57 protein-coding genes and 1 tRNA gene (1 of these 58 running past the window's edge) are annotated in these 55715 nt (G+C 69.5%); 39 read left to right on the plus strand and 19 right to left on the minus strand.

Translation table 11 applies throughout. The features are described 5' to 3' along the window. Positions 1-1317: HAMP domain-containing protein (locus MKL01_RS22150; protein WP_243907343.1), on the minus strand; the 1317-nt coding region annotated here is incomplete at its 3' end. A gap of 581 nt (positions 1318-1898) precedes the next feature. Here MKL01_RS22150 and MKL01_RS22155 point away from each other — a divergent pair. Further along, the gene (locus tag MKL01_RS22155) at positions 1899-2639 is read left to right on the plus strand and encodes a Crp/Fnr family transcriptional regulator (RefSeq protein WP_243907344.1); all 741 of its coding nucleotides are present in this window, start codon (positions 1899-1901) and stop codon (positions 2637-2639) included. 16 nt (positions 2640-2655) lie between these two features. Here MKL01_RS22155 and MKL01_RS22160 read toward each other — a convergent pair whose 3' ends face one another. Beyond that, entirely contained in the window at positions 2656-3225 is a 570-nt protein-coding gene (locus MKL01_RS22160; protein WP_243907345.1) for a PAS domain-containing protein, read from the minus strand. A 549-nt stretch (positions 3226-3774) separates the two neighbouring features. Here MKL01_RS22160 and MKL01_RS35805 point away from each other — a divergent pair. The 3 genes from MKL01_RS35805 to MKL01_RS22170 all read left to right on the plus strand — a co-directional run bounded on the left by MKL01_RS35805 (position 3775) and on the right by MKL01_RS22170 (position 5319). Further along, positions 3775-3909 carry a hypothetical protein gene (locus MKL01_RS35805; RefSeq protein WP_279604797.1) on the plus strand — a complete coding sequence of 45 codons (135 nt, stop codon included), beginning with the start codon at positions 3775-3777 and terminating at the stop codon, positions 3907-3909. Between the two features lie 522 nt (positions 3910-4431). Further along, complete coding sequence (locus MKL01_RS22165; RefSeq protein ID WP_243907346.1) at positions 4432-4617, plus strand: hypothetical protein; 186 nt, start codon at positions 4432-4434, stop codon at positions 4615-4617. Positions 4618-4839: 222 nt separating this feature from the next. Further along, positions 4840-5319 carry a cache domain-containing protein gene (locus MKL01_RS22170; RefSeq protein ID WP_243907347.1) on the plus strand — a complete coding sequence of 160 codons (480 nt, stop codon included), beginning with the start codon at positions 4840-4842 and terminating at the stop codon, positions 5317-5319. Positions 5320-5395: 76 nt separating this feature from the next. On the opposite strand, the gene MKL01_RS22175 is transcribed toward MKL01_RS22170, so the two are convergent. The 3 genes from MKL01_RS22175 to MKL01_RS22185 all read right to left on the minus strand — a co-directional run bounded on the left by MKL01_RS22175 (position 5396) and on the right by MKL01_RS22185 (position 6411). After that, positions 5396-5471 (minus strand) — tRNA-Phe (locus tag MKL01_RS22175). A 107-nt stretch (positions 5472-5578) separates the two neighbouring features. Then, complete coding sequence (locus MKL01_RS22180) at positions 5579-5761, minus strand: DNA gyrase inhibitor YacG (protein ID WP_243907348.1); 183 nt, start codon at positions 5759-5761, stop codon at positions 5579-5581. Beyond that, on the minus strand, positions 5758-6411 hold the full coding sequence (locus MKL01_RS22185; protein ID WP_243907349.1) for a Maf-like protein: 654 nt from the start codon (positions 6409-6411) through the stop codon (positions 5758-5760). Before MKL01_RS22185 ends, MKL01_RS22180 begins: the two co-directional genes overlap by 4 nt. Before the next feature lie 300 nt (positions 6412-6711). On the opposite strand from MKL01_RS22185, the gene MKL01_RS22190 reads away from it, so the two are divergent. The 10 genes from MKL01_RS22190 to MKL01_RS22235 all read left to right on the plus strand — a co-directional run bounded on the left by MKL01_RS22190 (position 6712) and on the right by MKL01_RS22235 (position 16235). Continuing rightward, positions 6712-6921, plus strand: a complete 210-nt coding sequence (locus tag MKL01_RS22190) for a hypothetical protein (protein WP_243907350.1) — start codon at positions 6712-6714, stop codon at positions 6919-6921. 155 nt (positions 6922-7076) lie between these two features. After that, a complete protein-coding gene (locus MKL01_RS22195; protein WP_243907351.1) occupies positions 7077-7322 on the plus strand; it encodes a hypothetical protein in 246 nt (81 codons plus the stop codon). A gap of 319 nt (positions 7323-7641) precedes the next feature. Continuing rightward, entirely contained in the window at positions 7642-8850 is a 1209-nt protein-coding gene (locus tag MKL01_RS22200) for a polyhydroxyalkanoate depolymerase (RefSeq protein ID WP_243907352.1), read from the plus strand. Between the two features lie 123 nt (positions 8851-8973). Further along, positions 8974-11607 (plus strand): TIGR02302 family protein, encoded by a 2634-nt coding sequence (locus tag MKL01_RS22205; protein ID WP_243907353.1) that lies wholly within the window; start codon positions 8974-8976, stop codon positions 11605-11607. Positions 11608-11675: 68 nt separating this feature from the next. Further along, positions 11676-11861: a twin transmembrane helix small protein gene (locus MKL01_RS22210; RefSeq protein WP_243907354.1), complete on the plus strand. Its 186-nt coding sequence runs from the start codon at positions 11676-11678 to the stop codon at positions 11859-11861. Positions 11862-12000: 139 nt separating this feature from the next. Then, positions 12001-12627, plus strand: coding sequence for an acyloxyacyl hydrolase (locus MKL01_RS22215; RefSeq protein WP_243907355.1), 627 nt, complete (start codon positions 12001-12003; stop codon positions 12625-12627). Between the two features lie 13 nt (positions 12628-12640). Further along, positions 12641-13213, plus strand: coding sequence for a cob(I)yrinic acid a,c-diamide adenosyltransferase (locus MKL01_RS22220; protein WP_243907356.1), 573 nt, complete (start codon positions 12641-12643; stop codon positions 13211-13213). 166 nt (positions 13214-13379) lie between these two features. Continuing rightward, the gene (locus tag MKL01_RS22225) at positions 13380-14129 is read left to right on the plus strand and encodes an electron transfer flavoprotein subunit beta/FixA family protein (RefSeq protein ID WP_243907357.1); all 750 of its coding nucleotides are present in this window, start codon (positions 13380-13382) and stop codon (positions 14127-14129) included. Positions 14130-14196: 67 nt separating this feature from the next. Continuing rightward, positions 14197-15150 (plus strand): electron transfer flavoprotein subunit alpha/FixB family protein, encoded by a 954-nt coding sequence (locus tag MKL01_RS22230; RefSeq protein ID WP_243907358.1) that lies wholly within the window; start codon positions 14197-14199, stop codon positions 15148-15150. A gap of 203 nt (positions 15151-15353) precedes the next feature. Continuing rightward, entirely contained in the window at positions 15354-16235 is an 882-nt protein-coding gene (locus MKL01_RS22235; RefSeq protein ID WP_243907359.1) for a 3-hydroxybutyryl-CoA dehydrogenase, read from the plus strand. A gap of 220 nt (positions 16236-16455) precedes the next feature. On the opposite strand, the gene MKL01_RS22240 is transcribed toward MKL01_RS22235, so the two are convergent. From MKL01_RS22240 to MKL01_RS22255, 4 genes are all read right to left on the minus strand, one after another. After that, on the minus strand, positions 16456-16761 hold the full coding sequence (locus MKL01_RS22240) for a hypothetical protein (protein ID WP_243907360.1): 306 nt from the start codon (positions 16759-16761) through the stop codon (positions 16456-16458). A gap of 113 nt (positions 16762-16874) precedes the next feature. After that, a complete protein-coding gene (locus MKL01_RS22245; RefSeq protein WP_243907361.1) occupies positions 16875-17888 on the minus strand; it encodes an NAD(P)H-quinone oxidoreductase in 1014 nt (337 codons plus the stop codon). Positions 17889-18031: 143 nt separating this feature from the next. Then, the gene (locus MKL01_RS22250) at positions 18032-19273 is read right to left on the minus strand and encodes an ABC transporter substrate-binding protein (protein WP_243907362.1); all 1242 of its coding nucleotides are present in this window, start codon (positions 19271-19273) and stop codon (positions 18032-18034) included. A 113-nt stretch (positions 19274-19386) separates the two neighbouring features. After that, on the minus strand, positions 19387-20010 hold the full coding sequence (locus MKL01_RS22255; RefSeq protein ID WP_243907363.1) for a DUF938 domain-containing protein: 624 nt from the start codon (positions 20008-20010) through the stop codon (positions 19387-19389). Between the two features lie 267 nt (positions 20011-20277). Here MKL01_RS22255 and kaiC point away from each other — a divergent pair, with 267 nt between their 5' ends. Genes kaiC through MKL01_RS22275 form a run of 4 tightly spaced genes read left to right on the plus strand, consistent with a single transcriptional unit; the run spans position 20278 to position 24372 of the window. Then, positions 20278-21966, plus strand: coding sequence for a circadian clock protein KaiC (kaiC, locus tag MKL01_RS22260; protein WP_243907364.1), 1689 nt, complete (start codon positions 20278-20280; stop codon positions 21964-21966). Beyond that, the gene (locus tag MKL01_RS22265) at positions 21963-22304 is read left to right on the plus strand and encodes a circadian clock KaiB family protein (protein WP_243907365.1); all 342 of its coding nucleotides are present in this window, start codon (positions 21963-21965) and stop codon (positions 22302-22304) included. The genes kaiC and MKL01_RS22265 overlap by 4 nt, the downstream gene beginning before the upstream one ends. Then, positions 22301-22615, plus strand: coding sequence for a circadian clock KaiB family protein (locus MKL01_RS22270; RefSeq protein ID WP_243907366.1), 315 nt, complete (start codon positions 22301-22303; stop codon positions 22613-22615). Before MKL01_RS22265 ends, MKL01_RS22270 begins: the two co-directional genes overlap by 4 nt. After that, complete coding sequence (locus MKL01_RS22275; RefSeq protein ID WP_243907367.1) at positions 22615-24372, plus strand: PAS domain-containing hybrid sensor histidine kinase/response regulator; 1758 nt, start codon at positions 22615-22617, stop codon at positions 24370-24372. The genes MKL01_RS22270 and MKL01_RS22275 overlap by 1 nt, the downstream gene beginning before the upstream one ends. 61 nt (positions 24373-24433) lie before the next feature. On the opposite strand, the gene upp is transcribed toward MKL01_RS22275, so the two are convergent. Further along, on the minus strand, positions 24434-25069 hold the full coding sequence (gene upp, locus MKL01_RS22280; RefSeq protein WP_243907368.1) for a uracil phosphoribosyltransferase: 636 nt from the start codon (positions 25067-25069) through the stop codon (positions 24434-24436). A 526-nt stretch (positions 25070-25595) separates the two neighbouring features. On the opposite strand from upp, the gene MKL01_RS22285 reads away from it, so the two are divergent. Then, a complete protein-coding gene (locus tag MKL01_RS22285) occupies positions 25596-27287 on the plus strand; it encodes a methyl-accepting chemotaxis protein (protein WP_243907445.1) in 1692 nt (563 codons plus the stop codon). Positions 27288-27436: 149 nt separating this feature from the next. Here the strand turns inward: MKL01_RS22285 and MKL01_RS22290 are convergent, their stop codons facing one another. Next, positions 27437-27901, minus strand: a complete 465-nt coding sequence (locus MKL01_RS22290; RefSeq protein WP_243907369.1) for a DUF2852 domain-containing protein — start codon at positions 27899-27901, stop codon at positions 27437-27439. 57 nt (positions 27902-27958) lie between these two features. Beyond that, positions 27959-28642: a TetR/AcrR family transcriptional regulator gene (locus MKL01_RS22295; protein ID WP_243907370.1), complete on the minus strand. Its 684-nt coding sequence runs from the start codon at positions 28640-28642 to the stop codon at positions 27959-27961. 266 nt (positions 28643-28908) lie between these two features. Here MKL01_RS22295 and MKL01_RS22300 point away from each other — a divergent pair, with 266 nt between their 5' ends. The 3 genes from MKL01_RS22300 (at position 28909) to MKL01_RS22310 (ending at position 31103) form a co-directional block, all read left to right on the plus strand. Further along, positions 28909-29229 carry a hypothetical protein gene (locus MKL01_RS22300; RefSeq protein WP_243907371.1) on the plus strand — a complete coding sequence of 107 codons (321 nt, stop codon included), beginning with the start codon at positions 28909-28911 and terminating at the stop codon, positions 29227-29229. A 208-nt stretch (positions 29230-29437) separates the two neighbouring features. Continuing rightward, positions 29438-29830 carry a thioredoxin family protein gene (locus MKL01_RS22305; RefSeq protein WP_243907372.1) on the plus strand — a complete coding sequence of 131 codons (393 nt, stop codon included), beginning with the start codon at positions 29438-29440 and terminating at the stop codon, positions 29828-29830. A 97-nt stretch (positions 29831-29927) separates the two neighbouring features. Beyond that, positions 29928-31103 (plus strand): glycosyltransferase, encoded by a 1176-nt coding sequence (locus tag MKL01_RS22310; protein ID WP_243907373.1) that lies wholly within the window; start codon positions 29928-29930, stop codon positions 31101-31103. A 687-nt stretch (positions 31104-31790) separates the two neighbouring features. Here MKL01_RS22310 and MKL01_RS22315 read toward each other — a convergent pair. After that, positions 31791-32564: a zinc-ribbon domain-containing protein gene (locus tag MKL01_RS22315; protein ID WP_243907374.1), complete on the minus strand. Its 774-nt coding sequence runs from the start codon at positions 32562-32564 to the stop codon at positions 31791-31793. A gap of 181 nt (positions 32565-32745) precedes the next feature. Here MKL01_RS22315 and ftsE point away from each other — a divergent pair, with 181 nt between their 5' ends. From ftsE to MKL01_RS22330, 3 genes are all read left to right on the plus strand, one after another. Then, the gene (gene ftsE, locus MKL01_RS22320; RefSeq protein ID WP_243907375.1) at positions 32746-33438 is read left to right on the plus strand and encodes a cell division ATP-binding protein FtsE; all 693 of its coding nucleotides are present in this window, start codon (positions 32746-32748) and stop codon (positions 33436-33438) included. Continuing rightward, positions 33435-34403 (plus strand): cell division protein FtsX, encoded by a 969-nt coding sequence (locus MKL01_RS22325; protein WP_243907376.1) that lies wholly within the window; start codon positions 33435-33437, stop codon positions 34401-34403. The genes ftsE and MKL01_RS22325 overlap by 4 nt, the downstream gene beginning before the upstream one ends. A gap of 150 nt (positions 34404-34553) precedes the next feature. Then, on the plus strand, positions 34554-35336 hold the full coding sequence (locus MKL01_RS22330) for a YdcF family protein (RefSeq protein WP_243907446.1): 783 nt from the start codon (positions 34554-34556) through the stop codon (positions 35334-35336). Positions 35337-35343: 7 nt separating this feature from the next. On the opposite strand, the gene MKL01_RS22335 is transcribed toward MKL01_RS22330, so the two are convergent. The 3 genes from MKL01_RS22335 to MKL01_RS22345 all read right to left on the minus strand — a co-directional run bounded on the left by MKL01_RS22335 (position 35344) and on the right by MKL01_RS22345 (position 36876). Beyond that, the gene (locus MKL01_RS22335; protein ID WP_243907377.1) at positions 35344-35673 is read right to left on the minus strand and encodes a hypothetical protein; all 330 of its coding nucleotides are present in this window, start codon (positions 35671-35673) and stop codon (positions 35344-35346) included. Next, positions 35673-36140: a PTS IIA-like nitrogen regulatory protein PtsN gene (ptsN, locus tag MKL01_RS22340; protein ID WP_243907378.1), complete on the minus strand. Its 468-nt coding sequence runs from the start codon at positions 36138-36140 to the stop codon at positions 35673-35675. The genes MKL01_RS22335 and ptsN overlap by 1 nt, the downstream gene beginning before the upstream one ends. A 142-nt stretch (positions 36141-36282) precedes the next feature. Next, the gene (locus tag MKL01_RS22345; RefSeq protein ID WP_243907379.1) at positions 36283-36876 is read right to left on the minus strand and encodes an HPF/RaiA family ribosome-associated protein; all 594 of its coding nucleotides are present in this window, start codon (positions 36874-36876) and stop codon (positions 36283-36285) included. 153 nt (positions 36877-37029) lie between these two features. On the opposite strand from MKL01_RS22345, the gene MKL01_RS22350 reads away from it, so the two are divergent. The 3 genes from MKL01_RS22350 (at position 37030) to MKL01_RS22360 (ending at position 41044) form a co-directional block, all read left to right on the plus strand. Continuing rightward, positions 37030-38598: a glucan biosynthesis protein D gene (locus MKL01_RS22350; RefSeq protein ID WP_243907380.1), complete on the plus strand. Its 1569-nt coding sequence runs from the start codon at positions 37030-37032 to the stop codon at positions 38596-38598. Between the two features lie 37 nt (positions 38599-38635). Continuing rightward, a complete protein-coding gene (gene mdoH / locus MKL01_RS22355; protein ID WP_243907381.1) occupies positions 38636-40807 on the plus strand; it encodes a glucans biosynthesis glucosyltransferase MdoH in 2172 nt (723 codons plus the stop codon). A gap of 78 nt (positions 40808-40885) precedes the next feature. Beyond that, positions 40886-41044 (plus strand): hypothetical protein, encoded by a 159-nt coding sequence (locus MKL01_RS22360; RefSeq protein WP_243907382.1) that lies wholly within the window; start codon positions 40886-40888, stop codon positions 41042-41044. A gap of 87 nt (positions 41045-41131) precedes the next feature. Here MKL01_RS22360 and MKL01_RS22365 read toward each other — a convergent pair whose 3' ends face one another. Then, positions 41132-41332 carry a hypothetical protein gene (locus tag MKL01_RS22365; protein ID WP_243907383.1) on the minus strand — a complete coding sequence of 67 codons (201 nt, stop codon included), beginning with the start codon at positions 41330-41332 and terminating at the stop codon, positions 41132-41134. Between the two features lie 387 nt (positions 41333-41719). Between MKL01_RS22365 and MKL01_RS22370 the strand changes: the two genes are divergently transcribed. From MKL01_RS22370 to MKL01_RS22380, 3 genes are all read left to right on the plus strand, one after another. Continuing rightward, positions 41720-42007: a hypothetical protein gene (locus tag MKL01_RS22370; protein ID WP_243907384.1), complete on the plus strand. Its 288-nt coding sequence runs from the start codon at positions 41720-41722 to the stop codon at positions 42005-42007. 98 nt (positions 42008-42105) lie between these two features. Beyond that, the gene (locus tag MKL01_RS22375) at positions 42106-44427 is read left to right on the plus strand and encodes a Tex family protein (RefSeq protein ID WP_243907385.1); all 2322 of its coding nucleotides are present in this window, start codon (positions 42106-42108) and stop codon (positions 44425-44427) included. A 176-nt stretch (positions 44428-44603) separates the two neighbouring features. Then, the gene (locus MKL01_RS22380; RefSeq protein ID WP_243907386.1) at positions 44604-45806 is read left to right on the plus strand and encodes a RimK family alpha-L-glutamate ligase; all 1203 of its coding nucleotides are present in this window, start codon (positions 44604-44606) and stop codon (positions 45804-45806) included. 481 nt (positions 45807-46287) lie between these two features. On the opposite strand, the gene MKL01_RS22385 is transcribed toward MKL01_RS22380, so the two are convergent. After that, the gene (locus tag MKL01_RS22385) at positions 46288-46923 is read right to left on the minus strand and encodes a glycosyltransferase (protein WP_243907387.1); all 636 of its coding nucleotides are present in this window, start codon (positions 46921-46923) and stop codon (positions 46288-46290) included. A 294-nt stretch (positions 46924-47217) separates the two neighbouring features. Between MKL01_RS22385 and MKL01_RS22390 the strand changes: the two genes are divergently transcribed. The 3 genes from MKL01_RS22390 (at position 47218) to MKL01_RS22400 (ending at position 49052) form a co-directional block, all read left to right on the plus strand. After that, positions 47218-48435 carry a flagellin gene (locus tag MKL01_RS22390; protein ID WP_243907388.1) on the plus strand — a complete coding sequence of 406 codons (1218 nt, stop codon included), beginning with the start codon at positions 47218-47220 and terminating at the stop codon, positions 48433-48435. A gap of 231 nt (positions 48436-48666) precedes the next feature. Then, complete coding sequence (locus MKL01_RS22395; protein ID WP_243907389.1) at positions 48667-48912, plus strand: hypothetical protein; 246 nt, start codon at positions 48667-48669, stop codon at positions 48910-48912. Continuing rightward, complete coding sequence (locus MKL01_RS22400; protein WP_243907390.1) at positions 48912-49052, plus strand: hypothetical protein; 141 nt, start codon at positions 48912-48914, stop codon at positions 49050-49052. Before MKL01_RS22395 ends, MKL01_RS22400 begins: the two co-directional genes overlap by 1 nt. A gap of 67 nt (positions 49053-49119) precedes the next feature. Here MKL01_RS22400 and MKL01_RS22405 read toward each other — a convergent pair whose 3' ends face one another. Further along, positions 49120-49347 (minus strand): hypothetical protein, encoded by a 228-nt coding sequence (locus MKL01_RS22405; RefSeq protein WP_243907391.1) that lies wholly within the window; start codon positions 49345-49347, stop codon positions 49120-49122. Positions 49348-49784: 437 nt separating this feature from the next. Here MKL01_RS22405 and MKL01_RS22410 point away from each other — a divergent pair, with 437 nt between their 5' ends. The 5 genes from MKL01_RS22410 to MKL01_RS22430 form a co-directional block, all read left to right on the plus strand. Next, a complete protein-coding gene (locus MKL01_RS22410) occupies positions 49785-50072 on the plus strand; it encodes a hypothetical protein (protein ID WP_243907392.1) in 288 nt (95 codons plus the stop codon). A 346-nt stretch (positions 50073-50418) separates the two neighbouring features. Then, positions 50419-52185, plus strand: a complete 1767-nt coding sequence (locus MKL01_RS22415; RefSeq protein WP_243907393.1) for an ethylbenzene dehydrogenase-related protein — start codon at positions 50419-50421, stop codon at positions 52183-52185. A 14-nt stretch (positions 52186-52199) separates the two neighbouring features. Next, on the plus strand, positions 52200-53237 hold the full coding sequence (locus MKL01_RS22420) for a 2Fe-2S iron-sulfur cluster-binding protein (RefSeq protein WP_243907394.1): 1038 nt from the start codon (positions 52200-52202) through the stop codon (positions 53235-53237). 75 nt (positions 53238-53312) lie between these two features. Then, complete coding sequence (locus MKL01_RS22425) at positions 53313-54122, plus strand: PstS family phosphate ABC transporter substrate-binding protein (protein ID WP_243907395.1); 810 nt, start codon at positions 53313-53315, stop codon at positions 54120-54122. Continuing rightward, positions 54119-55715, plus strand: partial view of an EAL domain-containing protein gene (locus tag MKL01_RS22430; RefSeq protein ID WP_243907396.1) — the 5' portion only. 1265 nt of this gene lie beyond the right edge of the window; 1597 of the gene's 2862 nt are visible here — the first part of the coding sequence; it begins with the start codon at positions 54119-54121; its stop codon lies beyond the right edge, outside the window. Before MKL01_RS22425 ends, MKL01_RS22430 begins: the two co-directional genes overlap by 4 nt.

Below are 55715 nucleotides of genomic sequence, written 5' to 3' on the forward strand. Positions count from 1 at the left end.
GGCGGCCGACGAGACCTGGCCGACGATGCCGCCGACCGCGGCCTCGAACCCGTCCGCCATCGTGCGCATGCCGACCCGCCGCTGCTCCTCCGCCGCAAGCCGGGCCTGCGCGGTCTCCGCCTCCAGGGCGCGGGTGCGGATCAGGTTGTCCTTGAACACCTCGACGGCGCGCGCCATCGCGCCGATCTCGTTGCTGCTCCCGGTATCGGGCACGCTCACATCCGTGTCGCCGGCCGAGATCCGGTCCATGACGGTCGCCATGCGCTGGATCGGACGGGAGATCTTGCGGATGCACAGGAAGAGGACGCCTCCGCACAGCGCGAGGACCGCTACCCCGGCCAGCAGGTAGGCGAACAGCTGCCTCCAGGCCGCCCCGATACGCTGCTCGACCAAGTCGCGGACGCGGAGGAAGACCTGCGCCCGCAGGTCGACGATCGAGCCCATCGCCGGGACGTAACCGGCCCCGAATTCCTGCGCGGTCAGATCCGGGACCTGCCCCTCTCTGTTCCGCGCGACGATCGCAGCCGGCAGCCGTCGTCCCTCGGTGAAATAGCCCGCCTGGAGCGCCTTGATCAGGTCGTCGGCGCGCGCATCGTCTCCGATCTTGGCGCGCGCCAGGAGGATCTGCCGGAGCTGCGCGTCGACCCGGCCGCTCAATCGATGGTACTCCGCCACCTCCGCGTCCGTCATCCGCCGCTTCGCCACGAGAGCCGGCGCGAAGACCGAGCCGATCTGACCGGCAAAATCGCGGAGTTCGGTAACGGTCCGCGCGATGGTCAGCCACGAGGCCAGGCGCGACTCGCCCCGGATCGCCACGTCATCCGCCGCGTCAAGCGCTCGGTCCAGGGCCGGAGCAACCGCGATCATCGCGCGCACCGCCGCGGAGACCTGTTCGGTTGCGCGTTGCGCCAGAGGCTGCGCCGTCAGGCTGTCGACCTCCGCGCGCGCGACCGCGAGGAGCCGACCCGTCTCGGCGATGCTTCCGGTCGCCGCCGGCCGCCACGGAGCCGGCAACTCGGAGGCTTTGCGCCCGGCCTCATGGAGGGCGTCGTCGGTCGCCTGACGCGCCTCCTCCAGCGCGGTACGGTTCGCGCTCGGAAGCGGCCGCTCGAGCCCGAGGGCGCCGTTTGTCGGACCCCGTTCCTGTGAGATCCGGGTCGAGGCCGCCATCATCGCCTCGGCAGCCGCGATCCCCAGGCGCGCGTCGCGGCTGCTCTCATGGAGGCGCGCCTCGCTCAGGACGAGATTTCCAGTTTCAGCCGCGCAGACGAGACAAATCGAAGCGGTCGCGAGGAGAATGAGCGTCGATATTTTCAAAATACTCTCCAAACCGGCGGCAGACAGGCGCCGTCTTTTCGAATGATCCGTAGTTTCTCTCGATGAAATATTTTTGACGTATTTCCTGACCGATTCCTTCATTGCCTCTTTCAGGGATGGAGTCTTTACAAATCGTAGACACTTCGAGCAACAATTCGTTAAATTAAAGAAAAAATGCTGCGGATCGAACTTAGATATATTGTATTAATCGGCGTATTAGTCTATCTAAATTTATAAAGATGGTTCTACGACCTAAAAGTGATTGTCTTTCTGGCTCGAAAGTCGTCGCAAGGAGCTCGACGATGCGCGGCGCAGTGAAGAGCGGCGTCGGGCACGCCCCGCGTAGGGACTCCCTCGCCTCCCGAGAACCGTCTGCCGCCGCGGCGAAGTGCGTCCCGCGCGCTTAGGGCCGTGCGAAGATGCGTGTCCTCAGCTAGAACAGGCCGCCAGGCGATGTCCGCCCATGCTCTGGTCGGGCCCGACGTCCGACCCTATCCTGGTGTACCAAGGCATTCCGAGGGTATTGATGACCGCGAGTACGGGCCATGCCGCCTGAAAGCCGAGCCGCGATCGGTGGATCCATGCCGCAGTCGAGCAGGCATCCATTCCTGCGCAAGATCGACAGCATCGCCCTGTTCCGACCGACCGACGAGGAGCGCGCCGGACTGCTCACCCTGCCGATGCAGATGGTGGATTTCGACGCCTATCAGGACATCGTTCGGGAAGGCGACCGGCCGCGACGGAGCTTTGCCCTCCTCGAAGGCATTGCCTGCACCTACAAATCGACCCGCGCCGGCAAGCGGCAGGTCATGAGCTACCATGTCCCGGGCGACGTGCCCGACTTCCAGAGCATCTACCTGGAAGTCCTCGATGTCAGCATCGCGACCGTGAGCCCGTGCCGCATCGGCTTCGTTCAGCACGACGCGGCCCGGGCGCTCCTGCGGGCGCATCCGCGGCTCAACGAGGTCTTCTGGCGCGCGACGCTGATCGACGCCGCCATGGTCCGGGAGTGGATGCTCAACACCGGGCGGCGGGACGCCTACGCCCGGATGGCCCATCTGTTCTGCGAATTGGTGACGCGCCTCGGCGCGGTCGGTCTGGCGCCGGATCGGACCTGCGAATTGCCCATGACGCAACCCGAGCTGGCGGATGCCCTCGGCATCACGCCGGTTCACGTCAACCGGACCATACGGGACCTCAAGGCCGCCGGCCTGATCACCCTGCGCAGCCGTCGCCTGACAGTCCATGACTGGGACGGCCTGATGTCGGTCGCCGAGTTCGATCCGACCTACCTGCACCTGCGAGACCGCGACGCGCCCTGACGCGCCGGGTCGTGCGTCAGTTCAGGCTCTCGCGCCGGTCGGCCGCTTCCTGTGCGGCGAGCCTGCGCCCGATACCGTACAGGAGCGCGTCGGCCGAGGCACGGAGCTCGGGGTCCTGAAGGGCATCGATCGCCCGATAGGCCGCGATCGCGGCCGCGGCAGCCGCCTCGAGGGGGGATTCGACGGTCTCCGGGCCGGCCTGGTTCGCGGTGACGGCGTCCGCCCGCAGCGCAGTGATATCCACGAGGATCCCGCGGCCGCTCACCGGCTGGCCGAGGTGATCGCGCGCGAACCGGCCGCGCGTTAGGACCCATCGCGAGACGCCATCCGCGGCGCCGACGCGATATTCCTGGCCGGAGGCCTTGCCGTCACGGGCATTCTCGCGGAACGCAGCCATGATGCGGGGCCGATCCGTCCTGTGGACACTGGCGAGGTAGACACTCAGGGGCAGACCGGCCTCGGCCTCGTCGGGATCGACGCCGTGAAGACGCGCGCTGTAGAAATCCGCGCAGATCCGATCGGTGGTGGCGTCCCACGACCACGTGCCGATCGCGTTCGGGCTTTCGGGCGCGACCGGATGGCCCAAAAGATGATTTCGACCGTCGAGCGACTTCAATTTTGGCATGGCATTCGAAGAGAGTTGATCCGAAGTTGATACATGCTAATGTCGAAACCGCGCGGCTTTCAAGAAAGCCTCCGTTGAAATCGCAGCTTTTGTAACTCATATTGTTCTGGCGGGGAGCGGTGTCCCAGGCACCCCAATGATCGTCATTGTGCGAGCCAATAGGGACCGAGCCGCAATTTAAAAAATCCGGATGGGACTACGATAACTATCGTCAACGTTGATCGAGTCACGTTGACAACCGACCGACATATCAGACAATACTATTCACAAACATAGCGATCCCGACGTGGCGATGCCGCGGATCATCCACGGCCTGCCGATCGGTGAGGTTGTGTGAGAGCACAGAGGATCCGCCCCGCCCAGCCCGCTGCCCGTCCTCGGAACACCGAGGTTTCAAAAGCCGAGCATCCGGCGATCCGCCCGGCAGGCGTCCACGCATCGGAGAAGGGCGGTTCGAGCCGTGAACCGCTCGCCGTGCCCGACGTTAACCTTCCTTCTGGGAGGCCGACCATGCCGACGAAGTGGATGACCTTGGCGGAACTGGCCAGCGAACGGCGCCTGACCCTCGCGGAGGCGCAGCGGCTTGTGGACGAGAGCGACTGCCCGAAAGTCTTCAAGGCGCACGGTACCGTCTATCTGATCTGACGCTTCGTCCATCGCTCCCGGGCGAGCGGGATTGCACAGCCCAGTGCCGCGTTGCCCGACGAGATCGCATGCAGGGGATCGCGGACGCGGTGTGCCCGCAGGCCGGGATACGGTCGCGGGCGGGGCGCGGTCTTCGGCCTGCAACGTCGGAGAGCGCTCGCTCGGCACCTGCACCCGGCAAAGATCTCCGCCGGGTCGAGACGGCCGCGAACCGGAAACGGCGTTTCGCGGCCGAGGCCGCAGTCCCAGGATCCCCAGGCCGGCCGGTTCGGCTGCTTCCCACGGCCCGTCGACCGCGCGAAACGCGCATTCTGCCACAGCATCCGAATGGGTGATGCACGCCCGGCGGCCGCGATGGCATTCAATGGCCTCAGGCCGTTGAGGCACGTTGGCGCGGAGGTCGGGATGACACATGGCGCGCAGCTTGAGTGTTCCTGTGTCGAGGCCCGGGAGATCCTCGACCGCGCGGAGCGCGAGGTTCGTCGCCTCAGACAGAACGGAGCGTGCGAGGGCCATTACTTGATGGCGATGCAGGTCCTGGCGGCCCTGAGGCACCTCGACCGGATCATCGAACCGCATCGCGTCCGCACCGCCTCGGCCGCGTCGGCGGTCAACGCGCCTCAACCGCTCGCACGCAAGCGGTCCTGGTTGACCGGCACGTGGCGTTTCGCGCGCAACGGGGCACGTCAGATCGACGCGCGCGTCTGAAGCGGCTTCCGGCGTCCGCTGCCCGAGGTCGCGTCGCACGGCCCTCGACGACGGGGTGCCCTGTATCGACCGAGGGCTTCAACCGGAAAGCGTGGGAGCGATGCGGACCGCGGGTTCCGACGATCGCTGCAAGCGTCCCATCCCGCAGAGGGTCACCCGGTCTGTCGGCTGCCCTGTTCAGGCCGATGGTGACGAGCGGAAGCGTAGCCCCTGAGGCGTCGGATGCTCAAAGCCTTGTTGAAATGGCCGCTGATCCTGCTTCTCAGCACGGCTTTGCCGGCGTTCGGCGGACCGCATCCGCTGCCGTCACACCAGGCGGCCGAGATCGAGAGCCTGGTCAATCGGGCGGCGGAACTCCTGGAGGAACGCGGTCGCGCCGCCTTCCAGGACTTCCGGAAACCCGGCGCCGGCTGGCGCTACGGCGACGTCTACCTGTTCGTCGTCGACATGCAGGGGATCGTGCTGTTCAACGCGGTCCGGCCGAACCGCGAGGGGCGCGACCTGCTCGACGAGCGCGACGCCGACGGCAAGCGCTTCCACAGAGACTTCGTCGATACCGTCAGGAAGTTCGGGTCCGGCTGGGTCGACTACATGTTCCCCAGGCCCGGCCAGCCGATCGTCACCATCAAGTGGAGCTACGTCTGCGCAACGCGCATCGACGGCGTGGAGGCGCTCGTGGGAGCCGGCGTCTACGTCGATTGATGCGAGGTCCGTATCCGGGCCGCCGCGGTCCACGACACCGTCGGGCTGCGTCGTCTCAGGACGGCCGAAACGCTGATGGTGCCCAGGGGCGGAATCGAACCACCGACACTGCGATTTTCAGTCGCATGCTCTACCAACTGAGCTACCTGGGCGTCGCCCGTGCCCCCGTGGGGCCTCGAACGCCGCGGGGTATAGTGAGTGCTTTCCGGCCTGTCCAGCCTCGCCGCGACATCGGCGTGACCGAACCGCGGAAAAATCATCAGGCCTCCGGATCGGGCTCGCGCGGCGGCTCGTCGGGGTCGAGGGGCTCGGGAATGGCGTAGCGCTCGTTCAGCCAGCGCCCCAGGTCCACGTCCGCGCAGCGCTGCGAGCAGAACGGCCGGAATTCCGGCTCGGCCGGGCGGCGACAGATCGGGCATGCGGGGCGCGGCGACTGGCTCACGCGAGGCCGCCCCACCCGGCGCGGATCGGATAGCCCTCGCCGTCGAGCAGGCTCATCGTCTCGTAGAGCGGCAGGCCGACCACGGCGCTGTAGGAGCCGACGAGCTTCACAACGAACGCGCCCGCCAGGCCCTGGATCGCGTAGCCGCCGGCTTTGCCGCGCCACTCACCCGACGCGATGTAGCTCTGGATGTCCCGGCTCGAGAGGCGCTTGAACCGCACCCGGCTCTCGACGATCCGCTCCCGGCGCCCGCGCGGCGACAGCACGCAGATGGCCGTGAAGACCCGATGCTGCCGGCCCGAGAGAAGGCGCAGGCAATCCGCCGCCTCGTCCGGCACCTCGGCCTTGGGCAGGACGCGCCGCCCGACGGCCACGACCGTGTCCGCCGAGACCAGCCATGTCGGCGTCGTCGCGTCCCCAAGGTGCAGCGCGGCCTCCGCGGTCGCCAGCTTGGTCCGGGCGAGGCGTCGGGCGAGTTCCCGGGGCGGTTCGGCCTTGCGCGGGGTCTCGTCGATCTCGGCCGGCAGCAGAGCGTCCGGTTCGATGCCGATCTGCTGGAGCAGCGCGAGCCGGCGGGGCGACGCGGACGCGAGCACGAGGCGGGTCGCGGGCCTCTGCGTCGCGCCGACCGCTTCAGGTGTGGCGTCCATGGTGTCCCGTTCGCACGATCGGCCGAGAGCGAGGCGGGCTCCGGAGCGGGACGCCAGCCTGGCCGCGGGCAGCCTTGATCCGCCGCCTGATAAGCGATGGGGTCCGGCTTGTGAACCGGAACGGCCGCGGCCGGGGCGGATGTGTCCCGTCGGTGCCTGGCCGCCTCGCCGGGTCGGCACGACGCGGGTGCGTCCGGCGTTCCCGGCGGGGCCGCCGGTCCGGCTAAGCCGCCGCGCGGTCGTAACCGAATGTTAACCATGACTCCGTCAGGCTCCGGGTGTCGGAGAAGGTCGAGACCGATGCTGAACGCTGATCCGCTCCTGAAACGGCCGAAGCTCACCAGCGCAGCCCTCCTGGCCCGCGCCCTCGATGGCCTGAGGCCCGATGTCAGGTCACAGAGCGAGATCTGGCAGAAGCTGACCGACCGATACGTGGTCGATCTCGACGCCGTCGCGGCGCTCCTCCCGGCAAGCGAGCCGGACACGCACTGGCTCCCCGCGCGCGACTGACGCGGACCGAGACCGGGCGAACCGCCCGGCTCAACTGGCACGTCACGTGCTAAGTCTATCGGCAAACGGAGGAAGCACCCAGGCAACGACAACGCGGCGGCTCGCACGCCAGAGCACCCCGCGGACCTTTCGATCACTCGAAAACGAGGTCCGTCATGTCGGAACTGCTCTCCGTTGCCCTGGTCTGCGCCGGCACTCTGCTGGCGCAGGATTGCTCCCGCGACACCGCGCTCGACGTCATCGTCGCCCCGGCGCACTCGCCCATCGAGTGTCTGATGCACGCGCAGACCATGGCCGCGCAGGCCGGCCTGCCGGGCGGGAGCGACCGGTATCTCAAGATCGCCTGCGAGCATCGCCGCACCGAAGGCGAGCCCGGCCCGGTCGTCCGCCGTGCGTCCTGAATCCCGGACCTTGGAGGGGTCCGGCGACGGGACGTCTCCCGCACGAACCGAAATTGAGACGTCCGGGATCGAAGTCGTCGCGACGCGTGACGGCCTCGCGCGCTCGGGTGACCGACCCGGTTCCGCATCGAAGATCTGGATGGTGCACCAAAGCCACGTCGATGTCGTTCCGATTTGACTTCGCCTTTCGGACAGTTGCAGGTCCAAGACATCGCAACCATCCTGCGTCGCCATGCAGATGCAAGCCCTAACCCGGCATCCGCTGACCTGTCGCCCCGATGGCTCCGTGCCGGGCAGGGCTCGCGCGAGTGCCCGCCCGATGATGTACGATGCGTTCGACGTGCAGACCGACATCGCGGCCCAGACCCGGGCCTGGGGCCGGCTCCTGAACGACGTCTGGTCGCCCTGGCGGGGCCTGGGCGAGCCGATCACCTGGATGTCCGCCGGCGCCCGGATGATGATGCGGGCGGGACTGACCTTCGCGCGTCCGGCCTACGGCATCGATTCGGTGAGCGTCGGCAACCGGAGCGTCCCGGTGGTCGAGGAGCCCGTCGAGGTCACGCCGTTCGCGACGCTGCTGCACTTCAGGAAGGACATCCACACCGACCAGCCCAAGGTGCTGATGGTGGCACCGATGTCGGGTCATTTCGCGACGCTGCTGCGCGCCACCGTCCGGACGATGCTGCCCGACCACGACGTCTACATCACCGACTGGCACAATGCCCGGGACGTGCCGCTGGCGGAGGGCCGGTTCGGCTTCGACGATTATGTCGGCCACCTCGTCCATTTCCTGCAGACCATGGGCGAAGGCGCCCACATGGTCGCGGTCTGCCAGCCGGCCGTCCAGGCGCTGGTCGCCGCCGCCGTGATGGCGCAGTCCAAGGACCCGGCCGCGCCGCGCAGCATGACGCTGATGGCCGGTCCGGTGGATTGCCGCGTCAACCCCACCGGCGTGAACGCGCTGGCGACCTCGAAGCCGATCGAATGGTTCGAGCAGAACCTGATCGCCACGGTCCCGGCCCGGCACAGGGGCGCGGGCCGCAGGGTCTATCCCGGCTTCATGCAGGTCTCGGCCTTCATGGCGATGAACGCCAAGCGCCACGTCCAGGGCCATGCCGACCTGTTCTGGCACATGGCGAACGGCGAGGACGCCAAGGCCGAGGCGATCGAGGCCTTCTACGACGAGTACTTCGCCGTTCTGGATCTCGCGGCCGAATTCTACCTTGAGACGGTCAAGACCGTGTTCCAGGATCATGCCCTGGCGCAGAACGCGGTCAGCTACCGCGGCGATCCGATCGACCTGCGGGCGATCCGCCGGACGGCCCTGATGACGGTCGAGGGCGAGCGGGACGACATCTGCGCGGTGGGCCAGACCATGGCGGCCCACGATCTCTGCACGGGCCTGCCACCCTACATGCGGACCCACCACCTGCAGGCCGGCGTCGGCCATTATGGCGTCTTCGCGGGCAAGCGCTGGGAGGCGCAGATCTACCCGCAGGTGCGCAACTTCATCCAGGCGCACAACTGACGCCCGGTCCGCGACGCCATCGCGCCGATTTGACCCGCCGACCGCCGCGGCTCACCATGCTAGCCTTGCGATGATGGAGCCGGGGTCTCGCCGGGCTCGCGGACGTGGGGCGGATCGGACGGCGTGAACGGCAGGGACGGCTTCAGCAGCGCGCGCAGCGAGACGGGTCGCGCACCGGGCCGGCCGGCCGCCGCCGCGCGGCTCGACCGGCTGGTCGCCCAGGCGCGGGCAGCCGTCCTGTGGGAGCAGGCCTGGCCGGTGCTCTGGCGCGGCCTGGCGGTCGGGCTCCTGTTCCTGGTCCTGTCATGGTCGGGCCTCTGGCTCGAACTCCCGCCGCTCGGGCGGCAGATCGGCCTCGGCGTGCTGGCCGCCCTGCTGATCGCCGCGCTCCTGCCCTTGGCCCGCCTCACCCGGCCCGATCGGCGCGTCGCCCTGGCGCGGCTGGACCGGGACGCCGCGTCCCGGGACCCGGCCCTGCGCCACGGACCCGCCTCCGCGGCACAGGACACGCTGGCGGTCGGCGCCGCGGATCCGGGGACCCGGACGCTCTGGGCCCTCCATCAGGCGCGGGCCGCCCGGGCCGTGGCGGCCCTGCGGGTCGGCCCGCCCCGCCCGGGCATGACCCGCCGCGATCCCTTCGCCCTGCGGGCCGGACTGACCGTCGCGGCCGTCGCGAGCCTGTTCGCCGCGGGCCCGGAATGGCGGGAACGGATCGCCACGGCGTTCGACTGGCAGCAGCCGGCGGCCCCCGGACCGAATTTCCGCGTCGACGGCTGGATCGACCCGCCGCTCTACACGCGGCTGCCGCCGCTGCTGATCGCCATGGACGGCAGCGATCAGCACCTGCGGGCGCCGGTCAACGCGCAGCTCATCGTGCGCATCGCCGGGCTCGGCAAGGCTGCGACGGACACCTCGCTCACGCCCAATGCCGGGCTCGTGCCGGTGCCCGGCGAGGCGGCGCGTCCGGACCTGCGCGAGGAGCGCTACCGGATCGTCGGCGGCGCGGAACTGGTGATCGTCACCCCGGCCGGGCGCCAGCGCCTCACCGTAGAGGTGATCCCGGATCGGCCGCCGCAGGTGACGGCGGTGGGTGGTCCCGAGGTCAACGGCCGCGGCACGTTCAACCTGACCTACCGCGCCAAGGACGATTACGGGATCGGCTCGGCCGAGGCCGTGATCGAGCCGCTGAAATCCGGCCGCTCGCTCGTTCCGGTGCCGCGGATCGGCCTCGCGCTGCCGCCGGATGCCAGCGGCGACGCCGATACCAAGACCCTGGTCGATCTCACCGACAGCCCGTGGGCGGGGGCGCGGGTGCGCTATCGCATCGTCGTCAAGGACGAGGCCGACCAGGAGGGCCGCACGCCGGAGACCGAGATCACGCTGCCGGCGCGCCCGTTCCGCGACCCGCTGGCGCGGGCGCTCGCCGAGGAGCGCCGCCGCCTCGTCACGGCCCCCGACACGGACCGGCGCTGGGTCCAGGCCGCCCTGGACGCGCTGCTCGTGGCCCCCGATACGTTCACGCCGCGCCCCGCGATCTTCCTCGGCCTGAAGACCGCGTCGGAGCGCCTGCGCCGGGCCAGGACCGATCCGGACCTCGTCGAGGTCGCCGACCTCCTGTGGGAAATGGCGCTGAAGATCGAGGACGGCGACCTCTCGGACGCCGAGAAGCAGCTCCGGCAGGCGCAGGACCGGCTGAAGGAGGCGATCGAGCGCAACGCGCCGGATGACGAGATCAAGCGGCTGACTCAGGATCTCAAGCAGGCCCTCAACAAGTTCCTGTCCGAGATGGCCCAGAAGCAGAGCCGCGAGCCGCGGGAGCAGGGCGACCGCAGTCAGAACAATCAGCAATCGAAGAGTGTCACGCCTGAGGATCTCGACAAGATGATCCAGGATATGGCCGACGCGATGAAGCGCGGTGACACCGCCGAGGCGCAGCGCCTGATGGAGCAGCTGCGCAACATCCTGGAGAATCTGCAGACCGCCGAGCGGGGCAGCCGCTCGGATCAGGCGTCCCGCGAGATGCAGAAGCAAATGCGCGACCTCGACGAGATGGCGCGCGAGCAGCAGGGGCTGCGTGACCAGACCTTCAAGGACGGACAGGAGCAGCGCGGCGGCCAGCGGCAGAACCGCGGGCAGCAACAGCAGGGCCAGCGCGGGCAGCAGGGCAGCCAGGGCCAGCAGGGTCAGAAGCAGCCGGGACAGCAGGGCCAGGGCCAGCAGGGACAAAGCCAGCAAGGGCAGGAGCAGCAGGGGAGCGGCGGCGAGCGCCAGGAGGCGCTCCGACGCCGCCTGGAGGACCTCGAGAAGCGCATGAAGGAGAACGGCATGCGCGGCGAGCAGGGCCTCTCCGATGCCGAGGACGCCATGCGGGACGCCGAGAACGCACTGAAGCAGGGCGATTCCGGCGAGGCGGTGGATGCCCAGGGCCGTGCGCTCGACGGGCTCAAGCGCGGCGCCGAGGGCATGGCTCAACAGATGCAGGAGATGGCCGAGGGCCAGGGCCAGGGCGAAGGTCAGCAGGACGGCGGCCAGCAGCCGGGGCAGCAGGGTCAGGCCGGCGCCCGCGACGACGATCCCCTCGGCCGTCCCACGCGCGGCCGTGACATGAGCGACGGGCGGGTCCGCGTCCCCACCGCCGACGAATCGGCCGTGCAGCGCGCGCGCCGGATCATGGAAGAGCTGCGCCGGAAGCTGGGCGACCCGAGCCGGCCGCGCGAGGAACTCGACTACTTCGAGCGCCTGTTGCGCCGCAACTGACGTTCACCTACCCCACCCTGCGACGCGGACCGGCGAACGGCTCCCGTCCGGCCCGGATCCGTGCCTCCATGTCGTCCAATACCCTCGTCCTCATCGCCTGCCTCGGCGTCGCCGTGGTGCTGGTCTTCGGCCTCGCCAACATGATGCGGGGCGGCAGCGCCAACGTCTCGCAGAAATTGATGCGCCTCCGGGTGCTGCTGCAGTTCGTGGCGATCTTGATCATCATGGGCGTGGTCTGGTGGCGCTCGGCCTGAACGGCCGAAGACGGGTGTGACCGCGCCGCCGCACCCGGCGGGTTTCGCCGCCGGGACGGATGAATTGGCCGCTTGAGACCGGGATCCTCGTGCTACGCTTGGTAGAATCGAACTGCCAAGCCCGTCCGCTCGAGACCGCATGACCGCCCTTCTCCGCATCAGTCTCGCCGGCCTTCTCGCGGCTTCGGCATGCCTCCCCGTCTCGGCCGCGGACGCGCCGCCCTTGCCGGCGGCCTACGCCGCGCCGGTCCAGCCGCTCAGCATCGTCTCCGAGGTCCGGATCGGCGGCGCGGTGCAGGATCCCGGCAGCGCGGAGGGCAAGCTCCCGGGCTTCAGCAAGGCCAACGTCAACGGCGAGATCCTGTTCGCCAAGCCCCTGATCAGCGCGGACCCGTTCTGGCAGGCCTTCGTGCCGCGGCCGACGACGGGCGGCAGCTACAACACCGGCGGCCGGACCAGCTACGCCTATCTCGGGGCCACCTGGACCCTCGAGATCTTCCCCGAGACCTTCAACCGGCGCTTCTTCCTGGACGGCTTCTTCGGCGGCGTCGCCCACAACGGCTATACCGGGCCGAAGGCCACCACTCCCTACGGCTTCAACACCCTGGGGTGCTCCCCCATGTTCCGCGAAGCCGCCGCGCTGGGCTACCGCCTGACCGAGCACTGGAGCGTGATGGCGACCGTCGAGCACATGTCGAATGCGGGGCTCTGCGCCAACAACCGCGGTTTGACCAATTTCGGCGGCAAGATCGGCTACACGTTCTGAGGCACCCCGCCCCGTGGTCAAGCTCAACCGGATCTACACGCGCACGGGCGACAAGGGGACGACCGCGCTGGCGAACGGGCAGCGGCGCTCCAAGGCGGATTTGCGCATCGAGACCTACGGCACCGTCGACGAGACGAATGCCTGCATCGGCCTCGCGCGCCTGCACCTGCAGGGCCCGCTCGACGCGATGCTCGGGGCGATCCAGAACGATCTCTTCGACCTCGGCGCGGATCTCGCGACGCCGCCCAGTCCGGAGCCCCTGCCCTACGAGCCGCTGCGGATCGTCGCGAGCCAGGTCACGCGCCTGGAGCGGGACATCGACGCGCTGAACGCGGCGATCCCGCCTCTGGCATCCTTCGTCCTGCCGGGCGGCTCGCCGGCCGCTGCGGCGCTTCACCTCGCCCGCACCGTGTGTCGGCGGGCCGAGCGCCTGGCGGTGAGCCTCGCCGCGCGCGAGGGCGAGACCGTCTCTCCGGAGGCGCTCGGCTATCTCAACCGCCTGTCGGATTTCCTCTTCGTCGCAAGCCGCGCGGCCAATGCGAACGGCGCCGACGACGTCCTCTGGGTGCCCGGCGCCAACCGCTGAGCCGGCGTCCGCCCTTTTCCCGCACCCGCGACCGCCCCGCGTTGACAAGGCGGAAATGTGGCCGTTACGGTCCGCGCGCCTGGCGTGCCCCGCCCCCGCGGTCCCGGTGACCGTGGAAGAGGCGTGCACGACGACAAGAATCCTCCGGGGAAGGATCCAAGCCGCCATGAAGGTTCTGGTGCCCGTCAAGCGGGTGGTGGACTACAACGTCAAGATCCGCGTGAAGGCCGACGGCTCCGGGGTCGAACTCGCCAACGTCAAGATGTCCATGAATCCCTTCGACGAGATTGCCGTCGAGGAGGCGATCCGCCTGAAGGAGAAGGGCACGGTCACCGAGATCGTCGCGGTCTCGATCGGCCCGCAGCAGGCGCAGGAGACGCTCCGCACCGCGCTCGCCATGGGGGCCGACCGGGCGATCCTGGTGAAGACCGACGTGTTCTGCGAGCCGCTGGCCGTCGCCAAGCTGCTGAAGGCGGTGGTCGAGAAGGAGAGCCCGCAGCTCGTCATCCTCGGCAAGCAGGCGATCGACGACGATTCGAACCAGACCGGCCAGATGCTCGCCGCGCTGCTCGGCTGGCCGCAGGGCACCTTCGCCTACAAGATCGAGGCCGGCGCGGGCAGCCTCGATGTCACCCGCGAGGTCGACGGCGGCCTTCAGACCGTCAGCCTGACGCTGCCGGCGATCGTCACCACCGACCTGCGCCTGAACGAGCCGCGCTATGCGTCCCTGCCCAACATCATGAAGGCCAAGAAGAAGCCGCTCGAGGAGCTCGCCCCCGACGCGCTCGGGGTCGACGTGACCCCACGGCTCAAGGTCCTGAAGACCGCCGAGCCGCCGGGCCGCTCCGCGGGCGTCAAGGTCGCCTCGGCGGCCGAGCTGGTGCAGAAGCTCAAGGTCGAAGCCGGCGTCATCTGATCCGCAGGCGAGGCTCCCGCCCGAAGGTCGAGCCTCGCCCCACAACCCTCAAGGGCTCCAGACGACCATGACGACACTCCTCTTCGTCGAGCACGGCAACGGCCAGATCAAGGACGGCACCTTGAAGGCGCTCTCCGCCGCCAAGGCGATCGGTGCCCCGGTCCACGCGCTCGTGCTGGGCTCCGGGTCCCGGACCGTGGCCGAGGCGGCGGCCAAACTCGACGGCGTCGAGAAAGTGCTGCTCGCCGAGGACGCCGCCTACGACCACGACCTCGCCGAGCCGGTCTCGGCGCTGATCGCTTCGATCGCCGAGCCCTACGCGACGATCCTCGCGTCCGCCTCCACCACCGGCAAGAACGTGCTGCCGCGGGTGGCCGCGCTGCTCGACGTGGCGCAGGTCTCGGACATCATCAAGGTTGTCTCGCCCGACACGTTCGAGCGGCCGATCTACGCCGGCAACGCGATCCAGACCGTCCAGACCCCGGCGGGCAAGACCGTGATCACGGTGCGCACGGCCGCATTCAAGGCGGCGGCCGAGGGTGGATCCGACGCTTCCATCGAGCCCGTCTCCGCCCCCGCGCCCGCGGCCGGCGGCTCGACGTTCAAGGGTGAGGAGATCGCCAAGTCCGATCGTCCGGAGCTGGCCGCCGCACGGATCATCGTGTCGGGCGGCCGGTCCCTCGGCTCCTCCGAGAAGTTCCACGAGCTGATCGAGCCCCTGGCCGACACCCTGGGTGCGGCGGTCGGCGCCTCCCGGGCCGCCGTCGATGCCGGCTACGCCCCCAACGACTGGCAGGTCGGCCAGACCGGCAAGGTCGTGGCGCCGGATCTCTACGTCGCGGTGGGAATCTCCGGGGCGATCCAGCATCTCGCCGGCATGAAGGACTCGAAGGTCATCGTCGCCATCAACAAGGACGAGGACGCGCCGATCTTCCAGGTGGCCGATTACGGGCTCGTGGGCGACCTGTTCCAGGTCGTGCCGGAGCTGCAGTCGGAACTCGGCAAGGCGAAGGGACAGTAGTCTCCGGCCGGGAGCGGCAGCGCGGCACCGCCGACGGGCGGCGCGGGCGATGTCGCCGCGGGTTGTCCAGCGGGTTCCTTCCCCGCCGGAGATTGGTCTAGAAGGCTGCGACGGCAGATCTTCGCGCCTGTCGTCGCGTTGGCGCAGTCCGTCGAACCGGGCGGCCGTGCATCGGCATCCGCATTGGGGGCACAGGTCGGCAGATGGACATGGTGATCAATCGGATCGGGATCATCGGCGCGGGCCAGATGGGAAGCGGCATCGCGCAGGTCTGTGCCACGGCCGGTCTCGATGTCCTGCTGAACGACCGCGATCCGGCGCGCCTGGAGAACGGCCTGGGCACGGTCGCGGCCGGCCTCGGCCGTCTGGTGTCGAAGGGCAGCCTCACGGAGGACGAGAGCGAGGCGATCCGGGCCCGCATCGTGCCGGCCCGGGATTTTGCCGCACTCGGTCCGAGCGATCTGGTGATCGAGGCGGCTACCGAGAACGAGGCGACGAAGCGCGAGATCTTCTCGGCCCTGTGCGCGTCGCTGCGTCCGGAGACGCTGATCGCCACCAACACCTCGTCGATCTCGATCACCCGCCTCGCGGCGGCGACGGATCGGCCCGAGAAGTTCATCGGCATCCACTTCATGAACCCCGTGCCGGTGATGCAGCTCGTCGAGCTGATCCGGGGCATCGCCACCGAGGATGCCACCTACGAGGCGGCCAAGGTCTTCATCGCGAAGCTCGGCAAGACCTCGACGATGTCGGAGGATTTCCCGGCCTTCATCGTCAACCGCATCCTGTTGCCGATGATCAACGAGGCGATCTACACGCTCTACGAGGGCGTCGGCTCGGTCGAGTCGATCGACACGGCGATGCGGCTCGGCGCGAACCATCCGATGGGCCCGCTGCAGCTCGCCGACTTCATCGGCCTCGATACCTGCCTGTCGGTGATGCAGGTGCTCTACGAGGGCTTGGCGGATTCGAAATACCGTCCGTGCCCGCTGCTGGTGAAATACGTCGAGGCCGGCTGGCTCGGCCGGAAGGCCAAGCGCGGCTTCTACGATTACCGCGGCCCTACGCCGATCGCGACGCGCTGACCGCATCGACGCCGTCGGGGCGGGACGCGCTTCGGGCCACGCGGGACACGTCGTCAGGGAAGCCCGCGGCGGCCGTCCCGACTGTCGGAAGAAGACGGGACTACCGCCTGCCGTAGAAAAATGGGCGCAAAAAGAATGGGCCGCCGCCGCATGATCGGCGCCGGCCCTTCAGCATCGGGATACGCTCCGGAGCGTCAAGCTCCGCCCCGGAATGCGCGCCCTACTTCGCCTTCTCGCCGTTCGCGCCGGGCTGCGCCGGCTGCGGGTAGGACGGATTGCCGCCCGGCACCCCGGTGCTGTTCGACGGCGAGGTACCGCCGGACTGACCGTTCACCGAGCCGGTCACCTCGCGCCGGGACGCATCCTGGCTTTGGCTGGCATAGTCCTTCGGTGCGTTGCTGCCGTTCCAGGTCAGCAGGCCCACGGTGGCGATGGCCAGGAGCACGAGGCTCGCCACCAGCACCCAGAGCACGGATTTGCCGCGCTCGCCCTGCCGGCTCTCCTTCGGGTTCAATTTTTCGGCCATGTAAAACTACCTCGTCGGCGAAACGCAGCACGCGCGAGTGCGGCCTGCGACACGAATCCGTTACCGGCCGCAAACGCGGCGCCGACGACGCGGGTTCCTGCCGACCGCGACGGTCACAGCCCGGTGGTGAGCAGGATCTTGCCGAGATGGGCACTCGATTCCATCAGCTCGTGCGCCTTGCGCGCCTCCTCGAGCGGGAACGTCGCGTGGGTGACGGAGCGGACGCGCCCCGCGTCGAGTTCGGGCCAGACATCCCTGCGCAGCCCCTCGGCGATGGCCGCCTTGTCGGCCGTCGGGCGGGGCCGCAGCGTGGAACCGGTGAAGGTCAGGCGGTTGCGCATGATCGGCGTGATGTTCAGACCGTCGACCTTGTATCCGCCCATCAGGGCGATCATCACCAGGCGCCCGTCCGGCGCCAGGGACTTGATGTTGCGCGCGAGGTAGCTCGCGCCGATCATGTCGAGGATCACGTCGACGCCGCGTCCGTCCGTGAGGCGTTTCACCTCCTCGGCGAAGTCGGCCTGCTTGTAGTCGATCGCCGCATCCGCCCCGAGCTCCTCGCAGAACCGGCACTTCTCGGCGGAGCCCGCGGTGGCGAAGACCGTGGCACCGAACAGCTTCGCCATCTGGATCGCGGTGGCGCCGATGCCGCTGGAGCCGCCATGCACCAGGAAGCGCTCACCCCGGGCCAAACGCCCCCGCTGCACGACATTCGAGTAGACCGTGAAGAAGGTCTCGGGCAGCCCGGCGGCGTCGACCAGGGAGAGTGCCTTCGGCCGCGGCAGGCAGAGCCCCGCCTCGGCCACCGCGTACTCGGCGTAGCCGCCGCTGATCACGAGCGCGCAGACCTCGTCGCCGAGGGCGAGGCCGGTGACGCCCTTACCGAGGCCGACGACGCGGCCGGCGACTTCGAGGCCCGGGATCTCGGTGGCGCCGGGCGGGGGCGGATAGACGCCCGCGCGCTGCGCCACGTCGGGCCGGTTGACGCCGGCGGCAACCACCGCGATCAGGACCTGGCCGGGCTCGGGCTTCGGCAGGGGCGCGCTCTCGACGGCGATCACCTCCGGACCGCCCGCGCCCGTGTAGCGGACCTGACGCATGCTCTCGGGCAGGTCGGCACTGGCCATCGATCAATCCTTCGCGCGGGGTGTCCGGGCCACGTCCCTCGGGTCGCGGCCCGGCTGTACTTGCGGCAACGGACGCGCTTGGCAAGGTCGCCCTCAGCGAGGTCGCCTTCGGCGGCAGACCGGTCCGGCGCGCCGCCGGAGCCTCACCGCGCCGCGGCCTTCACGGCCGCCGGGATCACGATCTGCCCCTGGGCGAGGCTCTTCGGCCAGATCGCGATCTGCTTGCCGTCCTGCCACTGCGCCATCAGGCCGGTGATGAAGCCCTGGCCGTACCGGATCGAGTGCGTGAACGGGTCGTCCTTGCCGTAGTACTGGGTGCGGCCGACCGTGCCCTCCCAGTCGGTGGCCTCCAGGGCGTCCACCAGCTTGTCGGCCTCGGTGGAGCCGGCGCGCTTCACCGCGTCCGCGGCGTAGTAGACCTGATCGTACGCCATGTAGCCCGCGTAGGACGGATCGCTTCCGAAGCGTTTCTTGAACGCGTCGCTGAAGGCCAGCGACTTGCCGGTGATCGCCGCGCCGGGCACCGCGATGCTCTGGAAGATCACGCCCTGCGTGGCGCCGTTGGTGTTGGCCCAGAAGGTCGAGGAGGTCGCCTGCGAGTTCATGCCGGTCATGGCGAGCGGCACCTGCTGGTTCTGCCACTGCACGGTCGGCTGCACGCCGACATGGGAGATGCCGGTGACGATCAGGTCGGGCTTGGCCGCCTCGATCTTGTTGTAGATCGGCGTGAAATCACCCGTGTCCGGCGAGAACCTGATGTGGTCGACGACTTTCACGCCGATCTCGGGCAGGCACTTCTCGTATCCGACGTCGAGCGGCCGGGTCCAGGCCGCGTCCTCGCTCATGATCGCCGCGGTCTTGACCTTCATCAGGTCGAGGATCAGGTCCTTGGTGGAATCGCAGATCGACTGCGCGAGCGCCGCGGAAGTCAGGTAGCCGTGGAAGGTGTACTTGTTGCGCGCGTAGTCCTTGTGGACGGCGAGACTGATCTCGTTGGATGCGGCGCCGGGGGTGATCATCGGGGTCTTGAGCCGGGCCGCCCAGGGCATCAGCGCGAGCACCACCTCCGAGATGTAGCTGGCGATGACGAGGTTGACCTTGTCCTCGGACACCGCCCGCTGGAAGGCCCGGACCGCGTCGGACGCGGAACTCTTGTCGTCGTAGGTGACGACCTGGATCTGCCGTCCGTCGACGCCGCCCCTGGCGTTGATCTCGTCGGCAGCGAGCTGAACCGCCTGCGGGATCGAGGCGCCGACCACCGACTGCGCCTCGGCGATCACCCCGATCCGGATCGGGTCGGCGGCGCGTGCCGGACCCGCTCCCACCAACCCCGCCACTGCGAGCAGGGCCGCCGCCCGGCTCGAAACGCTGCGATCGCTTGCCATCGGTTTCCTCCTGGGGGCCGTACGGCTTTTCCCGCCGCATCGGTGCCACGGGCCGATAGTGCCTCAATCGCTGGCCTGAATACAATGTGCAGCCGTGGGACCGGATGGCGAAATCAGTCCGGTTCGCGGCGGTAGATCAGGCTCAGATTGCTGGCCGGCATGGGGACGCGCCGGACGAGTGCCAGCCCGTGCTTCGCCGCCGCCGCCGAGACGGATTCGAGGTCGCGCACGCCCCATTCCGGATCGCGTCCGCGCAGGGAGGCGTCGAACGCGGCGTTGCTCTCCGTGCTGTGGCGTCCGCCCTCTCGGAAGGGACCGTAGAGGAACAGCATACCGCTCCCGGCCAGGACCCGGCCGGCGCCGGCCATCAGGCCCTCGGTGGCGGACCAGGGCGCGATATGGATCATGTTGATGCACACGACGGCTTCGACCGGCTCGACAGGCCAGCGGTCGGCGGCGGCATCGAGGGCGAGCGGCGGCAGGATGTTCGCCGCCCCGGACCGGCGCGCATGCGCCGCGACGCTGCGCCGGGCCGCCGCGTCGGCGTCGCTCGGCAGCCAGGTCAGGCCCGGCAGCGCGGCGGCGAAGTGCACCGCGTGTTCCCCGGAGCCGCTGGCGATCTCCAGGACGGTGCCGCTGGCCGGGAGGATCGCGCGGAGCACGGCGAGGATCGCGTCCCTGTTGCGGGCGACCGCCGGCGCCTCCAGGGCGTCGCCGTCCGCATTCCAATCCAGCATCGCGCGTCTCCTGCGTTTTCCGCGATCTTCCGGAGCGGTCGTGCAACACTCTAGCGTGTCGCCGGCCGGGTCGGCCGCATATTGCGCTGAGGCCGACCTTGTCATACCCGGACCGGGTCGGCGTTCATGCTCGTCCTGCGTGTCGCTCAAGCCGCACTGCACCCCTCCAAGGCCTCAAGCCGCCACGGCTCGGCTTCGGAAGCACGGCTCGCGAGGCCCTGTATCCGGAGCCAAGTCGCGCCAGAGACGTCCGGGACTTCCAGCATCGTGCCTGATCCGCAAGCCCAATTGACGCTGCCCAAGGCCCTGACGGGCATCGCGGGCTTCGATGACCTGACGTTCGGCGGCTTGCCGGCCGGGCGCCCGTCGCTGATCTGCGGCTCCGCGGGCTGCGGCAAGACGCTGTTCGCCACGACGTTCCTGGTCAACGGCGCGACCCGCTACGGCGAGCCCGGCGTCTTCATGAGCTTCGAGGAGCGCGCCGAGGATCTGGCGGCCAACGTCGCGTCCCTCGGCTACGACCTCGACGGTCTCGTGGCCGCGGGCCGTCTCGCCATCGACCACGTGCGCGTGGAGCGCAGCGAGATCGAGGAGAGCGGCGACTACGACCTGGAGGGCCTGTTCATCCGCCTCGGCTTCGCGGTGGACAGCGTCGGCGCCAAGCGGGTCGTGCTCGACACGCTCGAGACGCTGTTTGCCGGCTTCAACGATCCGGCGCTCCTGCGCGCCGAGCTGCGCCGCCTGTTCGGCTGGATCAAGGACCGGGGGCTGACGGCGATCATCACCGGCGAGCGGGGCGAGGGCCAGCTCACCCGCCAGGGCCTGGAGGAGTACGTCTCCGACTGCGTGGTGCTGCTCGACAACCGGGTCGAGGACCAGATCACCACCCGGCGCCTGCGGGTGGTCAAGTATCGCGGCTCGGCGCACGGCACGAACGAATATCCGTTCCTGATCGACCATGCGGGGATCAGCGTCCTGCCGGTCACGTCCGCGGACCTCGATTACGCGGTGCCCGGCGGCGTGCTCCCGACCGGCATCGCCGGCCTCGACGCGATGCTCGGGCCGGGCGGCTTCCACCGCGGCTCCAGCATCCTGATCTCCGGCGAAGCGGGGACGGGAAAGTCCATGCTTTCCGCCTCGATCGTCGATGCCGCCTGCCGGCGCGGCGAGCGTTGCCTGATCTTCGCCTTCGAGGAGAGCGGCGACCAGATCATCCGGAACGCCCGCTCCCTGGGACTGGATCTGACGCGGCATCGCGACCGCGGCCTGCTGCGCTTCGAGACGGCCCGGCCCAGCCTGCACGGGCTCGAAACGCATCTGGCACGGATGCACCGCGACCTCGACCAGTTCCGGCCGGACATCGTGGTGATCGATCCGATCTCCGCCCTGCGCGGCTCAGCCAGCACTCTGCAGGCGACGCTTCTGCGGATGATCGACCTGATCAAGAGCCGTGGCATCACGGCGGTCTTCACCACGCTGCGCGGCGATGGGTCCGTCGGGCAGGACGACGATATCGGCGTTTCCTCGTTGATGGATGCCTGGATCAAGCTGGAGAATCTGGAGGCGAACGGCGAGCGGACGCGCACGCTCTACGTCATCAAGGCGCGGGGCATGAGCCACTCGAACCAGATCCGGGAATATCTGTTGTCGTCTGGCGGGATCAGGCTCATCGACGCCTATATCGGTCCCGCGGGTGTCCTCACCGGGACGGCCCGCCACGTTCAGGAGGCGCAGGAGCGGGCGGCCGCCGAGGAGCGCCGGCGCGAGACCGAGCGCACGCTGCGCGATGTCGTCCGGCGGCGTTTCGCGATCGAGCGGCAGATCGAGGAGCTTCGAGCCGGGTTGGAAGCGGCGGAGGACGAGGAAGAGCGCCTCCGCTCGGAGGAGAGGTTGCGTGAGGCACGCTCCGAGACGGAGCGGCAGGAACTGACCGCACGACGGAGTGCTGCGGAATGAACGACGTGACCTCGGACGACCCGGCACCGCAGACGGACCCCGACCGCGATCCGGGACGTTACCACCTGCGTCTCTACGTGGCCGGCCAGACCACGAAATCCCTCGCCGCGATGACCAACCTCAAGCGCTTCTGCGAGGAGCACCTGGCGGGACGCTACGACATCGAGGTGGTCGACCTGCTGACGAATCCGCAGCTGGCCGCCGGTGACCAGATCCTGGCGATCCCGACCCTGGTGCGCCGCCTGCCCTCGCCGCTGAAGCGGATCATCGGCGACCTGTCGAATACCGATAAGGTGCTGGTCGGGCTCGATATCCGCCCGAAGGCGGACCAGCCTTGAACGGGTTCACGCCCCCGGACCCCGAGGACCGCTTCCGCCTCAGATTGTTCGTCGCCGGGACCGCGCCACGCTCCCTCCGCGCCGTGGAATCCCTGCGCCGCATCTGCGAGGCCCACATCCCCGGCCGATACGAGCTGGAGATCATCGACATCTACCAGCAGCCCGACTTGGCCGAGCGCGACGGCGTCCTGGCCGCTCCCACGCTGCTCAGGGTTTCTCCGCATCCCGAGCGCCGGATCTCGGGCGACCTCCTCGACGAAGGCCGCATCCTGCGCGGCCTCCAGATCGCTCCCGCCGCGGAGGCGCAGTGATGGATGTCGATGCGCTGCTGCCGGGCGACGACCCGGGTCCCGAAGCCTATCGCGCCCATATCCGGGAGCTCGAAGCGCGCCTGGAGGAGAGCGAGGAGACCCTGGCGGCCATTCGGCGGGGCGACTTCGACGCCGTGGTGGTCGAAGGGCCGAACCACGAGCGTCTGGTCTACACGCTGGAGAACGCGGACCGCCCCTATCGGGTGCTGATCGAGCAGATCCAGGAGGGGGCCTTCACGCTCGGGCTGGACGGCACCCTGCTCTACTGCAACCGCCGGCTGGCGGACATGCTCGGCGAGCCGCAGGAGCGGCTCCTGGGGCGGTCCCTGCGCGACTTCGTGCTGGGGGATACCGATCTCGATCGCCTGGTGCGGACGGCGATGACGAGCCCGGTGCGCGGCGAGGTCGAATTGCGCGCGGCGGCGGGGACCGAGAGCGCGACGTTCCTGTCGCTCAGCCGCTTCGAGCGGCAGGACGACGAGCCGCTCCTCTGCGGGATCCTGACCGACCTGACCGAGCAGCGGCGCAACATGCAGGCCCTGGCGGAGGCGCACGCGCGCCTCCAGTCCGAGAGCGTCGAGCGCGAGCAGGTCGAGGAAGCGCTGCGCCAGTCGCAGAAGCTGGAGGCGGTGGGACAGCTCACGGGCGGCGTGGCGCACGATTTCAACAACCTGCTGACCGTGATCAAGTCGTCCACCGACCTGCTCAAGCGGTCCGACCTGCCCGAGGCGCGGCGCCAGCGCTACATCGCGGCGATCTCCGACACGGTGGACCGCGCCGCCAAACTCACGGGTCAGCTCCTCGCCTTCGCCCGTCGGCAGGCGCTCCGCCCGGAGGTGATCGAGGTCGGCGCCTCGCTGCGCGCCGTGGCGGAAATGCTCGATTCGGTCACGGGCGCGCGCATCACCGTCGATGCCCGGATCCCGGAGGAGCCCTGCTACATCCGGGCGGATCTCAGCCAGTTCGAGACCGCGCTGATCAATATGGCCGTCAATGCCCGTGACGCGATGGGCGGCGAAGGCACGCTGACGCTCAACCTGAAGGGCGGACGGCCGATGCCGGCGATCCGCGGCCATGCGGGCTCGCGGAGCACGTTCGCGGCAGTTTCCCTCTCCGACACCGGCATCGGGATCTCACCCGAGGTGCTGCCGCGCATCTTCGAGCCGTTCTTCACCACCAAGGACATCGGCAAGGGGACAGGCCTCGGCCTCTCCCAGGTCTTCGGATTCGCCAAGCAATCGGGCGGCGACGTCGATGTGTCGAGCACGCCCGGCGAGGGAACCACCTTCGTCCTCTACCTGCCGCAGGTGGAGGCGGCGCCCGAGGCGGCGGATGCGAACCCCCGCGAGGACCGGGGTCTGGACGTGGAGAGCCTGTGCGTCCTGGTGGTGGAAGACAACGTAGAGGTCGGCCGTTTCGCCACGCAGATCCTGGAGGATCTCGGCCACCAGACCGTATGGGTCACGAACGCCGAGGAGGCGCTCCTGGAGATCGAGAAGATTCCGTTCCGCTTCGACGCGGTGTTCTCCGACGTGGTCATGCCCGGAATGGGCGGGATCGAACTCGCCCGGGCGCTGCAACGGCGTGTGCCCGATCTGCCGGTCGTGCTCACCTCCGGCTACAGCCACGTGCTGGCGGAAGAGGGGGCGCACGGGTTCAACCTGATCCAGAAACCCTACTCGGTGGAGCAGCTGTCCCGGGTCCTGCGCCAGGTCGCGGGACAGCAGCGCCTCGCCGGCCGCGGCATCAGGCAATAGGCTGCCCGTTCCGCGGTGAGATCCGGTCTGCCCGGATCGGCGATGGGCTCCGCCTGTCCGCTCAGCGCGTGCCGTACATCCGGTCTCCGGCATCGCCGAGGCCGGGAACGATGTAGCCGTGCTCGTTCAGATGGCTGTCGATGGCGGCCGTCCAGACCGGCACGTCGGGATGGGCGGACTGGAACTTGGCCAGGCCCTCCGGCGCCGCCAGCAGGCAGACGAAGCGGAGGTCCGAGGCGCCCCGCGCCTTGAGGCGGTCCAGGGCCGCGATCGCCGAGTTGGCGGTGGCCAGCATCGGGTCGAGGACAAGCACGGTCCGGTCGGCGAGGTCCGAGGGCGCCTTGAAGTAGTATTCGACGGCCTCCAGCGTGTCCGGGTCCCGGTAGAGGCCCACATGGGCGACGCGCGCCGACGGAACGAGGGACAGCATCCCGTCCAGGAAGCCGACTCCGGCGCGCAGGATCGGCGCCAGGACGAGCTTCTTGCCCTGGATCTGCCGGCCCTCCATCGGCTGGAGGGGCGTCTCGATGGTGACCGGTTCCAGGGGCAGATCCCGCGTCACCTCATAGGCCAGGAGCATGCCGATCTCGTTCAGGATCTGGCGGAAGCCCTTGGTCGAGCGGTTCTTGTCCCGCAGGTAGGTGAGCTTGTGCTGCACCAGCGGGTGATCCACCACGGTGACCCGACCCGTCGGCATCGCCATTCCTCTTCGCTCAGGCTGCCGGAGCAATGCCGGACCTCGCGCCGCGGTGCAACTTGTGTGCTGCCGTGTCCGGTCTCGCCTCGCGGAACCCGCGGCGATCCGCCGGGCGACCGTCGTCCAACCCCGGCCCGTGAAGCGCAACGGGCATCGTCGCACCCGCGCGGGGCAATGCCGCTCTCCACTGGTGCGGTGCCGACAGGCCGCCGGAGCCCGGCGGGCTCGGCCCGGATGCCGCCCAACCCGGCATCGGTAAGACAAATCCACCGGCTTTTTTAGAAAAATTATAATCTAGATTTTTCAAGGGCAATACGGGGATGAACTCCGCTATATCAAGTATATTTTGATATTTACTACTTCGGCATCATCAATACATGCGTATTAAAATCTTTTCACAAGAAAATAGTAACAGATTTTGCGACCAGAAAACTTGACCTTTAGCGTGCCATGCCTAATTGCCGCTCACATCACAGCCTTGCATGTCGCAAGATCGCCGCTCCTCTCGCTTTCACGGGCATGGGTTATGCGTTCGAAGTTCTCGCTCAGAACTGTTTTGGCACTTCTCTTCGGCTTGCTGGCATTGATCTCGGCCGGTCAAGGCGGCCTGTCACTTTACGAAATCGTCGGCATCCGCCAAGCCACCACCAGCGTCGCGACGAATTGGATGCCGTCCGTCGCACAGGTCAACGCGATCGAGGTCGCCGCCTCCGAGGTCCGCGTCAAACAGTACCGGCTCGTCCTGTTGTCGAACACACCCGAACAACGCCGGACGAACGAGGTCAATCTTGCGGGCACACACGATCGAATGCGCGAGACGCGCCGCACCTACGAGCCTCTGATCATCACGCCGCAGGAGCGGAGCCTCTATGACGGGTTCGCGGATGCCTGGACCAAGTTCGAACGCGCGGATCGAGAGATCCGCCGGCTCGTCGAAGCCGGGCGTCAGCAGGAAGCCCTGGTTCAGCTCAGCAGTCCCGAGGTCGTCGCCCTGTACGACGGGTCACGCGCACTGCTCACGCAGCTGGTGGAGCACGACGAGAAGGCCGCGACCAGAGACGCCGACGCCGCGATGGACCGGGCGAACACGGCATCCCTTACGGCGATGGCGGGGATCGGCCTGTCCATCGCTGCGGCTCTGGGCGCGGCGGTGTTCGGTCTGCTTCGAATCTCGCGGCCGATCCAGGCGATGACCGCGGCCATGTCGAAGCTGGCGGACGGGGAGACCGGAACCGAGGTTCCGTTCAGGCAGCGATCCGACGAGATCGGTGCGATGGCGGCCGCCGTGCAGGTGTTCAAGGAGAGTCTGATCCGCACGCGGCGGCTCGAAGCCGAGGCGGAGGAGGCGCGCCGGACCGCCGAGGCGCAGCGCAAAGCCACCCTCGTCCAGATCGCCGACCAGTTCGCTCAGGCGGTGGGCGGCATCATCGGACAGGTCTCCGCGTCGGCCAGCGAGTTGCAGTCCACCGCGCAGATCATGACCCGGACCGCGACCCGGACCGCGGATCAGACGACAACCGTGGCGGCTGCCGCCGAGGAGGCCGCCAGCAACGTCAGCACGGTGGCGGCCGCGGCCGAGGAGCTGGGCTCGTCGGTGCAGGAGATCGGCCGGCAGGTCGACGGCTCGGCGAAGCTGGCCCAGGCGGCGGTCGATGAGGCGGACCACACCAGTGCACTCGTTCAGGAGCTGAGCGCCGCTGTCGCTAAGATCGGCGACGTCGCCGGCCTGATCTCGAACATCGCCGGACAGACCAACCTTCTGGCGCTGAACGCCACGATCGAGGCGGCCCGCGCCGGCGAGGCGGGGCGCGGCTTCGCTGTGGTGGCGTCGGAGGTCAAGGCGCTGGCCGAGCAGACCGCGAAGGCCACCGAGGAGATCTCGAGCCAGATCGCCCGGGTCCAATCCTCCACCGGAGAGGCGGTCAGCGCCATCGGGGCGATCACGCGGCGCATCCGCGAGATCAACGGGGTGGCGACCTCGATCGCCGCCGCCGTCGAGGAGCAGGGCGCGGCCACCCAGGAGATTGTGCGCAACGTCGGCCAGGCCGCGCAGGGCACCGGCGAAGTGACGAGCAACATCGTGAGTGTGGCGGGGGCCGCCGAGGAAACCGGTCAGGCGGCCGGCCTGGTCCTGACCGAGGCCTCCCGCCTGTCGGAACAGTCCGAACATCTGACCGGCGAAGTGGACCGGTTCCTGAGTACGGTTCGGGCCGCCTGAGACCCGTGCGGCCGGAGCGGCATCTGCGGATGCCGCTCCGGCCGCCGATGGCGGAGGGCCGGGTCCAGGTCGAGCGGCCCGGACCCGGAACGGGTGTTCTCAGAGGGCGCCGGCTTGCCGGCTCGGGTCTGCCGAGAGCGGCGGCCGCGTCAGACCGAGCGGCCCTCGCCGCCCTCGCTCCTGCGCTTGGCCATGAAGGCGTCGAACTGCTCCCGGTCCTTGGCGCGCTTCAGCTCCTCCACGAACTGATCGAAGGCCCGGCTCTCCTCCTCCAGGGCCCGCCGTTGAGCCTCGAGCCGGTCGAGCTCGGTCCGGCGATAGGCGTCGAAGGCCGCGTTGCCGCTGCCGCCGCGGCGGTTCGCCGCCTCGAAGGCGCGGGCGAACCGGGACGCGGGCTGTGCGCCGTCGAGATCCGAGAAGGCCCGCCGCGCCTGGTCACGCAGTTCGGTGAAGGCCGGGTAGCCGGCCAGCTTCCAAGCGACCAGGGCGAGGCCGACGGGCCACCAGTAGACGAAGCCCACTACGATCGCGCCGATCTCGAGCGAACGACGCGGGAACGGGCCGGAGCGGCAGAGCCTGCCGGTCGCCCAGGGAGAGGAAGTTTGAGAGGTCACGGCTGTGCTCCGCTGTTCATGTGAACGCGGTTAACATGCGCGCGCCGGGAACGGCTTTCAAGGGCGGCTCGACCCGGCGCCCGCGCCGCCCTCGGCCGGTCGCGCCGCGCCGTGCACCAGGGCGAGGACACCGGCTCGCAAAAGCTCGAACTTGTCGGGAAATCCGGGTCCGCGCGGCAGGTGCCCGGCGGACGACAGGGTCGCGAGGCCGTGCGCCAGCGCCCACACTTCGAGGGCGATGAAGCGGGGTGCCACGCCGCCGAACCCGTCCGCGAAGGTCGCCTGGAGCGCCTCGACCAGAAGGTCGAAGGGGCTCGGACGCGCGGTCGGCCCGTCCGCTCCTGCGCCGCCCTCGAACCCGGGCGACGCGGCTTGCCCGCCCCGGGTCTCGAAGATGGCGGCATAATAGGCCGGCTCCTCCTCGGCGAAGGAAAGATAGGTCTCACCCATGCGCGTGAACCGCTCCAGCGGCGTCCCACGCGAGGTCAGGGCGCGCGCCAACCGGGCGGCGAGCTCGGCGAAGCCGCGGCCGGCAAGCTCCTCCAGCAGGGCCTCCCGGCCGCGGAAATGCCGATACAGGGCGGCCGGCGTCACGCCGACGAGGCGCGCGGCGTCCACCAGCGTGAAGCCGCCGATCCCGCGCTCGGCGATGAACCGACGCGCGGCCTCGATGAGAGCCTCCTTCAGGTTCCCGTGATGGTAATTGCGCCGATCGCTCGGTCCGTCCCGCCAGGGTCGCAAGATCACCCATCCTTTACGCGCTCGAACGCACCTCACAGAACGGCCGCGGCGCTGTCGAGCGCCGAGATCAGCGCGACCTGCAAAACCTGTGAGGCCAACACAGGCATTACGGGCGAGCAGGACGATTGTTTCGAGCCGTCGGTCCGCGCGGTCGCTTGACCGGGCCTTGACGACGCAACACTATTACAGACCGCGCCGGGGGACCAGCCTCGACGCCAGGGCCGATCCGACCGGCGGCGTATTCGAACACGGGATTCGGGTCCAATATGGCTTTCGAGAGCCTGGGGGCATGGCGCGCCCGCTCGGCGGCGCGCGCCGAGTGCACGGCACGGTTGAAGCGGGTGCTGAGCGAGGCGTTGGGGCTCGGTGCGGCCGACGCGCTGGCGATCAACGAGATCGCCTGCTCAGATCCCGGCTGCCCCGACATGGAGACCATCGTGCTGGTGATGCGTGCGGGCGCGCCGACGCGCGCCCTGCGGGTCCGGCGGCCGTTGAACGCCGTGGATGCCGACGACATCGCGGCGCTCGTCGCGGAGGATCGCTCGGCGCACGCGCCTTCGGCCGGTCCCGCCGCGGGTTCGAGGTAGGAATGCGTAGGGAAACCGGGACGCGGAAACGGTCCCGGTCGTGTCGCCGTCGGCAGCGACACACCCGAATCTCGATGATGTGACCCAAACGGCGCCGCTGAAGGCGTCGCGAGGCATCCGGACGCGGCAGTCATTGCCGGCGCGTGGTGTACCCTGCGCCGGAAGCCGCCATCCCGTCGGGGGTGATGCGGCGTGAGGGCCGTCCGTCATGAAAACCCGTCGGCATGTCCTGGCGCTGGCCGGTCTCGCCTGCTCCGCCGGCCTCGCGCCGGCGCTGGCCGGCGAAGCGATGCCATTCTCGGAACCCGCCTTCGAGGCCGCCCGGAAGGCCGGCAAGCCGGTCCTGATCGAGGTGAGCGCGCCGTGGTGCCCGATCTGCCGGACGCAGAAGCCGATCCTCGCGCGGCTTTCGGCCGAGCCGCGCTTCAAGGACCTGCAGATCTTCGACATCGACTTCGACAGCCAGAAGGATCTGCTGAAGCGCTTCGATGCCCGGATGCAGAGCACGCTGATCGCCTTCAAGGGGTCGGCCGAGGTCGGGCGCTCCGTCGGCGAGACCCAGCCGGAATGGATCGAGGGCCTGCTCGAGAAGGCATTGTGAGCGGCGTCGGCGGTCTTCCGGTTCCGTTCAGGCAAGCTGCGGCATAGCGCCGTTCGGCCCCGCTTCCCCGCGGCGGGCGCCGACGGAGAGACCGCCGTTGACCAGTGCCCCATCCTCGCCCGCAGCGATCCCCGACGCGATCGTGGCGATCCCCGTGCGCAACGAGGAGGATCGCATCGCGGCCTGCCTCCGGGCCGTCGACGCCCAGGAAGGCCTCGCGCCGGGAAGCCTCGGCCTGGTGCTGTTCCTGAACAACTGCACCGACCGGACCGAGGCCATCGTGGCGGAGCTGGTGCCGGCGCTGTCGATCCCGGTGCGCATCCTCACCGAGAACTTCGCGGGCGCCCATGCCGGCTGGGCGCGGCGACGGGCCATGGATGCCGCCGCCGCGTGGCTCGGCGATCGCGGCGGCGCGGGCCTCATCCTCTCCACAGACGCCGACAGCCGCGTGCCGCCGAACTGGATCGCCCGAAACCTGGCCGCCATCCGGGCGGGTGCGGACGCGGTCGCCGGCCGGGTCGAGCTCGATGCCGCCGAGGCGGCGTTGCTGCCCCCGTCGCTGCCCGCCCGCGGCCGACTCGAGGACATCTACGATGCCCTGATCACCGAGGCCGAGGCGCGCATCGACCCCGATCCGCACGACCCCTGGCCCTGCCACCGGACCGCGATCGGCGCGACCCTGGCGGTGACGCGCGCGGCGTATCTCCAGGTGGGCGGCATGCCGGAGATCCCGCTGGGCGAGGACGGCGCCTTCGTGGCGCGGCTCATCGAACACGGATTGCGCGTGCGTCACGCCACCGACGTCTGCGTGACCATATCGGCCCGCCTGGCCGGCCGAGCTTCCGGCGGCGTCGCCGACACGATCCGCTCCCGCTGCGAGGAGCCCGACGCGCTGTGCGATGCCCGGATGGAAGCCTTTCCGCGGGCGGTGATGCGCTATGTCTGGCGACGGCGTTTCCGCCGGCTGCACGGCCTGAGCCTGCTCGGCCGGAGCCACACCTGGGCGCGCCGGCTCGGGCTCGACGCCGCGGAGGCCAGTCGGATCGCCGCCCTGCCCCTGGGCCAGGCGATCGTGGAGGCGGAACGCGCCAGCCCCCGCCTCGCGTATCGGCCCATCGGCCCGCGCCAGTTGCCAGGGCAGATCCGGATCGCGCGGGTCGGCGTCGCCGCGATCCGGGTGGCCCTGCGGATTGCCGGCTCGGGCCGGAGTTACGCCTCCGCCACGGCGGCGGCGCACCGCGCCGGGATCGATCCGGAAACCGGCCGGATCTGATCCGGTCCGTCGCCCGATGCGCCGCACATGCCGGGGCGTACATTTCAGGGCGTGGGCGCGGCTGACCGTGTGGACGATCGCGCGATGGCCGGAAGCTGCCACAATGCGCCCAGCCGCGAACGGCGGTCTCGGGTCGATCGACGGCACGAAGGCAATGCCTGCGCCCGACATCGACGGCACTCGAAATCTGTTTCATCAGAAAAAATTCTAATTTCATAAGCTTTGATCGCGTCGGATTGTATTGTTATAATATATAATCGTGTGGACAATTCATTTACCGGCAGATCGTGCGAAAAATACACTCCTTATTATTTACATCGAACAGCAAAACCGTTTCGGTTCGAAAAAATCGATTCGTGCCGATCAGGATTTCATCGGGCGTTCGGCGGCGCGACACTTTTTCTGAGCCGCCAGACGCTTGCCGCAGGCACACTCACGGACCACAGGAAATTTCTCGCCGTTCGCGGCAAGGCCAACTCCCGACGGTCCGCGATGGGTGATGCGGATTGCGAACCCGCGCCGCGAGCCGCCCGGTCTCGGGTGGACCGGAGCCGTCGGCGGAACCGACGCACATCATCGACCGCGGGGACGGGCCCGCTCATCGCAGCGCACCCGGAGCGGACGCTCGTCCCAGCTTGCGCGCATCCGCCGAGCGGTTCTTCGACGCCGCGGCGTGCGCCGGGGCGATCAGCGCTCGGTCGGCCCGGCGTGCGATTCGCCCTGCGGGATTTCGGCGTCGGCGAAGTGCAGGATCACGGTCCGTCCCTCCGGCGGCGGGGCCGGGAGGCTCGCGCGGAACCGCGCCGTCTCGGTGGACGCCAGGACCGATCGGGGCGCCGGAACCGGAAACGTCCGGATCGCGCGGCCGCCGGCGTCCCGGATCTCGACGCTGAGCGGCGCCACGGGCCTGTCGGATCGCGCGACCCCCACGAGGTCGCCCTCGACGACGAGTTCGGCGGGCCGGCCGTCCTCGGCCGGGTTGCTGTACGCCACCACGTCCCGGATCTCGATCCCGCGCACGTTCACCGGCAGCCCGATCCGCGCGAACAGGGACGCGGTCTGCGGGACGGCGCGGACGACGGTCGTGCGGGCGAGGCAGACGAGCGGCAGCGCCGCGAGGAGCGTCAGTCCGAACGCCAGGGATGGCGACAGGCCGGGGACCACGCGCCGGACGGCAGCGCCCTGGAAGGGTCGCCGGGATGAGGCGCGGGTGCTGGGGGTCGGGAGGTCCGAAGCGTGCCGAACCGAGGCGGTCGCCTCCTCCCACGCCGCATCGACGACCGGATCGGCCTGCGCATCGGCATCGGCGACGAGTTCGGCCTCGTGGCCGGCCAGCACGTCGGCCGGGCTGATGAACCACGTCTCGCGGCACGCCGCACAGCGCACCGACCGACCGTCCATGCCGACCTTGTCGGCATCGATCCGGTACGCGCTCGCGCAGCTTGGGCAGACGATCAGCATACGCGCCATACTCGCAAAGATCGGCCGCGAACGGTCCCGACAGTTAATTCGCTTGAGAAAGTGTCGCCGAACAGGGTTAAGCGGGCGTGAAATCCCGTAGGCCTTGAAAACGCCCGCCCATCCGGCGATGCCGTGCCGGCGACAGACGAGATCGGCAGGCCCCTTGAACCGACAGGCGAGCATGAAGAGCCTGCTGCCCGGCGTGGAACGGCCGGTGGTGCAGTTCGAGAACGTCGGCATGCGCTACGGCCTCGGGCCGGAAGTGCTGTCAGACGTGAGCTTCCGCATCGCGCCGCGGTCCTTCCAGTTCCTCACCGGGCCGTCGGGCGCGGGGAAGACCACGCTGCTGCGCCTGATCCTGCTCTCGGCCCGGCCGACGCGCGGCCTCGTGTCGATCTTCGGCGAGGAGGTGAGCGGCATCTCCGCCAAGGCGCTGACGGGGCTGCGGCGGCGCATGGGCGTGGTGTTCCAGGACTTCCGGCTGCTCGATCACCTCACCACCTACGAGAACGTGGCCCTGCCGCTGCGCGTCCAGGGGCGTGCCGAGGCCAGCTATCGGGCGGAGGTCGTGGAACTCCTGCGCTGGGTCGGGCTCGGAGAGCGCATGCATGCCCTGCCGCCGCTTCTGTCCGGCGGCGAGAAGCAGCGCGCCGCCATCGCCCGGGCGCTGATCGCCCGACCGGACCTGCTCCTGGCCGACGAGCCCACGGGCAACGTCGATCCGGGCCTGGGCCGGCGGCTGCTGCGGCTGTTCCTGGAGCTGAACAAGCTGGGGACCTCCGTCATCATCGCCACCCACGATTTCGGCATCATGGACGCCGTCGATGCCCGCCGGATGGTCCTGGGCGAAGGCCGGCTGCGGATCGAGGAATGACCCTACAGGCCCTCTCGCGCGCGCGTCCGCGATCCCCGGCGGGCGTCCCGGATCCGACCGCATCGGCGAACCTGCGCCGCAACGCGCCCCTCGTCCCGACCGACACGGCCGCCGGACGCTCCCTGGCGGCGGTCATCGCCATCCTGACCTTCCTGGCCTGCCTCTGCGCCGGCGCGGCCGAGATGGTGGCGGCCAACGCCGCGCAGTGGCAGGGCGACGTGGCGCAGGAGGTCACGATCCAGGTCCGTCCCGGGCCCGGCCGCGACGTCGATGCGGACGTCACCCGGGCCGTGGCCATCGCCAAGGCGGAGCCGGGCATCGCCGAGACGCGGGTGTTCTCGAAGGCCGAGGCCGAGCGGCTCCTGGAGCCGTGGCTCGGCAGCGGCCTCGACCTCTCGGACCTGCCGGTGCCGCGGCTCATCGCACTCACCCTGGCGAACAACCAGGGCGCCGACCTCAAGCGCCTCCGGTCCCGGCTCCTGGAGGCCCTGCCCGGCGTCGCCAGCCTCGACGACCACGTCCTGTGGCTGCAGCGGCTCTCGACGGCGGCCAACGCCTTCGTGGGCATCGGGATCGGCATGGTGGTCCTCGTGCTGATCGCCACAGGTCTCGCGGTGACCTTCGCGACGCGCGGCGCCATGGCGAGCAACCGCGAGGTCGTCGAGGTGCTGCACTTCGTGGGTGCCGACGACGACTACATCGCCCGCGCCTTCCAGCGTCGCTTCTTCGGCCTCGGCCTCCGGGGAGGCGCGATCGGCGCCGGCGTGGCGATCCTCGCCTTCGTGCTGGCCGGTCTCCTGGCCCGGGCGGCCCGGTCCGGCCCGGCCGGCCAGGAGGTGGAAGCGCTGTTCGGCGCCTTCCACGTGGGCCTGCGCGGCTACGTGAGCGTGGTGCTGATCGGCGTGATCGCGTCCCTGGTCACCGGCGTCGTCTCGCGCATCACCGTGCGGCGCTTCCTGGCCTGAGCGCCGGTCGGTGACGGGCCGGGCGGGACATAACCTCCGCGCCACGCGTTTACGATTTGGAAACGTGATCGCTGCGCTGTGGACGAGGCGGATCGCACCGCCTCCGGTCCGCCGCAATCGGAGCCGATCCTCCGGAGAATGACCACGCGTATGCAGCGCGCCTTGGATCCGCTCTCGACCGACGCGGTCGGCTGGGCCTGGCAGGAGTGGGCTCGAACCCGCCGCGCTGATGCGCGCGCGACGCCCCGCCCCCGGGGCTGGATGGCATTGTGGATCTGCGGCGCCGGCGCCGCCTTCGGCGCGTTGGCCATGATGGCGGGATTCCTGATCTTCGTCGGCGCCCTCGACCGCCACGAACGGACGCCCCCCGACCGGGCCGACGGCATCGTGGCGCTGACAGGCGGCGCGCAGCGGATCGGTGACGCGATCGACCTTCTGGCCGGCGGCTACGGCCGTCGCCTGCTCATCACCGGCGTGAACGAGCGCACCAGCCGCGACGAGATCGCCCGGCTGAACCCGACCCAGCGCGCCTTGATCGCCTGCTGCGTCGATCTCGACTACCGGGCGCGCAACACGATCGGGAACGCCATCGAGACCCGGCGCTGGATGCGGGCGCACCGTTTCAGCACCGTCGCGGTGGTGACCTCGAACTACCACATGCCCCGGACGCTGGTGGAGCTGGATCACGCCCTGCAGGACAGCGACCGCGTCCTGCCGCATCCGGTCGTTACGGAGGCCTTCGATGCCGACCGGTGGTGGCAGAGCCCACCCGCCGCCAAGCTCGTGGCCTTCGAGTATGTGAAGTTCCTGGCGAGCTGGGTGCGCACGCGATTCGAGGCGGATCCGGAGCGCTCCCGGGCGGCGATCCTGATCGGACGCCGCAAGCCGGTGAAGATGGTCGCCGAGCCGCTGATGATGCGCGGCGTCGATTGAGCTTGCCTCAGGGGCCCTTGCACCGCGCCTTGATCGCCGTCGAGAATTCCTGGTCTGAGCCCTGGACCTGGGCGAGCCGCTCGCCGCGCTCGGAGCCCGATAGGCAGCGCCCGTAGACGCTCGCGACCCGGCGCATGGTCTCGACGTGGCGCCGCCAGATCCGGCAATTCTTGGCGTCATCGGCGCCCGCCTGCTCCAACTGGTCGATCGCCTGCCGCTGCATCGACTGCGCGACGAGCAGGTCGCGGGCACAGGTCGTGTCGCCCTGCGCCCTTGCAGGCGCGACCAGCCACGCGGCAATGGCCAGGGCGGCGGCGGCCGTTCGGGAAATCGGCATCAGGCGGCCTGGGGTGCCGTGGAGCGGGTCAGGAGGGCGTAGAGCGCGCCCGCGTCCCGGGCCGCTCGGATATGGCTCAGCATACCCGGCTCGCGCAGGATCCGGGCGACCTGCGCCAGCGCCTTCAGATGGTCGGCGCCCGCACCTTCGGGGGCCAGGAGCAGGAAGGCGATGTCCACGGGCTGGCCGTCGAGCGCCTCGAAATCCACCGGCCGGTCGAATCGCGCGAACAGGCCGAACAGCCGGTCGAGTCCCGGCAGCTTGCCGTGCGGGATCGCCACGCCCTCGCCGATGCCAGTCGAGCCGAGGCGCTCCCGCTGGAGCAGGGTGTCGAAGATGGGCCGTTCCGCGAGCGCCGGGAGGCGCCGCGTTGCCTGGGCGGCGAGATCCTGAAGCACCTGCTTCTTGGCGCGCGCGCGCAGGGACGACACGACCGACTCGGGGTCGAGAAATTCCAGAACTGGCATCGACCGATCGTTGCCCTGTCACCCGCCCATAACGGCGCGGGCATGGTTGCAGGGGCGCCGACGGCCGCTGCGGCCACGCCCCTGCCCTTCAATCGACCGGGAAACAAGCCGGTTCCGGCTCCGTTCCTCCCGACCCGCGGCGTCAGTCGCCGGCGCTCGGAGGGTCCACCCAGCCGATCGCGCCGTCGCTGCGCCGATATACGACGTTGATGCGTCCGGTGCCAGCGTGGACGAACACGACCACCGGGGACCCCGTCATGTCGAGGGCGGTCACGGCCTCGCCGATGGTGCGGCGCTCCAGGGTCTTGGTGCTCTCGGCCACGATCGGCGGATGGGCATCGCCCTCCGGTGCCTCGTCGTCCTCCTCGTCCGGAGCGGCCAGGACCGCGTAGGCCGCCTCGACCGCCTCCGTGTCGCCGGGTCCGGTCGCGTGCTGCTTCAGCCGATGCTTGTAGCGGCGCAACCGGGTTTCGAGACGCTCGGCGGTCTGCTCGAAGCTCGACCGCGCATCGTGGGCGAAGCCGTTCGCCTCGATGGTGAGGCCCGACACCAGATGGAGCACGCAATCCGTCCGGAAGGCCGTCCCGTCCCGGCGCAGCGTGACGTGACCAGTGCAGCAGTCGTTCATATGCGAGTCGAGGTATTTGGCCTGGATCGCGGACATTCGTTCCTCGACACGGCTGCGGAGACTCTCCCCGAGGTCCACGCCGTGGCCCGTAACTCGCAACGCCCCCATGCTGCCTCCCGATTTCGATGCCGGCCGCCGACTTAGAGAGCCGGCTCGGGTTAAGTCAACGGAGCGACTGGCGGTTTAGCCTGTTGCTTAACCCTGGGTTCAGCCGGGGGGCCGAATACCGGCCCCACCCCGAGACGCGAGACGCCTGACCGCATGACGATCGATGCCGGACCTCAAGCCGACCCAACCCGCCGCGCCGTCCTGGCGGGGGTGCTGGGCGTCACCGCCGGCGCGCTTCCGACCGTTACGTGGGCGGCCGAGCCCGAGAAGGCACCCGCGCTCCCCGGCGCGGGCGAGGCTTTCGAGGCCAACACGCTGCCGGATCTCGCCCGCGCCCGCGCCAGGGCGGCTTACGTCGCACCCAAGACCAACGATGTGCCGGCGGTCCTGAAGGGCCTGTCGCGGGACGTCTACGGGGCGATCCGTCCCGCCGAGGGACGGGCCATCTGGGCCGACCGCGGGCTTGGCTACGTCCTGGAGCCGCTGTTGCGCGGCGCGATCTTCGACACGCCGGTGTCGCTGTACCGCGTCGAGAACGGCCTCGTGCAGCCGATCGCGTACGACCGGTCGGCCTTCACCGCCCTGGGCATCGAACTGCCGGAGCTCGACGCCGAGACCGCGTTCTCGGGTTTCCGCCTGCGCGCGCGGTTCGGGGACGGCGACGCGCTCTCGGATTTCGCGCTGTTTCAGGGCGCCTCCTTCTTCCGCCTCGTGGCGCAGGGCCAGGATTTCGGCATCAACGCCCGGGCCCTCGCCCTGCGGCCGGCCGATGCCCGCGGCGAGGAGTTTCCCCTGTTCCGCGCCCTGTTCGTCGAGACGCCGACGCCGGGCCAGCCGGTGGTGGTCCACGCCCTGGCGGAATCGGAATCGGCCACGGCGGCGTTCCGGCTCACGCTGACACCCGGGCGGGAGGCGTCAACGGCCGCGATCGACGGGATCGTCTTCGCCAGGGCCGATCTCGACCATATCGGGCTCGGCGGCATGCAGGGCAGCTACCTGTTCGGCGCCCTCGACCGGAACCGCGTCGACGACCTGCGCGCAGCCGCCTTCTCGGTCGAGGGCCTGGCGATCCGCAACGGCAACGGCGAGCCGATCTGGCGGCCGGTCCACAACCCGGAGGCGCTTCAGGTCTCGGCCTTCGTGGACCAGAGCCCGAAGGGATTCGGCCTCATGCAGCGCGCCCGCGCGTACGCGGATTTCGAGGATGACAAGCGGCACTGGGAGCAGCGGCCCTCCCTCTGGCTGGAGCCGCAGGACGCCTGGAGCGAGGGCGCGGTGACGCTGCTCGAGATCCCGAGCGATTCCGAGTTGAACGAGAACGTGTTCGCCTACTGGCGCCCCAAGGCGAAGCTCGCCAAGGGCGACGAGATGCGGTTCCTCTGTCGTCAGCACTGGTCGAAGGGCTGGCCCGATCCGCTTCCCCCCGAGATCGCGCGGGTCAGCGACAGCCGCTGCGGTCACGGCAGCGGCGGAAACCGCCGGCTCTTCGCGGTCGATTTCGAGGGCGACGCCCTGTTCCAGCCCGGCGACATCGACGTCGACCTCAGCGCCTCGGCCGGGACGATCACCCGGCAGGACCGGTTCCGGTACCCGGAGCGGAAGACGCTGCGGATCCTGTTCGAACTCGATCCAGGCGGCGAACGGGCGAGCGAGTTGCGCCTCGCGCTCCGGCGCGGCCAAGCCCGGGCCAGCGAGACCTGGCTCTTCCGGTGGACCCCGTGACCCTCTTCCCGTCCCAATCCTAAGGCCAGCCTCCGTCATGAACCTGGACGAGACGATCACGCGGACCCGGACCTCGGCGCAGCTTCGCTCCGAGCCGGATGCCGCCGGGCCGACATCCGGCCTGGGCCTGCCGCCGGAGGCGCCGCTGGCGATGCCGGTGCAGGATCTGGCGCGATGGGATCCCGCCGCCGCCCACCGGCCGGAGCGGCCGGCGAAGGCGCCGTGGCTCGCGCGCCTCGCGGTGTTCGGGGGCGCAACGGCCCTGACCGCCTACGGCGGCTGGCAGATGGTCGAGACGGTCTCGGTCTCGGGCAGCCCGACAGGCCTGCAGCTCGTCCTCGTCGTCCTGTTCTGCCTGACCTTCTCGTGGATCGCCCTGGCCTTCACCAGCGCCGTTCTCGGCTTCGGCATGCTGCTCCGGCGCGGGCCGCCCATCGAGGCGCCGGTCGCGCTGTCGACCCGCACCGCGGTGCTGATGCCGGTCTACAACGAGGCGACCGCCCGCACCTTCGCGGGCGTCGAGGCGATGCACGAGGCCGTGGCCGCCACGGGGCTAGGCCGGCATTTCGACTGGTTCGTCCTGTCCGATTCGACCCAGGCCGATGCCTGGATCGCCGAGGAGCGGGCCTTCCTCGACCTGCGCGGACGCCTCGGCGCCGATGCCCGGCTCTACTATCGCCACCGGCCGAAGAACCATCACCGCAAGGCCGGCAATATCGGCGACTTCGTCACCCGCTGGGGCGGCCACTACGACCACATGCTGGTGCTCGACGCCGACAGCCTGATGAGCGGGCCGGCGATCGTGGCGCTCGCCGCCGCCATGGAGGCGGACCCGGATGCCGGCATCATCCAGACGCTGCCGCTGATCATCAACCGCAACACCCTGTTCGCCCGGCTCCAGCAGTTCGCCGCCCGGATCTACGGGCCGGTGATCGCCGCCGGCCTCTCGGCCTGGTCGGGGCGGGACGGCAATTACTGGGGCCACAACGCCATCATCCGGACCCGGGCCTTCGCGTCGGCCTGCGGCCTGCCCGACCTCCCCGGGAAGCCGCCCTTCGGCGGCCACATCCTGTCGCACGATTTCGTCGAGGCCGCGCTGATCCGCCGGGCCGGCTGGGCCGTCTACATGCTTCCCCGCCTGCCGGGCTCCTTCGAGGAGAGCCCGCCCTCGCTGATCGATGTCGCGGTCCGCGACCGCCGCTGGGCACAGGGCAACCTCCAGCACGCACGGGTGATCGGCGCGGCCGGCCTGCACCCGGCGACCCGCCAGCACTTCGCCACCGGCATCGCCGGCTACCTCGCCTCCCCGCTCTGGCTGCTCCAGCTGGTCGTCGGTATCCTGCTGGTCCTGCAGACCGCCACGGAGCGGCCGGACTATTTCGGCGGCGCCGGCTTCTCGCCGGTCTTTCCGCGGTTCGACCCGGTCCGCGCGCTCCAGCTGTTCGGCCTGACCATGGCGGTGCTGCTGGCACCGAAGCTCCTGGGCCTGATCCTCGCGCTCCTCGATGGTCCGGTGCGGCGCGCCTGCGGCGGCGCCGGCCGACTCGTCCTGTCCAGCCTCGTCGAGATCCTGCTCTCCGCCCTGGTGGCGCCCGTCGCGATGGTGGTCCAGTCCGGCTCGGTGATGAGCATCCTCCTCGGCCGGGACACCGGCTGGAACCCGCAGCGCCGCGACGACGGGTCGATCCCGCTGCGCGACATCGTCGCCCGGCATCGCTGGCACATGGTGCTCGGCCTCGTGGCGGGGGTCGCGGCCTTCGCCATAGCCACCTCGCTGTTCCTCTGGATGAGCCCCACCATCCTGGGTCTGGTGCTGGCGATCCCGATCTCCTGGGCGAGCGGCCAGCTCGGGCTCGGGCTCGCGCTCAAGCACCGGCGCCTCCTCGGTACGCCTGAGGAGGACGCACCGCCCGCGATCGCGGTGCGCGCCGGTGCCCTGACCGCCCGGAACGCCGCACTCGGGTTCGACACCGCCGACGCCCTCGTGGCGCTGCACGCCGATCCCGGCCTCGCCGATGTCCACGCGCGGATGCTGCCCGTCGGGCGATCCCGGCCGCGCGGGGCGATCGACCCGGATCAGACGCTGGCCGCCGCCAAGATCTGCGAAGCCGAGACGGTGGGCGAGGCACAGGCGTGGCTGACGCCGAAGGAGCGGATGGCGCTGCTGCACGACCGCGCGCTCGTCGACCGGCTCGTTCGCCTCACCTGACGGGCTTGCGCCCGCGGCCCGTGACAGGCGGTTAACCATTCGGGTCCAAGAGTCCGGCGACCGCCACCGGAGTCGCCCATGACCTTGCTGCTCGCGTTCCTGCTCATTCCCCTCGCGGCGGCCATCGTCCTGGCCCGCGGCGAGCCGGTGCGCACCATCAGCTGCCTCGGCGCGATGGGCGTCGGCTGCGTGATCGCCTGCTGGAGCGTGATGAGCCTGATCCGCCACCGGGCGTGAGGCTGTCCGGCCGCGTCGCTGCGACGGGGCCGCGTTTCAAAAGGGCTGCGCCGCGGTGCCGAACGCCGCGCCACGCGCGATCGCGCGTCAGAGGAACCCGACCTGCCGCGGCCCGCCCGCCAGGGTGCGCCCCGCCCGCGAGACGAGCTGGGAGAACGCCAGCGCCGCCGCCGTCGCCTGGGCGCGGGACGGGAAGTTCCGGCGCGATACCAGCACCGTCTCCTCGGTCTCGTTCAAGAGAACCCAGGACCACAACGATCGGCTGCTCTCGCGAATCTCGAACTGCACGGGACGCCTGCCTTCCTAGGACATGCGAAATGGAAAGGTTTCATCAACCCGTGACATCCCGATGACGCGAAACCATCACCGTCAAGGTGGCCGCGCCGCGGCGACGACCCGGCGGAGCCCGGGCGATTCGGGTCGAATTACGCCCGAGTAATCCAGGTCGACCGGTACCCAACCGCTTCGATCAGTTCAGGGCGCCGTCTTCCGGGTCCAGAGCATTATTTGGAACGGCCGCCGCGCGAATCGATTTTCCACAGGAGTCCCCGGGGCGCTCATCCGACGTCCAGGCAGCGTATCGCGGTCGCCCCGGCCTGTCGGACGCCCGGCGATGATCGCCTTCAGCCGGCGCGGTGGGGTCGACCGGACCGGCGCCTGCACGGATGCCGGATCGTGCCAACATCTGGAGTCAGCGCCTTCGGGCCGGCGGAGCAAGACAGGGCGATGGTGGACCACATCGGCAGACCGACCGAACGGTCGCACCGCATCCTCCACGATCTCGCCGATACCCTCGGCTGTTCCGTCGAGGCGTTCCTCGGTAAAACGCGGCCGGAGGAACTCGCGATGACGGAGGAGCTGCTCAGCTTGTGGTCCTCGATCGGGGATCTAGAGGCACGGCAGCGCATCCTCGACTGCGCCCGCGCCGCCAAGGACGAAGACGGCACGAAGCCGCATGCCTGACCGGTTCCGCGGGCCTTGAATCCGACCGCCCGGCGCCCGAGGCTCCGCGGTGTAAGCCGAGTTTCGGTTCGACAGCCACAGCGCCTGCCGGAGACCCCATGAAAGCCGTGACCGCGCGCATTGCCGAGGAACTCGGCGTCCGGGAGGCGCAGGTCGCCGCCGCGGCAGCCCTGCTCGACGGCGGCGCCACGGTCCCGTTCATCGCCCGCTACCGCAAGGAGACGACCGGCGGCCTCGACGACACGCATTTACGCAAGCTCGAAGAGCGCTTGTGCTATCTGCGCGACCTCGACGACCGGCGACGCGCCATCGTGGCGAGCATCGCCGCGCAGGACCGGATGACCCCGGCTCTGGCGGCGTCCCTCGACGCGGCCGAGACCAAGGCCCGGCTGGAGGATCTCTATCTACCCTTCCGCCCCAAGCGCCGTTCCAAGGCGCAGTCCGCGCGCGAAGCCGGGCTCGCACCGCTGGCGCGGGCGCTCCTGGAGCGGCCCGAGCGGTCGCCGGAAGCTGTCGCGACCGCCTTCGTGTCGGCCGAGCGCGGGGTGGCCGATGTCGAGGCGGCCCTGAATGGAGCCCGCGCGATCCTGATCGAGCTCTTTGCCGAGGATGCCGACCTCGTCGGGCGCCTGCGCGCCGATGTCTGGCGGGGCGGCCAGCTCCTCTCGAAGGTCCGAAAAGGCAAGGCGCAGGAGGGGGCAAAGTTCTCGGATTACTTCGCATGGTCCGAGCGGTTGGAGCGGATGCCCTCGCACCGGGTGCTGGCGGTCTTCCGGGGCGAGCGCGAGGGCGTGCTCGAGGTCGGCCTCGATGCCGAGGGCGCGGCCACGCAGCCGGGTGCACCGGGCCCGTTCGAGACCGCGATCTGCCACCGGTTCGGCATCGCCGCCCGGAACCGGGCCGGGGATGCGTGGCTCCTCGACACGGTCCGCACGGCGTGGCGCACGAAGATCAGGACCGGGATCGAGCAGGATCTGCGGACCCGCCTGTTCGAGCGGGCCGAGGATGACGCCGTGAAGGTCTTTGCCGGCAACCTGAAGGACCTGCTCCTGGCCGCGCCGGCCGGCGGCCGGGCCACGATGGGGCTCGATCCGGGCTACCGCAACGGGGTCAAGGTCGCGGTGGCGGATCGGACAGGCCGGATCGTCGCGGTCGAGACTACCTACCCGCACGAACCGCAACGCCGCTGGAAGGAGGCCGTCGCGACGCTCGGCCGGCTCTGCACCCAGCACGGCGTCGAGCTGCTGGCGATCGGCAACGGCACGGCGTCCCGCGAGACCGAGCGACTGGCCGCCGAGATCGTAGCCGGGAATCCGGGCCTGAAGCTCGTCAAGGTGACGGTGTCGGAGGCCGGCGCCTCGGTCTATTCCGCTTCGGAGATCGCCGCCCGGGAGTTGCCGGATCTGGACGTGTCGCATCGCGGCGCCGCATCGATCGCCCGCCGCCTGCAGGACCCCCTCGCGGAGCTGGTCAAGATCGACCCGAAATCCATCGGAGTCGGGCAGTACCAGCACGATGTCAGCGAGGCGAAGCTGTCCCGCGCCCTCGCCGCGGCGGTGGAGGATGCGGTGAACGCGGTCGGCGTCGACGTGAATACCGCCTCGCCGGCACTGCTGGCGCAGGTCTCGGGGCTCGGCACCGCGATGGCGGCCCGGATCGTCGCGCACCGGGACGCGCACGGACCGTTCCGGACCCGCGGCGCGCTCAAGGCAGTGCCGAGCCTCGGACCGAAGACCTTCGAACTCGCCGCAGGCTTCCTGCGCATCCACGGGGGCGCCGATCCGCTGGACGCGTCGGGCGTCCACCCGGAGGCCTATCCGGTGGTCCAGCGGATCCTCAGGGCCACGAAGAGCGATATCCGCGTCCTGCTCGGCGACGCGGCAGCGCTCGGGCGGCTGGCGCCGGAGGCCTTCGTCGATGCGCGTTTCGGCCTGCCGACCGTGCGCGACATCATCGCCGAGCTCGAGAAGCCCGGGCGCGACCCGCGGCCCGCCTTCCGGACCGCCCAGTTCCAGGAGGGAATCGAGACCATCGGCGCCCTCAGGCCGGGGATGCAGCTGGAAGGTGTGATCACGAACGTGGCGGCCTTCGGCGCGTTCGTCGATATCGGTGTCCACCAGGACGGGCTGGTCCACGTCTCGGCGATGGCGCGCCGACGGATCGCGTCCCCCGCGGAGGTTGTACGGGCGGGCGAGGTCGTCCGGGTGCTGGTCCTGAGCGTCGATGTTCCGCGCAAGCGCATCGCCCTGTCGATGCGTCTCGACGATCCGGTGGAACCGGCCGCCGCACCCCGCGGGGCGCCCGACCAGGCTTCCCGCAGGCCGCCCGGAAGCCCGCCGGCGCCGGAGGGATCCGCGCCGTCGGGCGCGCTCGCGGACGCGCTCCGGCGGGCGGCCGCCTCGTCGTCCCGGCGCAGCTGAGCGACGGCGGGGGCCGCTCCGGCCGTCCGGCGCGGCTCTCCGTCACCCGGTTAGCGTTTCGTCAACGGGCGGACGAGCACAGTGCCGACGGCGATCCGTTCGGCCGGCTCAGGGGCTCGCGACTCGGAGCGCGGATCCTCAGTGCGCACGAACGCGCCTCCCACCCGCCGGACGATATGATGCAAGCCGCTGCCATGCTCGACGCCCCGCCCAGTCCGATGATCGGCCAGGCGCGCCTGATCAGGGCGGCGTTCGAGGGCTCCGACATGGCGGCCTGTGCCCAGGCGATCGCCGATCGGGCGCAGGACGGCATGGTCGGAGCGGGCGCGGCCCTCGATCTCTCGACCATCCTGATGCTGCTGCACCGTCCCGAAGAGGCGCTCAGGCTTCAGAACGATGTCCTGCGCGACCACAGGCACTTTACGCTCCAGTCCAATACCCCGGAGGCGAGGACGCGGGTTCTCGTGATCGTCACCGCCGGCGATCTCATGGCGAACACGCCGATCGACTTCCTGCTGAACGATCCCGGCTTCGCCGTCGAGTACCTGTTCGTCCTTCCCGGGCAGGAGATCCCGCGTCGCCTCCCGGATCACGACGTGGCCGTCGTCGGCGTCGCCTATTCGCGCGCCAACGAACCCGTCCTCGAAGCCTTGGGCGAGGCCGCCGCGCATTGGCCCCGGCCGGTCTTCAACCAGCCCCGCAACGTCCTCCGCACCTCCCGCCACGGGCTCGCCGAGGCGCTCGGCGATGCCGCAGGCGTTCACGTTCCGCGCGTCGTCCGCGTGGACAGATCGGACCTCGTGTCGGCGGGCGGGCGGCTCCCCGACGGCCTCGCCTATCCGATCCTGATCCGCCCCATCGACACGCATGCCGGGAACGACCTCCAGAAGATCGACGAGGGCGGTGCGTTGAGCGACTACATCGCTGGCACCGAGGCCGACACGGTCTACGTCACGGCATTCTGCGACTACCGCGACGCGGACGGTCTATACCGAAAGTTCCGCGTCGTTCTGATCGATGGCGCACCGTTTCTCTGCCACATGGCCGTGCGGGATCACTGGATGATCCATTACCTGAACGCCGGGATGCTGGAGGATCCGGAGAAGCGGGCCGCGGAAGCGTCGGCGATGGCGGATTTCGACGGCGCCTTCGGGCAACGCCACCGTATCGCGTTCGCCGAGATCCATCGGCGGATCGGACTCGATTATCTGGTCATCGATTGTGCCGAAGGCCCCGACGGCCGGCTGCTGATCTTCGAAGCCGATACCGGCATGGTCGTCCACGACATGGATGCGGCGGACCTCTTTCCCTACAAGGCGCCGCAGATGCGCAGGGTGTTCTCGGCGTTCCAGCAGGCCCTGGCGTCCCGGACGCGCTGACCCCAGCCGTGGGTCGGCGCCGGTCCGGCGGGACCTTCACGCGGGAATCGAGCGTCACGGCGCGGGGGCCGCGCCGTCCGCGGTCCTCGAGCGTTTTCTTACAGGTGCGGATCACGAAGCGCGACGCGCTCTCCCCCCCTTTGCGGGGAGGCGTTAGAGGTGGGGGTGGTGCGGAAGGCACCGCCGAGCCGCATCCGGCGTTCACCCAACCCCTCCCGCAGGGCAAATGGAATTCGCGCCCAGACCGTAAAGCGCGTGATCGAATTCAAACCGTAAATGCCCCCGTGCCGCGGCGGGACGCCGGTCCGGTCGATGCCGACCCGCCCCTGGCGAGCAGGTCGGCTTCCAACGCACGGCATCCGGGCGCACGGGCACGGGGGCCTTCGCCGGCCCTTCAACGACGCGTTGGATAGGTTTCGCGGAGGCATGCGCCGGCGAGCGCGCCTGAACGGCGCCGCGCGCGCGAGGCCCGGGATGCCGTTCAGAGCTTGAACGCCTGCTCGCCGATGTGCCCGATCTCCTTGCTCAGATAGGGATCGCACCAGATCCGATATCCCAGCGAGCGGACGCGATCGCTGAAATCGTAGTCTTCGCCGATGTTGACCCCCGCTTCCTCGTCGACCCGGAAGCGGAAATACGGCCGCTTCAGCTGCTCGAAGACACGCGTCTTCACGAGCAGGAAGCCGGTGGGGATCCGGGCCATCTCCAGCAGGCCCTTCGGAGCGTCGGCCGGCTGCTCGGGCAGGATGTCGCCCAGGAAGTTGAACGGGGCGGTCCGCCGGGAGTAGGTCGCGCCGACGATATCGACGTTCCTGACGAGAAGCTTCAGCAGGGCATCGCGCGGAAACGTCATGTCGCTGTCGATGAACAGGATGTATTCGGCGTTGAATTTCTGGGCGTACTCAAGCCCCATGTTGCGCGCATCCGCGACGATGGAGGATTTGCCGACGACGAGCGACATCGGCATCTCGCCGAGCATGTGCATCATCGATCCGAGACTGATGGCGAAGTCGGCGTGGACCATCGTGCCGCACGGGATCGCCACCGCGACGTGCGGGAAATTCGCGGCCGCCGCCGGATTTGGGCTGACAGACTCGACAAGCGCTTCAGCGATCACGGCCGGACTCCAAACATCGTGTGGTGCCGACCTCGTCGGCCTCTCCGTCGGATCAGTCCGGCACGGACAAGCTTGATGTGAGTTCGACTATCCTCCGGCTTATGTCGCAAGATGGTTAATGGATATTAAACAGCGATCACGATCGCATCGCAGTAGATCAATTCATGAAGTAATCGATTAAGGATCTCGTCGAGATCTCGAAACGCTTGCCGTTTCTTAACCTCTGCGAAACGCCTGGGGCGCGATTACTGCGGCACCCAAGAAACGGGTGTCCTCAATCAGAAAGATCGAACGATGTCCTCCATCACCCTGTCGTCCGCGACGCGCCAGAACCTGCTCTCGCTGCAGGACACCGCGACCCTGATGGCGACCACCCAGAACCGCCTCGCCACCGGCAAGACGGTCAATTCCGCCCTCGACAACCCGACCAACTTCTTCACCTCCCAGGCCCTCGACAGCCGCTCCACCAGCCTCAACACCCTGCTCGACGGCGTCTCCAACGGCGTGCAGTCGATCCAGGCGGCCAACCAGGGCATCACCTCGATCCAGAAGCTCGTCGACCAGGCCAAGTCGATCGCCAACCAGGCGCTCTCGACCCAGCTCTCCACCACCGGCACCGCCGCCGGCGCCTACAGCGCCAGCACCGCCAGCTCGACCGTCCTGCTGACCATCAACGGCACCTCCGTCTCCGCCACCATCAACGCCTCCTCCAGCATCTCCAGCACGGTGGCGGCCCTCAACGCCGCGGTCAGCTCGGCCAGCGCCTCGTCCAACGGCTCCTTCGGCGCCGGCGCGATCTTCTCCACCGACAGCACCGGCACCAAGATCGTCCTGAATGCCCAGGCCGATGTCGAGTTCCAGAACTCCGCCAGCCAGACGGCGCTCGGCTTCACCGCCTCCGCCACCACCGCCTCGACCTACGGCACCGCCTCCAGCACCGTGGTCAGCAGCGACCTGTCCATCACGGGCGTGTCGCAGCGCTCGTCGCTGGCGCAGCAGTACAACAACCTGCTCAACCAGATCACCCAGCTCGCGGGTGATGCCAGCTACAACGGCGTCAACCTCATTGCCGGCAAGGGCAATGACCTGAACATCAAGTTCAACGACACCGGCAGCTCGAACCTGAACGTCGCCTCGGTGGACGCCACCGCCACCGGCCTCGGCCTCAGCGCGATCACCAACTCGAACAGCTCGACGAGCGCGAACGGGCTGGGCAACTTCCTGCTGAACGCGGACGTGAACAAGACCCTGGCCACGCTGACCACGGCCGGCAGCGCGCTCAACTCGGCGGCGAGCACGCTGGGCTCGAACCTGTCGGTGGTTCAGAACCGGCAGGACTTCTCCAAGCAGCTGATCAACGTTCTGCAGACCGGCTCGGCCAACCTGACGAACGCCGACCTCAACCAGGAGGCGGCCAACTCGCAGGCGCTGTCGACCCGCCAGTCGATGGGCATCTCGGCGCTGTCGCTGGCCAACTCGGCCCAGCAGGGCGTCCTGCAGCTCCTGCGCTGATCGCAGCCGCATCTGACGACGAGGCCGGCCGGGGCGACCCGGCCGGCCTTTCTCATGCGCGAACGCCGCCGACCGACGACGAACGCCCCGCGCCGCCGTCGATGACCCGTCTCCGGTGGATCGGAACGTTCGGCCCCAGGATCTTCAGACCTCCGGGGTTGCCAAGCTTGGCCATATCGGCAAGTTTGTACGTAAGTAACGCGTCCCGATCCGTGTGATGAAGGAGGCCCGATGCTGGTCAACCACGAGCGCCGCCTGCTCAACAAGGCAGCAGAGGCACGTGATTACCGGATTTCGATCCGCAGGAGGCCCGACGATTCCTGGCCGGGCGACCACAGCCGCCTCACCGCTCTCGAGAGCCTCGGCCACCTGGAGCGGATCGATCGCCTGGAGGGGGCCGATGACGCGCACACGACCTGGCAGCTCACGAAGGCCGGGCTGAACCAGCTGGAGTCGCTCGGCCCGGGCGGCCAGTGATGGCCTCGATCAAGATCCGCGCTGTCGGCGACGGCACCTTCGTGGTCTGCCGCGACGGGACTGCCGTCGCATCCGGACTCACCCGCGAACAGGCCGAGCGTTGCGCGACGGTCCTCAGCTGGATCGCCCAGGGCGCCTGAGGACCTGGCCAACGCGCCGGTCGGCGGCCCGGAGTCGTTCACTCCTACGCGGATGTCCGCGGCGGCTTCACTCCGCCGCTTTCAGGACGGCCGCCGCGACGGCTTCGCGCCGCGCGGTCGAGAGGATCCGCTGGCGCGCCTGCGGATCGTCGATCGCGCTCCACAGGCGGAGCAACTCGATCGTCAGACTGGCTTCATGGGCTTTGCTCTCGGGCAGATAGAAACTTTCGACGGAGCAGCCCATGACAGCCGCGATCTCGCTAAGACGCTCGGAAAACCGGCCTTCAATGGTCATCGAAGGTTCTTTACCCAAATGGAAGCGGTTTTTCGTCTAACATCCTGCGGTTGAAACCGACAAGTGATCAGGATTAACCAGGATTAGTTGGTTTATATCAAGGGGGCACCGCGTCCGATAAGGCCGCGGATTGGCAAGTCGGTGCGGGATGCCCGCATCCGCCGAAGACATAGCGTCGGCCATACGGCCAAGCCTAGCCCGCGGCGGTCGTGTACGGCGGCGAGGTGTGCGACCGGGCACCACGACCGAAGCCTTCGGCCCACGATGCCGTCACCCCGCCGAATTCGGCAAACGCCGAACGGAACCTTGCTTTCGCGTGATTCCTTAAGGCTAAGCTTTTGCGGAAGCTTGCCGTTAACTGTTCGTTAACCGGTCCGCCCTAACCGGGTTATGGCGGCGATCGACCAATAGCGCTGCACCTACCGGACGGGGCTCCCATGCTTCTCTTGGTTGCAGTGGCGATCGGCACCGGCTTCAGCGCGGCGGCTCTCCTGGCGCCCGTGAGTATTCTCGCCGCGCTGATCATCGCCCCGCTGGCGGGGAGTGCGGCGGCGATGCTCGCGTGCTTCGTGATCGCCTGGCGCACGGTCGAGAGCGAGCGCACGCGTCACGCCCTCGACATCCAGACCGACGCGATGGTGGCGGCCCTCCGCGATGTGGCGCAGCAGGGCAATGCCGCATCGCCGGTCCCGAAGGTGCGCGTCGGCGGCCACCGGGCGGCCTGACGGTTCATCGACTCGTCTCCGGCGCGTCGCGCGGGCAGGCTGACGCTTGTGCGCAGGTCGATCCGCGCCCGCTCGCCCCGCGAACGGACGCCGCTGCGGACGGCGGACCCGCGCTGTTTCAGCGCGGCGGCGACCTCAGCTTGTTCGGCGGCGTGCCCGTCGAAGCCGCCATCGCGCTGAGCCCGGTCGAACGTCAGCCGCCGCTCCATTCACGGTCTTTTCACCGGGGCGAAGACCCCGGCGAAATCAAGGAACGGCAAGCTTGGCAATAGCGGGTACTCTGCGCTAAGCTTAGCAAAGCACTAATGCTCTGCGAGCGATGCGTGTTGGCGATCCGGAGGATTGGATGTCGGACTCACTGAGCCTCTCACCGCATCCGCCCGGCACCGCCGCGTCCGAGACCCGGCCCGCCGCGGCGCCGCGCGTCGACCGGCATCCGCGCTCCGATACCGGCACCATCGTCATCCATTGGATCGTGGCGATCGCGATGATCGCCAGCCTGATCACCGGCCTGCGCATCTCGGCCGATGCACCGGTGGCCCGCATCGCGAAGCTGCTGGCGCCGGTCCTGCCGCAGGGTGAAGTCTGGACCGTCCACTTCGTGGCCGGGTTGAGCCTGTTCTTCGGGATCACCGCCTACCTCGCCTACCTCGTGCGCGGGCGCCTGACCGATCGCAACAGCCCGGCGCGCATGCGCGCGATCGTGGTCGGCGGACAGACGAAGGCGGCGCGCAAGGCCCGGTGGGGCGGCATCAACGTCGCGCTGCACTGGCTGATCTACGCCGTCACCCTCATCCTCACCGGCACCGGCGTCGCGCTCTATCTCGGCTACGGCGGATGGGTGGTGTGGCTCCACGCCACCTGCGCGCTGGTGGCGCTCGGCTACATCGCCGTCCATACCCTCGCGCACTTCATGTATGGCGGCGTGTGGCAGCTCCTGCGGCTGTTCCGCCCCGCCCCCCTGGCGGACGGGGCGGTGCGCCGGCGGCGGCCCCTCCTCGCGGCGGCACTGCTCGGCATCCCGGTCGTGGGCGGCCTCGCCTGGGCGGATATCGGCGACCGCTCGACCCTGGTGGTGGACAAGGTTGCGACCGGGCCCGACCTCAGCAAGCTGCTCGACGATCCGGTCTGGCGCACCGCCCGGCCCGTCTCGGTTCGGACGATGCAGGGCATGAACTTCGGCGGCACCGGCGAGACGACGGTGGAGATCCGTGCCGTGCGGGACGACGCGAACGTCTATTTCGCCTTCCGCTGGTGGGACCCGTCGCGCTCGCTGAAGCGGGTGCCGCTGGTCAAGAAGGCGGATGGCTGGCACCTCCTCGACGCCAAGGCCGCACGGGCAGACGTCACCGACTATTACGAGGACAAGCTCGCGGTGATCTTCTCGCGCTCCGACGCGTTCGGCTCCGGTGGCGCGACCCATCTCGGCCCGAAGCCCCTGGCCGACGCCCCGGCACCGTTGAACGGCCGCGGCTTCCACTACACCACGGACGGCAGCTACATCGACATGTGGCAGTGGAAGGCGGCCCGCGGCGGCATGCTCGGCGTGGTCGAGGACATGCACATCGGACCGCCGACCGATCCCACCGAGGCCGAGCGCGCGGTCAAGGGCCGCTACCAGGCGGGCTACTGGGGCGACCCGGGCACCAGCGCCTATCGCTACAATTTCCGGTTCGAGGGCCCCGGCGGCTACGTGGGCTCCGTCGAGCCGCTGCGCCTCCCGAAGGACTGGCGCGTCACCGCGGCCAAGCTCGGGACCGTGGACCTCGATCCCGACGCCGGCGCGTCCGAGGGCTCCGAGTGGTGGATGGTCGAGAAGACCGATACCGTCCCCTATTCCAAGGAGGTCGACGCGGAGATCCCGGTGGGAACCGTGATGCCGGGCGTGCTGCTCACCGACGGCTACACGGGCGACCGGGCCGGCATCTCGGCCGCCGCCCATTGGGCCGACGACCATTGGACCCTGGTGGCCTCGCGCAAGATCGCGACCGGCAGCAAGTACGACGTGGATTTCCTCCCCGGCAACCTGTTCTACCTCTACGTCTCGGCCTTCGACCACACGCAGACGCGCCACACGCGGCACATGCGGCCGGTCGAAGTCCTGATGCGCTGATCGGGATCGCCGGCATGGCCGGGCAGATCACCCTCGTGATCAACGGCGGCCGCGTCACGGCCACCGCCGGGCAGACGCTTCTCGACGCCGGACTCGCCGGCGGCCGTCTGATCCCGCACGATTGCGCATCGGGACAATGCGACACCTGTCGCGTCCGCATCCATTCGGGCGCGGTGGACGATGCCGGAACGCGGATCGGCGACACCGTCCTCGCCTGCCGGGCCCGGCTCACCAGCGAGACCGTGATCGAGTTCGACGAGGTGCCCGACTGCGTCCGGCGCAGCGGAACGGTGGACAGCGTCGTGGCGCTCACGCCCGAGATCGTCGAGGTCACGGTGGCGCTGCGCAAGCGGCTGGCCTACCTCCCCGGCCAATACGTCCGGGTCGCCTTCGCGGGTCTGCCGCCGCGGGATTACAGTCCGTCGCTCCGGGCCGACGGCTCGGGCGAACTGAACGAACTCATCTTCCAGATCCGTCGCCAGGCGGGCGGCACCGTCTCGCCCCTGCTCGGAGGCCAGATCGGGCCAGGGACCGCGGTGAAGGTCGAGGGGCCGTTCGGCCACGCCTTTCACCGGCTCGGGCGCGGGCGCCTCGTGGTCGTCGCCTCCGGCGTGGGTTGGGCGCCGGCCTGGGCGGTGGCCCGCGCGAGCCGCCTGCGCGAGCCCGAGCGGGACCTGGTGGTGATCGCCGGGGCGCGCCACCCGCACAACCTCTACATGCGCCCGTCGCTGGATTGGCTGCGCGCCCGGGGGGCGACGGTGATCCTGACCTGCAGCGGCAACAACCCGCCGGATGACGCGCGTCCGGGACGGCCGACGCTCCACCTGCCCATGCTCAACGCCAGCGACACCGTGGTCACGGCCGGGTCCCCCGAGATGGTCGCCGCCGTTCAGTTTTTGGCCGCGGCTGCAGGGGCGACCTGCTATGCGGACCCGTTCTATGCCGCCGCGCGCACCGCGGCGGCCGGCGACGCGCCGGACATGAATTTCTTTCAGCGTTTTCTTCAGCGCGTCTCGGGTAATCAAAAATCCAAAACCGAACGTCTTGCCTAGCGATTCATAAACCACGGCCCCGTATTGGTGTATTTGGTGACGCCGATTTAATTGTTCTCGCCGCAGGCTGCGGACATGGCACTTGCATTCGTCAGCCTCCGGCGCGTTTCCGCGGCCGCCCTCGCCATCCTCGCCGCCTCGACCGGCGCGTGGGCGGACGATCTCGCCATCGTCGGTACCGGCGACGGGATCGAGATGCTGCAGGCGGTCGCGACGGCCTACAATGCCGAGGCCGGTGAGGCCCGCGTCTCCGTGCCGGCGAGCATCGGCTCCGGCGGCGCGGTCGCGGCGGTGGGCGGCGAGCGCCAGAAGCTCGGCCGGGTCGCGCGGCCCCTCTCCGAGGCGGAGAAGGGCCAGGGACTCATCGAGGTCCCGCTGACGCGGATTCCCTCGGCGATCTTCGTGCACCGCGGCGTTGGCGTGGCGAGCCTGACCAGCGCCCAGGTTGCCGGAATCTTCTCCGGGGCGATCGAGAACTGGAGCGCTTTCGGCGGCTCGGACCTCAAGATTCGCGTGGTCCGGCGCGAGGAGACGGACAGCACCCTCGCCGTGCTCCGCTCCAGCATGCCGGGCTGGCGCGACCTCGCGCTCACGAGCCGCTCGAAGACCGCAACCACGACCCAGGATGCCATCGAGACCGTGCGGCAGACGCCGGGCGCGATCGGCTTCGGTCCGTTCTCCCCCGCTCTGGCGGGCGATCTGGCCGTGCTGTCGATCGACGGCAACGCCCCGCAGGATCCGGCCTATCCCAGCGCCGTCACGCTCTCGCTGATCTACAAGGTCGCCACGCGGGACGCGGCCTGCTCCGACTTCCTCGCCTTCGCGACGTCGGATCGCGCCAGGCGGCTGCTGGCGGAGCGGGGCGGCGCTCCCCTCAAGCCGTGACGCGCAACCCGTTCGCACGCTCCCTCCGCGCGCGCCTCGTCGGCGCGACGCTCTCGACGGCCGCGATCGCCCTCGCGGCCCTCGTCTTTCTGGTGGCGCTCCGGTCCGGGCAGACACTGAGCGAGCAGGCCCACGAGATCTCGCGCTGGTCCGAAGCGCAGCTCTCGGGCCGCCTGCTCAGCGATGCGAAGCTGGCCGCCGCGCGGCTCCAGATGCAACGCGAGGACGTGGAGCGTCGCTTCGCCACGATCGCCAAGCGCTGGGACGTGTCGAAGGCGGTCTTCTCCGGCAACACCGTGGCGGCGTCCGAACTCATGCGGCCGGCTCTGGCGCTCGCCGATCTGGACGGGGTGATCGCCTTCGACCTGAATCTGCGGGCGCTGACCGCCGACCGGGTGGACGCCGAGCTGCTCACGGCGAACGCCGCCCTCCTCCGAACACCCCTGGAGGCCGCCCTGCGCGCGATGATGGCGCGGAACGACAAGGAGCGCACGGTCGGGTTCGTGACGACGCTGCGCTGGGACGCAGCGCTCGCTCAGGCTCTGGCGGCGGACGAGGCCGGAACGGTCGTCGATATCTTCGGCCAGCCGCTGTTCGACGATTTCGGCGAGGTGATCGGCGCGCTCATCGGGTACCGCGTCCTTCGCCCGCGCGAGGCGATCCTCGAAGCGTTCTCGACGTTGAGCGGCCGCGACGTCCTGATCCTGGCCGGATCGCGTCTCCTCTCCTCGGCCGGGGCCGATTTGCCGAGCGGCGAACTCGGCGCCCTCTCCGGAGCCGGCCTGCAGGCCGTCGCCGGCGCCGAGAAGGTCGTCCGCTGCATTCCCACGGGGCAGGAGATCCGGCTCTGCGTGGCGGCACCGCTGCGGGAGCTGGAGCAGATCAAGGACAAGGTCGTCGGCATCGGCGAGGCGAGTTCCCGTTCGCTCCTCACGACGCTGTGCGTGGTCGCGGGCCTGACCCTGTGCCTCGTGGCGATCGTCCTGCTGCTCCTGTCGAGCCGGATCATCCACCCCCTGGTGCGGATCACCCAGACCGTGGCCGAGGTGGCGCGCGGGAACTGGCACGTCGAGGTGCCCGACGTCAGCCGCGAGGATGAGGTCGGCGATATCGCGCGGGCCGTGGTCGTGCTCGAACGCTCCCTCGCCGAGCGGGACCAGTTGCGCGACGATGTCTTCCTGAAGAACGCGATCCTCACCGAGCGCGAGGCACAGCTCGAGGAGCAGAACGGGCGGTTCGACGCGGCCCTCAACAACATGTCGCAGGGTCTGTGCATGTTCGGCGCGAACGGCCGCCTCAAGGTCTCGAACGCGCAGTTCTTCGGCATCTACGGGCTCGCGCCCGGCGCCCTCGGCGCGGATCCGTCCCATGTCGAGATCCGGCGGGTGACCGGGCTGGCGGATCAGCTCGGCTCGGAAATCGGCGCGCGGGGCCGCGTGATGACCGCGACTCTTGCGGACGGCCGCTGCGTGGAGATCACGGTGCAGCCGATGGCGGATGGCGGCTGGGTGGAGACGCACGAGGACGTCACCACGAGCGTGATCGCCCAGGCCCGCATCACCCATCTGGCGACCCACGACGCCCTGACCGGAC

It is taken from the genome of Methylobacterium sp. J-070, assembly GCF_022829385.1.
In the GTDB taxonomy this organism is placed as follows: Bacteria; Pseudomonadota; Alphaproteobacteria; order Rhizobiales; family Beijerinckiaceae; genus Methylobacterium.

Bases quoted from the DNA above. Each gene is read 5' to 3' on its own strand.
- MKL01_RS22155 (WP_243907344.1), top strand. From the start codon at position 1,899: ATGCCGCAGTCGAGCAGGCATCCATTCCTGCGCAAGATCGACAGCATC.
- MKL01_RS35805 (WP_279604797.1), top strand. From the start codon at position 3,775: ATGCCGACGAAGTGGATGACCTTGGCGGAACTGGCCAGCGAACGGCGC.
- MKL01_RS22165 (WP_243907346.1), top strand. From the start codon at position 4,432: ATGGCGATGCAGGTCCTGGCGGCCCTGAGGCACCTCGACCGGATCATC.
- MKL01_RS22170 (WP_243907347.1), top strand. From the start codon at position 4,840: ATGCTCAAAGCCTTGTTGAAATGGCCGCTGATCCTGCTTCTCAGCACG.
- MKL01_RS22185 (WP_243907349.1), bottom strand. From the start codon at position 6,411: ATGGACGCCACACCTGAAGCGGTCGGCGCGACGCAGAGGCCCGCGACC.
- MKL01_RS22190 (WP_243907350.1), top strand. From the start codon at position 6,712: ATGCTGAACGCTGATCCGCTCCTGAAACGGCCGAAGCTCACCAGCGCA.
- MKL01_RS22195 (WP_243907351.1), top strand. From the start codon at position 7,077: ATGTCGGAACTGCTCTCCGTTGCCCTGGTCTGCGCCGGCACTCTGCTG.
- MKL01_RS22200 (WP_243907352.1), top strand. From the start codon at position 7,642: ATGATGTACGATGCGTTCGACGTGCAGACCGACATCGCGGCCCAGACC.
- MKL01_RS22210 (WP_243907354.1), top strand. From the start codon at position 11,676: ATGTCGTCCAATACCCTCGTCCTCATCGCCTGCCTCGGCGTCGCCGTG.
- MKL01_RS22215 (WP_243907355.1), top strand. From the start codon at position 12,001: ATGACCGCCCTTCTCCGCATCAGTCTCGCCGGCCTTCTCGCGGCTTCG.
- MKL01_RS22225 (WP_243907357.1), top strand. From the start codon at position 13,380: ATGAAGGTTCTGGTGCCCGTCAAGCGGGTGGTGGACTACAACGTCAAG.
- MKL01_RS22230 (WP_243907358.1), top strand. From the start codon at position 14,197: ATGACGACACTCCTCTTCGTCGAGCACGGCAACGGCCAGATCAAGGAC.
- MKL01_RS22235 (WP_243907359.1), top strand. From the start codon at position 15,354: ATGGACATGGTGATCAATCGGATCGGGATCATCGGCGCGGGCCAGATG.
- MKL01_RS22240 (WP_243907360.1), bottom strand. From the start codon at position 16,761: ATGGCCGAAAAATTGAACCCGAAGGAGAGCCGGCAGGGCGAGCGCGGC.
- MKL01_RS22245 (WP_243907361.1), bottom strand. From the start codon at position 17,888: ATGGCCAGTGCCGACCTGCCCGAGAGCATGCGTCAGGTCCGCTACACG.
- MKL01_RS22250 (WP_243907362.1), bottom strand. From the start codon at position 19,273: ATGGCAAGCGATCGCAGCGTTTCGAGCCGGGCGGCGGCCCTGCTCGCA.
- MKL01_RS22255 (WP_243907363.1), bottom strand. From the start codon at position 20,010: ATGCTGGATTGGAATGCGGACGGCGACGCCCTGGAGGCGCCGGCGGTC.
- MKL01_RS22265 (WP_243907365.1), top strand. From the start codon at position 21,963: ATGAACGACGTGACCTCGGACGACCCGGCACCGCAGACGGACCCCGAC.
- MKL01_RS22275 (WP_243907367.1), top strand. From the start codon at position 22,615: ATGGATGTCGATGCGCTGCTGCCGGGCGACGACCCGGGTCCCGAAGCC.
- upp (WP_243907368.1), bottom strand. From the start codon at position 25,069: ATGCCGACGGGTCGGGTCACCGTGGTGGATCACCCGCTGGTGCAGCAC.
- MKL01_RS22285 (WP_243907445.1), top strand. From the start codon at position 25,596: ATGCGTTCGAAGTTCTCGCTCAGAACTGTTTTGGCACTTCTCTTCGGC.
- MKL01_RS22300 (WP_243907371.1), top strand. From the start codon at position 28,909: ATGGCTTTCGAGAGCCTGGGGGCATGGCGCGCCCGCTCGGCGGCGCGC.
- MKL01_RS22305 (WP_243907372.1), top strand. From the start codon at position 29,438: ATGAAAACCCGTCGGCATGTCCTGGCGCTGGCCGGTCTCGCCTGCTCC.
- MKL01_RS22315 (WP_243907374.1), bottom strand. From the start codon at position 32,564: ATGCTGATCGTCTGCCCAAGCTGCGCGAGCGCGTACCGGATCGATGCC.
- ftsE (WP_243907375.1), top strand. From the start codon at position 32,746: ATGAAGAGCCTGCTGCCCGGCGTGGAACGGCCGGTGGTGCAGTTCGAG.
- MKL01_RS22325 (WP_243907376.1), top strand. From the start codon at position 33,435: ATGACCCTACAGGCCCTCTCGCGCGCGCGTCCGCGATCCCCGGCGGGC.
- MKL01_RS22330 (WP_243907446.1), top strand. From the start codon at position 34,554: ATGCAGCGCGCCTTGGATCCGCTCTCGACCGACGCGGTCGGCTGGGCC.
- MKL01_RS22335 (WP_243907377.1), bottom strand. From the start codon at position 35,673: ATGCCGATTTCCCGAACGGCCGCCGCCGCCCTGGCCATTGCCGCGTGG.
- ptsN (WP_243907378.1), bottom strand. From the start codon at position 36,140: ATGCCAGTTCTGGAATTTCTCGACCCCGAGTCGGTCGTGTCGTCCCTG.
- MKL01_RS22345 (WP_243907379.1), bottom strand. From the start codon at position 36,876: ATGGGGGCGTTGCGAGTTACGGGCCACGGCGTGGACCTCGGGGAGAGT.
- MKL01_RS22350 (WP_243907380.1), top strand. From the start codon at position 37,030: ATGACGATCGATGCCGGACCTCAAGCCGACCCAACCCGCCGCGCCGTC.
- mdoH (WP_243907381.1), top strand. From the start codon at position 38,636: ATGAACCTGGACGAGACGATCACGCGGACCCGGACCTCGGCGCAGCTT.
- MKL01_RS22360 (WP_243907382.1), top strand. From the start codon at position 40,886: ATGACCTTGCTGCTCGCGTTCCTGCTCATTCCCCTCGCGGCGGCCATC.
- MKL01_RS22375 (WP_243907385.1), top strand. From the start codon at position 42,106: ATGAAAGCCGTGACCGCGCGCATTGCCGAGGAACTCGGCGTCCGGGAG.
- MKL01_RS22380 (WP_243907386.1), top strand. From the start codon at position 44,604: ATGATGCAAGCCGCTGCCATGCTCGACGCCCCGCCCAGTCCGATGATC.
- MKL01_RS22390 (WP_243907388.1), top strand. From the start codon at position 47,218: ATGTCCTCCATCACCCTGTCGTCCGCGACGCGCCAGAACCTGCTCTCG.
- MKL01_RS22395 (WP_243907389.1), top strand. From the start codon at position 48,667: ATGCTGGTCAACCACGAGCGCCGCCTGCTCAACAAGGCAGCAGAGGCA.
- MKL01_RS22400 (WP_243907390.1), top strand. From the start codon at position 48,912: ATGGCCTCGATCAAGATCCGCGCTGTCGGCGACGGCACCTTCGTGGTC.
- MKL01_RS22405 (WP_243907391.1), bottom strand. From the start codon at position 49,347: ATGACCATTGAAGGCCGGTTTTCCGAGCGTCTTAGCGAGATCGCGGCT.
- MKL01_RS22410 (WP_243907392.1), top strand. From the start codon at position 49,785: ATGCTTCTCTTGGTTGCAGTGGCGATCGGCACCGGCTTCAGCGCGGCG.
- MKL01_RS22415 (WP_243907393.1), top strand. From the start codon at position 50,419: ATGTCGGACTCACTGAGCCTCTCACCGCATCCGCCCGGCACCGCCGCG.
- MKL01_RS22420 (WP_243907394.1), top strand. From the start codon at position 52,200: ATGGCCGGGCAGATCACCCTCGTGATCAACGGCGGCCGCGTCACGGCC.
- MKL01_RS22425 (WP_243907395.1), top strand. From the start codon at position 53,313: ATGGCACTTGCATTCGTCAGCCTCCGGCGCGTTTCCGCGGCCGCCCTC.